Annotated in this window: 44 protein-coding genes, 1 tRNA gene and 1 pseudogene; 27 read left to right on the top strand and 19 right to left on the bottom strand. The window is 76.1% G+C overall.

Translation table 11 applies throughout. From position 1 onward, the window contains the following. Together GSF02_RS12735 and GSF02_RS12740 are read right to left on the bottom strand one after the other, a co-directional pair. Positions 1–671 (bottom strand): annotated as a pseudogene (locus tag GSF02_RS12735) (hypothetical protein); the annotation flags it as partial. A gap of 91 nt (positions 672–762) precedes the next feature. Further along, positions 763–1,395, bottom strand: coding sequence for a GNAT family N-acetyltransferase (locus GSF02_RS12740; protein WP_159797122.1), 633 nt, complete (start codon positions 1,393–1,395; stop codon positions 763–765). An 81-nt stretch (positions 1,396–1,476) separates the two neighbouring features. Between GSF02_RS12740 and GSF02_RS12745 the strand changes: the two genes are divergently transcribed. Continuing rightward, the gene (locus GSF02_RS12745) at positions 1,477–2,127 is read left to right on the top strand and encodes a 5-formyltetrahydrofolate cyclo-ligase (RefSeq protein WP_159797006.1); all 651 of its coding nucleotides are present in this window, start codon (positions 1,477–1,479) and stop codon (positions 2,125–2,127) included. Between the two features lie 27 nt (positions 2,128–2,154). On the opposite strand, the gene GSF02_RS12750 is transcribed toward GSF02_RS12745, so the two are convergent. Next, entirely contained in the window at positions 2,155–4,884 is a 2,730-nt protein-coding gene (locus GSF02_RS12750; RefSeq protein WP_235915543.1) for a penicillin acylase family protein, read from the bottom strand. Positions 4,885–5,117: 233 nt separating this feature from the next. Between GSF02_RS12750 and GSF02_RS12755 the strand changes: the two genes are divergently transcribed. From GSF02_RS12755 to mscL, 3 genes are all read left to right on the top strand, one after another. Continuing rightward, positions 5,118–5,402, top strand: coding sequence for an FmdB family zinc ribbon protein (locus tag GSF02_RS12755; RefSeq protein WP_159797009.1), 285 nt, complete (start codon positions 5,118–5,120; stop codon positions 5,400–5,402). A gap of 190 nt (positions 5,403–5,592) precedes the next feature. Continuing rightward, positions 5,593–6,312 carry an RcpC/CpaB family pilus assembly protein gene (locus tag GSF02_RS12760; protein WP_159797012.1) on the top strand — a complete coding sequence of 240 codons (720 nt, stop codon included), beginning with the start codon at positions 5,593–5,595 and terminating at the stop codon, positions 6,310–6,312. Between the two features lie 158 nt (positions 6,313–6,470). After that, positions 6,471–6,899, top strand: a complete 429-nt coding sequence (gene mscL / locus GSF02_RS12765; RefSeq protein WP_159797015.1) for a large conductance mechanosensitive channel protein MscL — start codon at positions 6,471–6,473, stop codon at positions 6,897–6,899. Positions 6,900–6,984: 85 nt separating this feature from the next. Here the strand turns inward: mscL and GSF02_RS12770 are convergent, their stop codons facing one another. The 3 genes from GSF02_RS12770 to GSF02_RS12780 form a co-directional block, all read right to left on the bottom strand. Next, positions 6,985–7,215: a hypothetical protein gene (locus GSF02_RS12770; protein ID WP_159797018.1), complete on the bottom strand. Its 231-nt coding sequence runs from the start codon at positions 7,213–7,215 to the stop codon at positions 6,985–6,987. Positions 7,216–7,245: 30 nt separating this feature from the next. After that, positions 7,246–11,493 carry a hypothetical protein gene (locus tag GSF02_RS12775; protein ID WP_159797021.1) on the bottom strand — a complete coding sequence of 1,416 codons (4,248 nt, stop codon included), beginning with the start codon at positions 11,491–11,493 and terminating at the stop codon, positions 7,246–7,248. Positions 11,494–11,836: 343 nt separating this feature from the next. Continuing rightward, positions 11,837–12,394 (bottom strand): MarR family winged helix-turn-helix transcriptional regulator, encoded by a 558-nt coding sequence (locus tag GSF02_RS12780; protein WP_159797024.1) that lies wholly within the window; start codon positions 12,392–12,394, stop codon positions 11,837–11,839. A gap of 85 nt (positions 12,395–12,479) precedes the next feature. Here GSF02_RS12780 and GSF02_RS12785 point away from each other — a divergent pair, with 85 nt between their 5' ends. The 3 genes from GSF02_RS12785 (at position 12,480) to GSF02_RS12795 (ending at position 14,760) form a co-directional block, all read left to right on the top strand. Beyond that, positions 12,480–12,944, top strand: coding sequence for an SgcJ/EcaC family oxidoreductase (locus GSF02_RS12785; protein WP_159797027.1), 465 nt, complete (start codon positions 12,480–12,482; stop codon positions 12,942–12,944). Positions 12,945–13,023: 79 nt separating this feature from the next. Next, a complete protein-coding gene (locus GSF02_RS12790; RefSeq protein WP_159797030.1) occupies positions 13,024–13,896 on the top strand; it encodes an alpha/beta fold hydrolase in 873 nt (290 codons plus the stop codon). 72 nt (positions 13,897–13,968) lie between these two features. Further along, on the top strand, positions 13,969–14,760 hold the full coding sequence (locus tag GSF02_RS12795) for a GNAT family N-acetyltransferase (protein ID WP_159797033.1): 792 nt from the start codon (positions 13,969–13,971) through the stop codon (positions 14,758–14,760). Between the two features lie 45 nt (positions 14,761–14,805). Here the strand turns inward: GSF02_RS12795 and GSF02_RS12800 are convergent, their stop codons facing one another. Genes GSF02_RS12800 through GSF02_RS12815 form a run of 4 tightly spaced genes read right to left on the bottom strand, consistent with a single transcriptional unit; the run spans position 14,806 to position 18,362 of the window. Next, positions 14,806–16,113 carry an MFS transporter gene (locus tag GSF02_RS12800; RefSeq protein ID WP_201308916.1) on the bottom strand — a complete coding sequence of 436 codons (1,308 nt, stop codon included), beginning with the start codon at positions 16,111–16,113 and terminating at the stop codon, positions 14,806–14,808. 34 nt (positions 16,114–16,147) lie between these two features. After that, positions 16,148–17,146: a hypothetical protein gene (locus GSF02_RS12805; protein ID WP_159797039.1), complete on the bottom strand. Its 999-nt coding sequence runs from the start codon at positions 17,144–17,146 to the stop codon at positions 16,148–16,150. 4 nt (positions 17,147–17,150) lie between these two features. Then, positions 17,151–17,837, bottom strand: coding sequence for a hypothetical protein (locus GSF02_RS12810; RefSeq protein WP_159797042.1), 687 nt, complete (start codon positions 17,835–17,837; stop codon positions 17,151–17,153). A 3-nt stretch (positions 17,838–17,840) separates the two neighbouring features. Further along, positions 17,841–18,362, bottom strand: a complete 522-nt coding sequence (locus GSF02_RS12815) for a DinB family protein (RefSeq protein WP_159797045.1) — start codon at positions 18,360–18,362, stop codon at positions 17,841–17,843. Between the two features lie 133 nt (positions 18,363–18,495). Between GSF02_RS12815 and GSF02_RS12820 the strand changes: the two genes are divergently transcribed. From GSF02_RS12820 to GSF02_RS12880, 13 genes are all read left to right on the top strand, one after another. Continuing rightward, the gene (locus GSF02_RS12820; protein WP_159797048.1) at positions 18,496–19,287 is read left to right on the top strand and encodes an ABC transporter ATP-binding protein; all 792 of its coding nucleotides are present in this window, start codon (positions 18,496–18,498) and stop codon (positions 19,285–19,287) included. Then, positions 19,284–20,639, top strand: a complete 1,356-nt coding sequence (locus tag GSF02_RS12825) for an FtsX-like permease family protein (protein ID WP_159797050.1) — start codon at positions 19,284–19,286, stop codon at positions 20,637–20,639. Before GSF02_RS12820 ends, GSF02_RS12825 begins: the two co-directional genes overlap by 4 nt. A gap of 97 nt (positions 20,640–20,736) precedes the next feature. After that, entirely contained in the window at positions 20,737–21,267 is a 531-nt protein-coding gene (locus GSF02_RS12830; protein WP_159797053.1) for a GNAT family N-acetyltransferase, read from the top strand. Between the two features lie 52 nt (positions 21,268–21,319). Further along, on the top strand, positions 21,320–21,925 hold the full coding sequence (locus GSF02_RS12835; protein ID WP_159797056.1) for a GNAT family N-acetyltransferase: 606 nt from the start codon (positions 21,320–21,322) through the stop codon (positions 21,923–21,925). A gap of 147 nt (positions 21,926–22,072) precedes the next feature. After that, positions 22,073–23,410: a purine-cytosine permease family protein gene (locus GSF02_RS12840; RefSeq protein ID WP_159797059.1), complete on the top strand. Its 1,338-nt coding sequence runs from the start codon at positions 22,073–22,075 to the stop codon at positions 23,408–23,410. Between the two features lie 59 nt (positions 23,411–23,469). After that, positions 23,470–25,017, top strand: a complete 1,548-nt coding sequence (locus tag GSF02_RS12845; RefSeq protein WP_159797062.1) for a hydantoinase/oxoprolinase N-terminal domain-containing protein — start codon at positions 23,470–23,472, stop codon at positions 25,015–25,017. 1 nt (position 25,018) lies between these two features. Next, complete coding sequence (locus GSF02_RS12850) at positions 25,019–26,110, top strand: DUF917 domain-containing protein (protein ID WP_159797065.1); 1,092 nt, start codon at positions 25,019–25,021, stop codon at positions 26,108–26,110. After that, entirely contained in the window at positions 26,107–27,243 is a 1,137-nt protein-coding gene (locus GSF02_RS12855; RefSeq protein WP_159797068.1) for a DUF917 domain-containing protein, read from the top strand. The genes GSF02_RS12850 and GSF02_RS12855 overlap by 4 nt, the downstream gene beginning before the upstream one ends. 5 nt (positions 27,244–27,248) lie before the next feature. Next, on the top strand, positions 27,249–28,358 hold the full coding sequence (locus GSF02_RS12860; protein ID WP_159797071.1) for a DUF917 domain-containing protein: 1,110 nt from the start codon (positions 27,249–27,251) through the stop codon (positions 28,356–28,358). Continuing rightward, entirely contained in the window at positions 28,355–29,860 is a 1,506-nt protein-coding gene (locus GSF02_RS12865; protein WP_159797074.1) for a PucR family transcriptional regulator, read from the top strand. The genes GSF02_RS12860 and GSF02_RS12865 overlap by 4 nt, the downstream gene beginning before the upstream one ends. Positions 29,861–29,884: 24 nt before the next feature. Then, positions 29,885–30,601: an SIR2 family NAD-dependent protein deacylase gene (locus GSF02_RS12870; protein ID WP_159797077.1), complete on the top strand. Its 717-nt coding sequence runs from the start codon at positions 29,885–29,887 to the stop codon at positions 30,599–30,601. 115 nt (positions 30,602–30,716) lie between these two features. After that, the gene (locus GSF02_RS12875) at positions 30,717–32,801 is read left to right on the top strand and encodes a SpoIIE family protein phosphatase (RefSeq protein WP_159797080.1); all 2,085 of its coding nucleotides are present in this window, start codon (positions 30,717–30,719) and stop codon (positions 32,799–32,801) included. Between the two features lie 39 nt (positions 32,802–32,840). Beyond that, positions 32,841–34,070: a saccharopine dehydrogenase family protein gene (locus GSF02_RS12880; protein ID WP_159797083.1), complete on the top strand. Its 1,230-nt coding sequence runs from the start codon at positions 32,841–32,843 to the stop codon at positions 34,068–34,070. 51 nt (positions 34,071–34,121) lie between these two features. Here GSF02_RS12880 and GSF02_RS12885 read toward each other — a convergent pair. Beyond that, positions 34,122–34,194 (bottom strand) — tRNA-Arg (locus GSF02_RS12885). A gap of 256 nt (positions 34,195–34,450) precedes the next feature. Beyond that, positions 34,451–35,656: an ROK family transcriptional regulator gene (locus tag GSF02_RS12890; protein ID WP_201308917.1), complete on the bottom strand. Its 1,206-nt coding sequence runs from the start codon at positions 35,654–35,656 to the stop codon at positions 34,451–34,453. A 97-nt stretch (positions 35,657–35,753) separates the two neighbouring features. On the opposite strand from GSF02_RS12890, the gene xylA reads away from it, so the two are divergent. Further along, a complete protein-coding gene (gene xylA / locus GSF02_RS12895) occupies positions 35,754–36,920 on the top strand; it encodes a xylose isomerase (RefSeq protein WP_159797089.1) in 1,167 nt (388 codons plus the stop codon). Between the two features lie 135 nt (positions 36,921–37,055). Then, positions 37,056–38,597, top strand: a complete 1,542-nt coding sequence (locus tag GSF02_RS12900; protein ID WP_159797093.1) for a xylulokinase — start codon at positions 37,056–37,058, stop codon at positions 38,595–38,597. 255 nt (positions 38,598–38,852) lie between these two features. On the opposite strand, the gene GSF02_RS12905 is transcribed toward GSF02_RS12900, so the two are convergent. Together GSF02_RS12905 and GSF02_RS12910 are read right to left on the bottom strand one after the other, a co-directional pair. Then, entirely contained in the window at positions 38,853–39,428 is a 576-nt protein-coding gene (locus GSF02_RS12905) for a dihydrofolate reductase (RefSeq protein WP_159797095.1), read from the bottom strand. A 5-nt stretch (positions 39,429–39,433) separates the two neighbouring features. Beyond that, positions 39,434–40,291, bottom strand: coding sequence for a thymidylate synthase (locus tag GSF02_RS12910; protein ID WP_159797098.1), 858 nt, complete (start codon positions 40,289–40,291; stop codon positions 39,434–39,436). Between the two features lie 179 nt (positions 40,292–40,470). Between GSF02_RS12910 and GSF02_RS12915 the strand changes: the two genes are divergently transcribed. Continuing rightward, entirely contained in the window at positions 40,471–40,746 is a 276-nt protein-coding gene (locus GSF02_RS12915; RefSeq protein WP_159797101.1) for a hypothetical protein, read from the top strand. A gap of 91 nt (positions 40,747–40,837) precedes the next feature. Here GSF02_RS12915 and GSF02_RS12920 read toward each other — a convergent pair whose 3' ends face one another. Continuing rightward, positions 40,838–41,497, bottom strand: coding sequence for a hypothetical protein (locus GSF02_RS12920; protein ID WP_159797104.1), 660 nt, complete (start codon positions 41,495–41,497; stop codon positions 40,838–40,840). Between the two features lie 85 nt (positions 41,498–41,582). Here GSF02_RS12920 and GSF02_RS12925 point away from each other — a divergent pair, with 85 nt between their 5' ends. Beyond that, positions 41,583–41,990, top strand: a complete 408-nt coding sequence (locus tag GSF02_RS12925) for a response regulator transcription factor (protein ID WP_408003895.1) — start codon at positions 41,583–41,585, stop codon at positions 41,988–41,990. 10 nt (positions 41,991–42,000) lie between these two features. On the opposite strand, the gene GSF02_RS12930 is transcribed toward GSF02_RS12925, so the two are convergent. The 3 genes from GSF02_RS12930 to GSF02_RS12940 form a co-directional block, all read right to left on the bottom strand. Beyond that, on the bottom strand, positions 42,001–43,146 hold the full coding sequence (locus tag GSF02_RS12930) for a hypothetical protein (RefSeq protein WP_159797107.1): 1,146 nt from the start codon (positions 43,144–43,146) through the stop codon (positions 42,001–42,003). Beyond that, positions 43,143–44,915, bottom strand: a complete 1,773-nt coding sequence (locus GSF02_RS12935) for a sensor histidine kinase (protein WP_159797110.1) — start codon at positions 44,913–44,915, stop codon at positions 43,143–43,145. The genes GSF02_RS12930 and GSF02_RS12935 overlap by 4 nt, the downstream gene beginning before the upstream one ends. A gap of 88 nt (positions 44,916–45,003) precedes the next feature. Further along, complete coding sequence (locus tag GSF02_RS12940) at positions 45,004–45,408, bottom strand: RidA family protein (RefSeq protein WP_159797113.1); 405 nt, start codon at positions 45,406–45,408, stop codon at positions 45,004–45,006. Between the two features lie 168 nt (positions 45,409–45,576). Between GSF02_RS12940 and GSF02_RS12945 the strand changes: the two genes are divergently transcribed. Next, entirely contained in the window at positions 45,577–45,921 is a 345-nt protein-coding gene (locus tag GSF02_RS12945; RefSeq protein WP_159797116.1) for a hypothetical protein, read from the top strand. 66 nt (positions 45,922–45,987) lie between these two features. Here the strand turns inward: GSF02_RS12945 and GSF02_RS12950 are convergent, their stop codons facing one another. Beyond that, the gene (locus GSF02_RS12950; protein ID WP_159797119.1) at positions 45,988–47,148 is read right to left on the bottom strand and encodes a glycosyltransferase family 4 protein; all 1,161 of its coding nucleotides are present in this window, start codon (positions 47,146–47,148) and stop codon (positions 45,988–45,990) included. Between the two features lie 156 nt (positions 47,149–47,304). Here GSF02_RS12950 and GSF02_RS12955 point away from each other — a divergent pair, with 156 nt between their 5' ends. After that, positions 47,305–49,449, top strand: a complete 2,145-nt coding sequence (locus tag GSF02_RS12955; RefSeq protein WP_201308918.1) for an amylo-alpha-1,6-glucosidase — start codon at positions 47,305–47,307, stop codon at positions 49,447–49,449. A 13-nt stretch (positions 49,450–49,462) separates the two neighbouring features. Beyond that, the coding region (locus GSF02_RS12960; RefSeq protein WP_201308919.1) for a MerR family transcriptional regulator at positions 49,463–49,828 on the top strand (366 nt) is incomplete at its 3' end.

Genomic DNA, 49,828 nt, shown 5'->3' on the forward strand with positions numbered 1-49,828 from the left:
CGGGGGCCGCCGGCCGCCAGCGAGCGCGCCTGGGCCGCCTGGCGCTCCGCGGCCCGGCGCTCGGCAGCCCGGCGCTCGTCGGCCCGGCGCGCGGACACGGCCGCGAGCCGGCCCAGCACCAGCACGACGCCCAGCAGCGCCGTGGGCACCAGGGCGGCCCACCAGACGAGCAGCGCCGCCGCGACGGCGGCCCACGCGGCTGCGGTGGCGACGAGCAGGACGAGCGTCAGGACGAGCCGCCGGCGCGCCCGGCGGGCGCGCTCCTCCAAGACCGCCAGGCGGGACTCGCGGCTGTCCTGCATCGAGTGCTCCCCTCGTCGGGTGTCCGTCGTGCTGGTGGTGCCCGTCGTGCTGGTGGTGCCCGTCGTGCGCCGGCCGCCGGCGCCGCTGCCGGGGGTGGGCCGGTCGTCGGGCGCGGCGGTGCGCTCCAGCAGGCGCGCGCGGACGCCCCCGTGGCCGGGCGCCAGGAGCGGCACGGTCGAACGGGGCTCGAGCGGCCCCTCCGTCACGGGCCCGGCGGCCACCGCCAGCACCCGCAGCCCGCCGGAGAACCTGTCCTCCACGCGGGCCTCGACCAGCTGCTGACGGTGCCGGGCCTTGCGCGGCACCCAGTAACCCAGCCACAGGACGAACAGCGCGAGCGCTGCGAGACCTGCTGCCGACGATTCCACGCCACGACGTTAGGGGAGCCGGAGCCGCCGCGCGTGGAGTACTCGCGGCGTGTCCGTCAAGCCGACCGTCGCGAAGGCGTGTCGGCGGAGGTCAGACGGCGTCGCGGGTGCGCTGCCAGCGCCCGAGCAGCCCGCCCGGCACGTCCTCCGTGGTCAGCGCGAACGTCCGGTGGTCGCGCCACTCCCCCTGGATGTGCAGGTAGCGACGCCGCAGGCCCTCGTCGCGGAAGCCGAGCTTCTCGACCACGCGCAGGCTGCGCTCGTTCTCGGGGCGGATGTTCACCTCGATGCGGTGCAGGCCCAGCACCGCGAAGCAGTAGTCGGTGGCCATCGCGACGGCGGTGGGGATGACGCCGCGGCCGGCCACGTCCCGCGAGACCCAGTAGCCGATCGACGCCGAGCACAGCGAGCCGTAGGCGATCGAGGAGACCGTCAGCTGGCCCACCAGCGCCCCGTCGAGCTCGACCGCGAACGGCAGCGTCGTGCCGGCGCGCGCCTGCTGGGTCAGGGTGCGCACGTACTCGCCGAACGTCGCGGCCGGCTCCGCGTGGTAGCCGGGCGACGTCGCCTCCCAGGGTTCCAGCCACGCCCGGTTCTCCTGGCGGAGCCGCAGCCACGCGTGGGCGTCCCGGCGTCGCAGCGGCCGCAGCACCACCGACCCGCGCGGGGAGTCGTCCCGCAGGGTCACCGGCCACGACCTGCTCACCGTCGCCCACTCCTTCATCAGTCCCTGCGCCACCCGAGCCTCCCGCGCTGCCGGGCACGGCAGCCCGGCGTTCGGGACGGACACTGACACAATGTGCCCATGCGTCGCGACTCCAACAGCCCCGCACGGAACCAGCCGTATCCCGTGATGCCGGGCATGGAGCCCGCCGACGCCAAGGAAGAGCTGCGCCGCGCCATCCGTGCCCAGCGTCTGGCACGTCCGCCCCGCCTGCGCGCCGAGGCCGCCGTCGCGCTCGCCGAGGCCCTCGCGGAGATGCCGGAGGTGCGCGACGCCCGCTGCGTGGCCACGTACGCGGCGCGCCCCGCCGAGCCCGGCACCGACGTGCTGCTCGAGCAGCTCGCCGCCCGCGGCACCCGCGTGCTGCTGCCCGTGCTGGGCGCCGGCCTGGCCCGCGACTGGGCCGAGTACCACGGCCCCGACGACTTGCGCGAGCGCGCCCCCGGCCGCCCGCCGGAGCCGAGCGGCCCGACCCTGGGGGCCGAGGCGATCCTGGACGCCGACGTCGTCGTCGCCCCCGCGCTCGCCGTCGACACCGGCGGCGTGCGGCTGGGCCAGGGCGGCGGCTGGTACGACCGCGTGCTCAAGCAGGCCCGGCCCGGCGTGCCCGTCGTCGCGATGGTCTTCCCCGAGGAGGTCTACGACGTCGTGCAGCGGCCGCTGCCGGCCGAGGAGCACGACATGCCCGTGCACGCCGTCGTCACCCCGGAGGGCTGGCAGCGGCTGTTCTGAGCCCCGCCGGTCAGGGGCCGTCCGCCGTCACGGCCGCATCGTCAGCTCGTCGACGGCGGCCGCGCGCACGGCCTCGGGGGTGAACGGGAAGGGGAACGTCTCGCCCGCCGCCCACGCCTCGAGCTGGTCGTCGTAGTGCTTCGACGCCGGGTGCCCGGACGAACCCGTCGCGGTGACCCACGTGGAGGCGTCGAGGTCGCCCATGTCCACGACCATCCGCATCGAGGGGCCCGTCGTGACGGCGAAGCTGCCCGTCCCCGCGTCCCAGCCGGTCGCGTTCACCACCGACGACGTGCCGGACATCTTCACCGGCGACGGGTTGAACAGCGCGCGCACCGGTGCCGGCACCGAGTCGCCGCCGAGCACCGGGTGCTTCAGGCGCAGCGTGTGCAGGTCGCCCCAGCGCCAGTCCGAGGGGTCCTTGCTCAGCTCGACGGTCAGGTCGCGGCGGGCGCTCACCAGCGCCTGGGTGAGGATCTCGTCGCGCGACTCCACCACGTTGAGCGTGGAGCGGTCGTCCCAGAACCGGTCGTCCGGGCGCTCGAGCATGTCGCGCACGACCACGAGCCACCGGGAGCCGCCGTCGGGCCGCATCTCCTCGGGCAGGTCGTCCCAGAACGCGCTCTGCAGCAGGTTGCGCCACACCGCGGCGAAGTAGGCGGCGGCCGGCGAGTCGGCGTCCATGTGGCCGTCCCAGTCGGCCAGCAGCTCCTGCCCGGCGGCGTCGTAGTCGTCGTCGATGTCGACGGCGAGCAGCGCCGGCAGCAGCACCTGGGCGTAGGCGCTCCAGTCGTCCTGCTGGACGGCGCCCATGTCCTCGACGGTCAGCTTGCGGCCGGCGTCGATCTGCTGCTGCAGCAGGGTGCCGATGCGCTCCGAGCGGAAGCCGTAGTCCCAGTCGGAGGCGAGGAACGGGCCGGTGCCGTCGGGCAGCACCGCCTGGTTCGCCGCGACGATGACGCCGCCGGCGGGGTCCAGCGCGCTCGGCATCTGGTCGGCGGGCACCCAGCCCTGCCAGTCGTACGCCGGGTCGCGCCCGTCGCGCGGCCACGAGCCGTCGCTCGGCACCGGGCTGCCCGCGACCTCGGCGCGCACGGGCACGCGGCCCGGGGCCTGGTAGCCGATGTGGCCGTCGGCGGTGGCGAACACGATGCTCTGCGCCGGCACCTCGAACAGCTCCGCCGCGGCGCGGACGTCGTCGGCCGAGCGGGCGGTGTCGAAGGCGAAGACGGCGTCGGCGGTGCGGCCCGGCTGCAGGGCCGTCCACGCCAGCGAGACGGCGTAGGTGCCCAGCTCCGTGCCGGACGTCGTCGGCGACCCCGTGACCGCGTCGAGGTCCTCGAGCACGTCGGAGACGATCGGCCCGTGCGCCGTGCTGCGCACGGTGATGTCGATCGGCGTCGAGCCCGCCACGCGGATGGTCTCCGTGCGGACGTCGAGCGGCTGCCAGTCGTCGCCGCGCTGGTAGGTGTCGTCCCGCACCCGCTCGATGAAGAAGTCGGTGACGTCGGCGCCCATGTTGGTCAGGCCCCACGCCAGGTCGCCGTTGTGCCCGATGATCACGCCCGGGAAGCCGGCGAAGGAGAAGCCCGCGACGTCGAACGGGCAGGCGTCGTCCACGGTCTCGCAGTGCAGGCCGACCTGCGCCCACACGTTCGGCTGCGACAGCGCCAGGTGCGGGTCGTTCGCCAGCATCGGCTTGCCCGAGGCGGTGTGCTCCCCCGACACGACCCAGGAGTTGGAGCCCGTGCCCTCGCCCCGGCCGACGAGCGTCGGGACGGCGTCGAGGGCGTCGCGCGCCGAGGCCAGGGCGTGGCCGAGCACGGCGCCGCCGCGCGGCATCGGGGCGTCCGACGCGGCCTCGGTCACCACGGCGCCAGCGGCGGGCGCGGCGTCGGACGCGGCCGGGGCCGCCTGCGCGTCGCCGGTCGCGCCGTCGCCACCGCCGTCGCCGGTCGCGCCGTCGTCGGCGGTGGAGAGGTCGGCGGGCTGGAGGATGGTGCCGTTGCCGCCCTCGGCGTACGACGGGAAGAGCTCGTCGACCGCCCGCACGTCGCCCACGGTGGAGTAGGCCAGGGCGCGGTCGAGCTCCGCGTCGTAGTTCCCGCGCAGGTCCCAGGCCATCGCCTTGAGCCACGCGAGCGAGTCCACCGGGTCCCACGGCTCCGGCTTCTCGATGCGGGTGGTCATCCCGAGCACCGTGTACTCCACGGCGAGCTCGTCGGTGCTGCGGCTGTCGAGGTAGGCGTTGACGCCGTCGGCGTACGCCTGCAGGTACGCCCGGGTCTCCGGCGTCAGCATCTCGAGCTCCTGCTGCGCCACGCGGCGCCAGCCGAAGGTGCGGATCACCTTGTCGGCCTGGATCGCCGCGGGCACGTCGCCCACGAGCTCGGCGAGCCGGCCCGCCGTCACGTGGCGGCGGTAGTCCATCTCGAAGAACCGGTCCTGGGCCTGGACGTAGCCCTGCGCCCGGAAGAGGTCCTCGGGCTTGCCGGCGGTGATCTGCGGCACGCCGCGGGCGTCCCGCTGGACGGTCACCTCGCCGTCGAGCCCGTCCATCTGCACCGCGGCGTCCACGTCGGGCAGCGGCTTGCGCACCGTCACGGTGCCGAACGCCACCGCCGCCACGAGCACGACCGCGACCAAGGCCGCGACTCCCACGAGCACGCGGCGGAGCCGAGAACCACGGCGCCTGGGCACCGGCGTCTCCTCGACCGTCTCGTCGGACGTGGCTGCGGGCGGCGGGGTGACGGACACGCAGGAGAGGCTACCCCGGGCTTTTCACCCGCCCTCGACGGACCGGGCCGGGGGCGCGGGCCGGGGGCGCGGGCCGGCTGGGCACGCGTGGCAACACCCCGGTGCGGTGCACGCCACGCGCTGCGGCGGGAATGTTGCGGCCCTGCGTATCATTGGCACTCGGTAAGCACGAGTGCCAGCAGCGGCCCGGTGACCGCGCGCACCCGTCCCCACGGTCCCTTGAGGAGAGCCACGTGCCCACCTACGCCTACCGGTGCGCCGACTGCGGCCACGCCTTCGACATCCACCAGTCGTTCAGCGACGACGCCCTCACCGTGTGCCCCGAGTGCGGCGGCACGCTGCGCAAGCAGTACGGCACGGTGGGCGTGACGTTCAAGGGCTCCGGCTTCTACCGCACCGACTCCCGCGGGTCGTCGACCTCGTCGTCCAGCTCCTCGTCGTCGTCGAGCTCGTCGTCGTCGAGCTCGTCGTCGAGCTCGTCGTCGTCCGGCTCGTCGAGCGCCAAGACCGCGTCCTGACGCACCGGGCCTGAGGGCGGAGCGCGTCCTCGGGCACGGCCGGCCGGCGCGACTGCGGTGCCGCGCAGCGGCCGGTGCGCCGGCACGGCACGGCGCTGAGTCCGCCCCCGGCGCGCCCCGCCCACGCGTCGTCCACAGCCCGGCCGAGCACCGTGCCCGGCGCGCGCGGAGGGGCCCTAGCGTCCCGGGCATGAGCCCGCTGCGCCTCGGAACCCGCCGCCCGCCCGCCCCCGACCTCGCCGCGCCGGCGGCGCGCAGCCGCGCGCGCCGGCGGGCGCTGGCGTGGCTGTGGCGGTCCCGGTTCGTGCTGGCCGCCGCCTGCTGCGGCCTGGCGGTCACGGCAGCCGTGCACGCGCTGCGGCCACCGGCGCCGCCCACCGTCGACGTCGTCGTGCCCGTGCGGACGCTCGCGCCCGGGCAGGCCGTGTCCGACGACGACGTCGCCGTGCGCGCCCTGCCGGTGGAGGCGGTGCCCGAGGACGCGCTCGACGACCTCGGGGCCGCCGTGGGGCGCACGCCCGCGGTGGCGCTCCCCGCCGGGCTGCCGCTGACCCGCGAGCTCGTCGCGGGCGGCGAGGTCGTGGCGCAGGCCCCGGCCGGCGCCGTCGTGGTGCCCGTAGTGCTCGACGGCACCGCGGCCGACCTGCTGCGGCCCGGCGACCGGGTCGACCTCGTGACGACCGCCGCGCCCGACCCCGACTCCCCCGACGCCGCCTATCTCGCGCGCGGGGCGCTGGTGCTGCCGTCGGCAGGTCGCCAGCGGGACGAGCCGTCCGGCGGCGGGCTGCTCGGGGGCGGCGCGGCCGCCGGCACCACCGACGCCACGCTGCTCGCCGTCAGCCCCGAGGAGGCGCCGGCCGTCTCCGCGGCGTCCGGCTCGGGCACGGTGGGCGCGGTGCTCGTGCCCTGAGGGGGCGCCGCCCGCCGCTGCCGCCCGGGCGCCGCTCGCGCGAGACGTCCCGAGCGTCCCCTTGCGTTCCCCCGCGAGCCCCGCGAGCATCGACCCCGACGTCGGGCCGGCGCCGTCCGCACCGGCCCACCGCCCGACCCGGCCTCAGGGGGACACGCATGCTCAAGGGATTCAAGGACTTCATCCTGCGCGGGAACGTCCTGGACCTCGCCGTCGGCATCATCATCGGCGGCGCGTTCACCGCGATCGTCACCGGACTGGTCGATGGCATCCTCAACCCGCTCATCGCCGCGCTCTTCGGCCAGCCGGACATCTCCACGGTCGGGACGTTCCCGATCAACGGTGCGACGTTCAGCATCGGCCTGGTGCTCCAGGCCGTGCTCAACTTCCTGCTCGTGGCCGCCGCGCTGTACTTCTGCGTCGTCGCGCCGGTGAACGCCCTGCAGCGCCGCCGCAAGAGCGGCGACGAGCCCGAGCCCAAGGCACCGGCCGAGGACGTGCTGCTGCTCCAGGAGATCCGCGACCTGCTCGCGGCCTCGACCGGCGCCAGCACACCGAACCACCCGAACGGCGGCCCGCGCGTCTGACGAGCGCCCAGTTCGTGGGTAGGGAGCCCGCCGGCCGATCTGCGGATCGGCCGGCGTGTTCCGTACCCACGACCTGGAGGTGGGCTCAGCGGCGGCCCCAGTGCGGCGGCACGTCGCGCAGCAGCCGCTCGTCGTTCTCGCCGTGGCTGCCCCGCTCGTCGGCGGGCAGCCCGAGCACCGACTCGCGCTCGGTGCCCTGCCGCACGACGCGGCGGTGCCGGCGTCGGCGGGGCTGGGCGTCGTCCGCGGCTGCGGGGTCCGCCCCGGTCCCGTCAGCGGTGGGCTCGTCGGGCCGGGAGGTCGCACGGTCGGTCACCCGACCATTGTCCGCCACCGCCGGCCCGGGTCAGGCGGGCCGGTCACCCGACCCCGCGTCGCCCCACGCCGCGTCGCCCGACGCCGAGTCAGTGCCGTCGGCCGGGCGCGGCTCGTCCGTCAGCGCGTCGGGCACGTCGCCGGGCAGCGCGTCCTCGGAGCGGACGTCGGCGAACGGCACGCCCTCCGGCAGCACCTCGCCGGGCTCGTCCTCGGGCTCGTCCTCCTCCGGCAGCACGGGCACCACGATCTCGCGCGGCGCCACGACGCCGCCGACGGTGCCGATCCGCGCGTCGCGGACCCGCTGCACCAGCCGGCGCACGCGGTCGGCCTCGCCGTCGGGGTCGAGGAACGCGGCGGCCGACCACACCTGGGTGACCACCCAGCCGAGGCGCTCGAGCCGCTCGGCGAGCTGGCGGTCGCGCACGCGCACCGACGGCTCCGCCACGTACGCGGCGTCGTCGGTCAGCACGGCGACGAGCAGCTCGTTGGGCAGGTCCGGGTGCCCGACGACGAGCGGGATGCGGTCGCCGTCCGGCAGGCCGTAGTTGGTCTCGACCAGGTAGCCGAGCCGCCAGAGCCGCTCCCCGAGATCGACGAGCAGCCGGTCCGGGGCGCTCGAGACGTCCACGCCGTTGCCCAGCTGCACCTGGTCGGCCACGTCGGCGCGGCGCTGCGCGAACGCCAGCACGTCGGCGAGCAGGCGCGGGCCGGCGCCGCGCAGGCGCTCGGGGTCGAGGTCGGCGGCCGAGAAGCAGGTCACCACGCGCAGCCGCCGGCGGGCGGCGCCGAGGGTGCCGAGCAGCATCGCCTGGCCGCCGGGCTCCCCCAGCACGCCGAACCGGTGCAGCACGCGCCCGTGCGGCGTGCGGCCGAACCCGAGGGTCAGCACGATCGCGTCGCGCGACAGGCCGGCCACGCCGGTGATGTCCGCGACCACGACCGGCTCCGGGCGGGAGCCGGAGAAGAACGGGGCCAGGGCCGGGTTGGCGCGCACCTCGGCGAGCAGCGCCTGGCGGATGCGGTCGGCGTGCACCTCGGTGACGGTGACGATGCCGAGCGTCTCCTCGGGCCGGGTCAGCGCGTGCTCGATGGCGATCTCGACGACGCGGTCCACCTCGGCCTGGGTGGACTCGACGGTGCCGGAGACCGGGTCGGGCATGCCGGAGCCGTGGACCAGGTCGAAGTGCACGAGCGCCTCGGCGCGCGGCAGCGGGGCCGGGCGCACCAGGTCGGCGTAGCCGTGCTCGGCCAGCAGGCGGGTCAGCTCGTGGTCGCGGCGCGACTCACGCGGCAGGAGCGTCACGCGCGGCAGCAGGCGGGCCAGCTCGTGCACGGCAGTGCCGGACGCCGAGCGGACGTCGCCGACCACCACGACCTGCACGCCGCGGGCCAGCGCCGGGACCACCGACTCGAGCGCCACGTGCTGCACGGCGTCGAGCACCACGAGGTCCACGCTCCGCTCGGCCGGCAGCAGGTGCGGCACCAGCGTCGGCGTCGAGACCATGACGGGGCGCAGGCGCCGCAGCACCTCGCCGTGCCGCACGGCGAGGTCGCGCAGCGACGTCAGGCGGCCCTCGATGAGCTCGGTGAACAGCGCCTCGGCGTCGTCGCGGTGCTCGCGCATCGCGGTGCCCAGGTGGGCGCGCACGGCGGCGCGCACCGGCGCCGACAGCGCCGCGACGTGCCGCCGGTCGAGCTCGCGGAACCGCCGCGCCAGGGCGTCGAGACCCGCGCCGTCCTGCCCGGCCAGGGCCGGGTCGGCGGCGAGGATCTGCTCGAACACCGACGACCACCACGCCAGCTCCAGCTCGGCCTCGACCAGCGGGGGCGGCGTGCGCCGCGCCGCGAGGTCCTCGATGAGCGGGCCGATGCCGGCGGCCTCGGCGCGGCGCAGCGCGGCCGTGCGCTCCGGCAGGCTCTCGAGCGCGTCGGCGTCCTCGGCCAGCCGCTCGAGCCGCTCGGCGAGGACGTCGAGGTCGAGCGCCGTCAGCCCCCCGCCCAGCGGCGTGGTGCCCAGCACCGGCTCCAGCCCGTCGAGGTCGATGCGCACCGCCTCGTGGGTGTCCTCGATGGACGACAGCCCCTCGGGCAGCACCGGCCACCCGCCGCGCTGGGAGTGCTCGGCCCAGATGTCGCGCTGCTGCTGCACCTGCACCAGCGCGGCGTGCAGGTCGGGCACGCGCACGCCCGGGCGCACCATGTCCTTGGCCCGCTTGTGCAGCCGCCGGCGGGTGAACCAGCCCATCTCGACGCCGTTCTCGGTGCGCCACTTCCGGCTCGCCGTGGCCTGCACGAGGTCGGCGGCGGTGCGCTCGAACACCATCGGGTGGAACACGTCGAGGGTGCCGCGCATCCCGCCGAGCATCCGCAGCTGCTCGCCGAAGGCGTCCACCGTCGTGGGCGTGGTCAGCCCGGTCACCTCGGTGACGTAGGCGATCTGCCGGCGCAGCTGCGGCAGCGTCGTGTCCTTGAGCCGCTGCACCCGCACGAGCGCCTCGCGGGCGTCGTCGTCGGTGAGCAGGTGCGCCCCGTACCAGGGGGTGGACGTGGCGCGGATCGTGAACGCGCCCAGCTCCGCGGCACGGCGCAGGTCGGCGGCCGCCGCGCGGCGGGCGTCGGCGTCGAGCCGCAGCGCGGTGTCGGCGTGCAGGCGCACGGTGGTCGACGGCGCGGGGCGCTCGGCGGTGAGCCGCGCGAGCGCCTGCAGCGCGTCGTAGGCGGAGACGTTCCACGGGGAACGCGGCTGGTGCAGCGCCGAGATGTAGCCGGCGAGCTGCGCGCGGGCGCCGATGAGCGCGTCGCGGATGCGCGTGGCCGCCTCGTCGTCGACGTGCTCGGGCTCGCTGGCCATGGCCGCCAGCAGGCGCCGGGCCACGTCCTCGCGCCACGTGGGGTGCGGCGGCACGTCGACCAGCAGGCCGTCGAGGTCGAGCGAGCCGAGGCGCGCGGCGAGCGCGTCGGCGGCGCGGCGGTGGCCCGTCACGTACAGCACGGAGCGACCGGCGGCCGCGGCCTCGGCGACGATCGCCGCGACGGTGCCGGCGACGTCGGCCCCCACCGGGGCGTCGACGTACAGGTGGCTGCCCGTGGCCAGCGCGTCGACCACGTGGCGCTGCAGCGGGTCGAGGTCGCCGACGCCGCGCTCGTACGCCGGGTCCGGGTCGCCGGGGGCCGGGGCGGGCACCTCGAGGGCGGCGATCGCGTCGGCCGCGGCGTCGACACCGGCCAGCGCCGCGACCACCTCGTGGCGCACGAGCGTGGGGGCGAGCGCGTCGAGGTCCTCGACGAGCGCCTGGCCCGGGTGGACGAACGTGCCGACGAGCACGCGCTGCTCGAGCTGGAAGCCCTCGAGCACGGCCTCCCCCAGCGCCGCGATGCGCTCCAGCACCGGCGACGGCTCGAACCCGCCGAGCGTGAACGTCGCCTGCGACAGGGAGGCGGCGTCGAGCAGGGCGCCGTGCCGGCGCAGCGTGCGGGCCACGACGGGGTTGATCTCGGCCGTCGCGTCGAGCGTGAGGTCGAAGTCGTCCTCGTCGCCGCGCCGGGTCAGGGTCACCGGGCGCAGCAGCACCGGGGCGTGCACGGTGCGCCGCGGCGCGTCGCCGGCCGGGGCGACGTCGCCGCCCGCCCCGGCGGCCGGCCCGGCGGCCGGCCCGAACAGGGCCAGGGCGTCGGCCGCCGTGGCCGCGTCGTCGGACGGCGCCGCGTGCCGCGGGCCGCCCATGGTCACCACGGGCAGCGACTGGGTGAACGGCGCGGCGTCCTCGACCTCGGGGCGGCTGCCGGCGACGCGGGCGAGCGCCGCGACGTCGCCGCGCGGGTGCTCCGACGCCGCGCCGTCGGCCGGCTCGGTCCAGGTCGCGACGCCGATGGCCAGGTAGGTGGGCGCGACGCCGAAGCGCTGGGCGTGCTCGGCGGAGCGGGCGGCGACGGCGCGGGCGCGCCGGCGCGCGGCGGGCAGCGCGGCGCCCTCGCGCACGAGGTTCGACAGGCGGGTGGGGCGGCCGGCGAAGAGCTGGGCGACGCCCGAGGGGTGCGCGGCGGTGAGGTCGATGATCGCCTCGCCGAGGAGGCCGACGTCGGCGAGCGTGGAGTCACCGACCTGCTCGACGAGGCCGGCGCGCCAGCGGCGCACGGCGTCGGTCACCAGCTCCTCGGGGGCCGGCGGGGTGACGAGGCGCGGGCGCTCGGGCGCGTCGTCGGGACCGCTCGGGGCCGACGACACGGCCGACTGCTCGACCGCGTGCTCGGCAGAGGTGCGTCGGACGGCGTTCACGCCCGCCACGCTAAGCGCGCCGCGCGCCGCTGCGGCGACGGCACGCCGAGAGCGCGTCAAGCCCGGGATCGTGCGGGTGCCGCGGCGCCCGGGGCGCCGACCGCACCGCCGAACCGACCCCGGACAGCGCGATGCCCTCCGGCAGGGGGTCCGAAGGGCATCGCGGCCGGGTGGTGACCCGGCGAACGACAGGCGCACCGCGCAGGGGGCGGGCGATGCGCGTCTGTCACGAGAGAGTGTGACCCTCCCGACCCCCCGAGTCAACCACAACTCGGACATGCGTCCAAACGCGTTCGAGACGTCCGCGGGGGCGCCGCGGGAGGACGCCGCGCGGGGTCGCGCGCTACCCGCCCGCGCTGCGCGCCGCGCCGCCGGCGCGACGGGCCGCGGTGGCCGCACGGACCTCGCGCGTGGCCTCGCGGTAGGCCGGCGCGGCCCGCGCGAAGTAGTCGAACAGCACCTCCTGCTGCTGCGGGGTGTAGGTCGCCAGCACCTGCGCGATCCGGCGACGCGCCGGCGCGACGACCTCGTCGACGCCCGCGAGCGCGTCGGTGACCACGTGCACGAGCACCTTGCGGCGGTCGGCCGGGTCGGCGGCGCGCCGCACGAGCCCCGCGCGCTCGAGGCGGTCGACCAGCCGGGTCGTGGCGCCGGTGGTCAGGCCCGTGCGGGCGGACAGCTCGCCCGCCGTCATCGGCCCCTCGAGGTCCAGCGCGCTCAGGGCGTACCACTCCGAGGCGCCCAGCCCGGCGGCCTCCGCGCCCGCCATCCCGTGCAGGCCCACGGCGTCGAGGTACCGCCGGAAGACCCCGTGGCGGTCCTGCTGCGCCGCCGCCGGCGGCTCCCCTGCCGGCTCGCTCGTCGGCTCTCCCGGCGACCGCCCCACCGACTCCCTTGCCATCCCCGGCACCCCTCCCTAGTATCTGCGTGCGTGCAGATGTTGCACTGCTGCACCTTCTTGCTCAGCATAACGACCGGAGGGGATCATGCGGGATCACGACGACCGGACGGCAGTCCTCGGCGTCATCGACCGGCTCGTGGAGGCCTGGGGCCGCCACGACGCCGACGCCTACGGCGCCTGCTTCACCGCGGACGCCACCTACGTCACCTACGTGGGCACGTGCTACCAGGGGCGCGACGAGATCGCGGAGAGCCACCGGACCCTGTGGGCGAGGTTCCTGGCCGGCACGCGGCTCGCGGACGAGGTGCGCGACGTCCGCTTCCCGGCCCCCGGCACGGCGGTGGTCACCGGGAGCGGCGACACGTACAAGGGCCGCCGTCCCGACCGGCTGCACAAGGTGCAGACGTACGTGCTGGTGCGGGAGGCCGACGGCGAGTGGCGGATCGCCGCGTTCCAGAACACCAGGCGCCGCCCGCTCCTGGAGGCCGTCTCCTTCCGGAGCGCCCCCGGCCTCGTCCCGGCCGAGCGCCGGCCGCTCGCGGTCCGCTGAGGCCCGGTCAGGCGCTGTGCGCCGGCACCACCGACCGGCCGTCCGCGCGCGTCGACCGGCCTCGCCGTAGCGTGGCCGGATGTTCGAGGGCTTCGAGACCGAGCACGTCGACACCGGCGAGGCGTCGATCTTCGTGCGCCACGGCGGCAGCGCCGGCCCCCCGGTGCTGCTGCTGCACGGCCACCCCCGCACGTCGGCCACCTGGCACCGCGTGGCGCCGCTGCTCGTCGAGCGCGGCTTCACCGTCGTGTGCCCCGACCTGCGCGGCTACGGGCGCTCGCGCGGCCCCGCGCCGGCCGCCGACCACGCGCCGCACTCCAAGCGCGCCGTGGCGGGCGACATGGTGCGGGTCATGCAGCACCTGGGCCACGACCGCTTCCTGCTGGCCGGGCACGACCGCGGCGGGGCCGTGGCGCTGCGCCTCGCGCTCGACCACCCCGACGCCGTCCTGCGGGCCGCGTTCCTGGACGCGCTGCCGGTCTCGGAGCACCTGGCCCGCATCACCCCGGAGTTCGCCACGGCGTGGTGGCACTGGTTCTTCTACGCCCAGCCCGAGGTGCCCGAGCGGGTCATCACCGCCGACCCCGACGCCTGGTACCACGGCGACCCGGCGGTCATGGGAGCCGAGAACCACGCCGAGTGGCGCGCGGCGGTGCACGACCCCGACGTCGTGCGGGCGATGCTCGAGGACTACCGCGCCGGGCTGACCGTCGACCGCCGCGACGAGGAGGCCGACCGCGCGGCCGGCCGGCACGTGCGGTGCCCGACCCTGGTGCTGTGGTCGACGCGGGACGACCTCGAGCAGCTCTACGGCGACCCGGTGGCGGTGTGGCGCGCGTGGGCGCCGGACGTCACCGGCCACGGCATCGACTCCGGCCACCACGTCGCCGAGGAGGCGCCCGAGGCGCTCGCCGCGGACCTGGCCGACTTCCTCGCCGAGCCGCGGCCCTGAGCCACGGCCCGCCGGGGCGGTCCGCGCCGGATTGTCCGTGACGTGCGCGCCCGCCCGCGCCACACTGCGCCCATGGCCTCCCCCACCGAGCTGCTCGCGGCGTACGACGACCAGCTGCGCACCGCCGCCGAGACGTACGACGCCGTCGCGGTGACGCGGCACGGCCCGCTGCACCTGGCGACCTTCCGCGGCGGGCGCGGCTTCGTCACCTACCGCGACCTCGCCGGCGCCGACGCCGCCGGCGTCCGCGACCTCGTCGCCGCGGCGCGCGAGCACTTCGCCGCCGACCCCGCGGTCACGCGGGCGGAGTGGAAGACCCGCGGGCACGACCACGCGCCGGGCCTGCACGACGCGCTCGTCGAGCACGGCTTCGAGCCCGACGAGCCGGAGTCGGTGATGGTCGGCGAGGCGAGCGCCCTCGCCGTCGACGTGCCCCTGCCGGACGGCGTCACGTTGCGGCGGGTGACCGCCGAGGCCGACGTGCGCGCGGCATGCGCGATGCAGGACGAGGTCTTCGGCGGGCCGCCGCGCCCGGAGATGGCGGACGACGTGCTGCGCCGGCTGGCCGCCGGCGACGGCACGGAGCTGTGGGTGGCCGAGGCGCAGGGTCGGGTGTTGACGGCCGGCCGGCTGGAGCCGGTGCCCGGCACGCAGTTCGCCGGGATCTGGGGCGGCGCCTCGCGACCGGAGTGGCGCGGGCGCGGCACCTACCGGGCCCTGACCGCCGCGCGCGCCCGCTCCGCCCTGCGTCAGGGCCGCACGCTGATCCACAGCGACTCCACCGAGTACTCGCGCCCGATCCTCGAGCGCTCCGGGCTGGTGAAGGTCTCCACCACGACGCCGTACCTCTGGCGCCGCGGCTGATCCGCACCGTGGCTGAGCGGCACGGCTGAGCGGCACGGCGGCCGCTCAGCGGGCGGCGTCGTCCGCGGGCTCGGCGGCGTGGCCCGTCGGCGGCGTCTCGTCGTCGGCGTCGGCGTGCGCGATGTGCGCGAGCTGGCGCCACACGAGCGCGAGCGTGACACCGGCGCCCACGAACGCGAACCAGAACGGGGCCGTCAGGCCCCAGTGCTCGGCGATCACGCCGCCGAGGGCCTGGCCGGCCACCAGGCCGCCGAACAGGCACATCAGGTAGACGGCGCTGACGCGACCCTGGAACCGCTGGGGCACCGCGCGCTGGCGCACGGTGTTCGACACGGTGCCCCACACGAACGCGTACGCGCCGAACTCGGCCATGATCACGATCGCCAGCCAGCCCGTGGTGGTCAGCGCCAGGGCGAGGTGGGTCACGACCTCCAGCAGCAGGCAGACCCGCATCACGGTGGCCAGGGAGAAGCGGCGCTCGATCCGCCCGTACAGCGCGGTGCCGACGATGCCGCCGACGGCCGACGCCGTCGTCAGCAGGCCGTAGCCCACCTCGCTCATGCCGAGGTGGTCGCGCGACCACAGCACGAGCACCGACCAGGCGGCCGCCCACGTCACGTTGAACACGAGGATGACCAGCGCGAGCGTGCGCACGGGCGCGTGGCCCGCGATCCACCGCAGGCCCTCGGCGACGTCCCGGCGCACGTGGGTGTGCTCGGCGGGCGCTCTGCGCGCCAGGCCCGGGGCGCCGTCGGGCGCCGGCGACGCCGCGATCCGCGCGACCAGCACCACGGCCAGCGCGATGCACACCAGCTGGGCGACGAACGGCCAGGCGGCGCCGGCGGCGAACAGGAACGCGCCGAGCGGCGGGCCGACCAGCTGGTTGACCGTCAGCTGGCCGGCCTGGACGCGGTGGTTGCCGACGCCGAGGTCCTGCTTGCGCACGAGCGCGGGCAGCAGCGTGGAGGTGGTGGTGTCGGCGAAGACCTCCGCGACACCGTGCAGCAGCATCGCGACGAGCACGACCGTGACGTCGACGTGGCCGGTGACGATGGTGACGGCGAGCGCGGCCACGACGGCGGCGCGCGCGGTGTTGGCGGCCATGACGACGCGGCGGCGGTCCAGACGGTCGGCGAGCGCGCCGGCCCACAGGCCGAACACCAGCCACGGCAGGCGCTGCAGCAGCGCCGCGAGCGCCACGAGGAACGCCGAGTCGGTCTGGGAGGCCACCAGCAGCGGCCCCGCCGCGAGCGCGATGCCGTCGCCGAGGTTGCTGACCCAGGAGGACGCGAGCAGCCAGCGGAACGGCCGCCCCAGGCGGGCCGGGACGAGGACCTCCGCCAGTGCGCTCACGAGCACGAGAGCCTACGGCGGAGCGGGCGCGGGATCACGCGGTTTCGGTCAGCGGCAGGCGCTCGTGCAGCAGCGCGCGGTCCTCGGCGGCGACGTCGGAGTCGGGCGAGGGCAGGCCGAACAGGTGCGCGACGGCGCCGGCCCGCGCGGCGAACGGGTCGCGCTCCAGGTCACGCAGGTACTCCTCGGTGAAGGCCCCGCTGCGCGCGACGCCGTAGGCCTCCTCCTGCAGCTGGTCGACCCGGTCGAGCGCGGCAGGCCCGGCGTGCGGGGCGGCGCGGAACGTCGGCAGCACGGTGGCGGTGACCTGGGCGACCGGGTAGGCCGGCGCGGACAGGTCCGGGGCGGTGCGCCGGCGCACGTCCGCCTCGGTCAGGTACCGCAGCGTCGCGCCGCCGCCCGGCCGGTCGGGGTCGGTGCGCGAGTCGCCCAGGGTGGTGTGGAAGACCTGCAGCAGCCCGTCGGCGGGCAGCGGGCGGCGGCGCAGCACCCCGGCGAGCTCCTCGTGGTGCCGGGCCCCCGACGCGAGGTTGCCGAGGTCGACCTGCAGGAGGAGCACGGCGTCCTCGGGCACCGCCCGGGCGCCCGGGGTGCGCGTGGGCGCGCCGCCGATGCGGGACAGGTCGCGCAGGTCCTCGTCCTCGGGCCGGACCTCCTCGGCCTCGTACGGGTCGGCCTCGTGGTCCGCCTCGGCGAGGTAGACCGCCGGCTCGATCTCCAGCTCGTCGGCGACGTCCCTCACCCGCGGGTCGGCGCGCAGCGCCGCGACGTCGCCGCCGTGCTCGAGGACCGCCCCGGTGAGCACCTCGTGCAGCGCGACGAGCTCGGCCGGGTCGGTGGCGCGTGCGACGCGCTCGCGCAGGGCGGCCAGGAGGTCCGGGTCGGCGTGCACCGTGGCCAGCGCCGCGGTCGACTCGTCCGCCAGGGCGTTCCACCGCACCGCCGGCACCTCGTGGATGCGGGGCGCCAGCTCGACGATCCGGTCCCGGAGCGCGAGGTACCGCTGCCAGGCGGGATGGGTCAGGTGGCGCACGGGGTCACCGTCCGGTCCGGCGCGGGGTGCGACCGCCCGCGCGGCGCCGCTCGGCCTGCGCGACGAGCCGCGCCATGTGCGCCTCGTCGTCCACGTGCCGGCGGTGGCGCGGGTCCTTCGGGTGGCGGGACAGCACCTCGCCGTACAGCCGGTCCAGCTCCTCGGCGCGCTCCTGCCCGCCCGCGTCGGCGGCGAGCTCCAGGGAGGCGGCGTAGGCGAGGACGTGCGCGCGCTCCTCCAGCTGCGGCTCCAGCTCCACGACGGTGGCGGCCACGTGGACCGCGTGCGGCGACGCCGGCGCCACGGTGCGCGACTCCCGGTCCAGCAGCGCGCCCAGCCGGCCGCGCCGGGCCCGGGCGGCGGAGCCGCGCACGACCCCGCGGACCACGGCCGCGAGGACGCCGCCGCCGACCAGCCCCACCACCAGCGAGCCGAACGGCCTGCCGGTCAGCAGGAGCAGCACCAGGACGCCCACCGCCATCCCGACCGGGTACCACCACCGCCCGGCGCGCTCGATCGCCCGGAGCACCGCCGGGCGGCTGCGCTCGGCGTCCGCCATCCCCGCGCCGATGCGCTCGACGGCGGCTCGCGCCTGCTCGTGCGTCGCGTCCGGGCTGCGGACGAACGCGAAGCCCTCCTGGTGCCCCTCCAGCACCCACGGGAGGCGGACGCGGCCGCTGTCCGCGGTCATCCGCTACTCCCCGGTCGCGCCGTCGATCAGCTCGCGCGCGACGTCGAGGTGCCCCGCGTGCCGGGCGTACTCCTGCAGCACGTGGAACCCGATCCACGCGAGCGTCGGCGTCGGCTCGGCGGTGAACCGCCCGCCGACGCGCCCGCGCGCGTCGAGCGGCGTCGACGTCAGGATGGCGCGGGTGCGCTCGCCGCCCGCGCGCAGCCGCCCGAGCAGGTCGTCCAGCCGGACGTCGTCGGGCACGTGCCAGCGGCCGCCGTCGACGCCGTCGGCGTGGTCGCCCCACGGGTCGGGCACCGGCTCGGCGAGGAAGCCCCAGACGAACCACCGCCGCTCCATGTGCACCAGGTGGGCGAGCATCTCCAGCGGCGTCCAGCCGGACGGCAGCGCGGTGCGCCGCAGCCGGTCGTCGGTCAGGCCGCGGAGCTTCCGCTCGACGACGCCGCGGTAGTAGTCCAGGTAGGCGACGAGCTGCACGCCCGGGTCGGCGGAGTCGACCTGGGGCTCGACGTCGGAGACTGCCATGGCGCGACCCTAGCGCCGGCCTCCCGGCGGACGGCGCCGCCCCCGCCGTCATACCGCGGGATGACGGCGCCGCCCGCGGGAATCCGCTCCGGGGGCGACGCGCCGCCCGGGCCCCGGCTGGGAGGTTGGGGGCATGACACCGATCCTGAGCGCCCGGGGCCTGACCATGCAGTACCCCGGCAGCCCCGCGCCCGCCCTCGACCACGTCAGCCTGGACATCGTGCCGGGCGAGTCGGTGGCGATCATGGGCGCCTCCGGCTCGGGCAAGACGACGCTCCTGCACTGCCTCGCCGGCATCCTGCGTCCCACGTCGGGCGCGGTGACGTTCGCCGCGGCGGGCGGGCCGGTGCAGGTGGAGCAGCTCGACGACGGCGGGCGCGCCCGGCTGCGCCGCGAGGAGCTCGGCTTCGTGTTCCAGCAGGGGCTGCTGCTGAACGAGCTGACCGCGCTGGAGAACGTCGCCGTCGCGCGGATGCTCGGCGGCGTCGCGCGCCGGCAGGCCGAGGCCGAGGCCGCCCAGTGGCTCGCCCACCTGGGCCTGGCCGGCATGGAGCACCGGCGCCTCGGCGAGCTGTCCGGCGGGCAGGCGCAGCGCGTCGCGATCGCCCGCGCCCAGGTCACCGGTGCCCGGCTGCTGTTCGCCGACGAGCCCACCGGCGCGCTGGACTCCACGACGTCGGCGGAGGTCCTCGGCCTGCTGCTGGGCGCCGTCCAGCAGGGCCGCACCCTGGTGGTGGTGACCCACGACCCCGAGGTGGCGCGCCGCTGCGCCCGCACCGTGGTGCTGCGCGACGGGCGCGTCGTGGCCGACTCCGGGCGCCCGGGCCCGCGCGACGTCGCACCGCGGCCGACGACGGCGCCCGCCGCCCCGGCGGACGCGCGGGCCGCCGCGATCGCCCAGCACCCCGCCGGGGGCGCCCGATGAGCGCCGCCGCCACCGCGGTCCGGCTGGCCGGGCTGTTCGCGCGGCGCCGCGGCGACGACCGGCTCGCCGCGGCGCTGCCGCTGGTGTCCTTCACGCTGGTCACCGCGCTGCTGCTGCTCGTGGCGGGCGGCGCGCAGGCGTTCTTCCGCTGGGACGACGACCTCGCCGTCACCTACCAGGTCCTCGCCGTCGTCGCCCTCGTGCTGCTGCTGGTGCCGCTGGCCACCGTGGGCGCCTCGGCCGCACGGCTCGCCGCGCGGCGCCGCGACGAGCGGCTCGCCTCGCTGCGCCTGCTGGGCGCCACCGCCGGCACCGTCACGCTGCTGACCGTGCTGGAGGCCGCCGTCACGGCCCTCGCCGGCGCCGTCCTCGGCACCGCCCTGTACGCGGCGACCGCGCCGCTGGTGGGGCTGCTGCACTTCCGCGGCGCGGCGCTCGGCGCGCAGGTCTGGCTGCCGTGGGCGTGGGTGCCGGCGGCGGTGGGCGCCGTCGCGCTGCTCGGCGCGCTGAGCGCCGTGGCGGGCCTGCGCTCCGTGGTCGTCACGCCGCTGGGCGTGCGCACGCGGCAGAAGGCCGGCGGCGCCCACTGGGCGCGCGCGGCGGTCGCCCTCGGCGTCGTCGTGGTGGGCGCGGTGGCCATGGGGCAGCTCGGCCTGTTCGCCGAGGCGGGCGGCATCGTGGCGATGATCGTCGTGATGGCCGTGGTGTTCGGCGGCGCGCTGCTCGCCCTCGACACCGTGGGGCCGTGGTTCGTGCGGGTGCGCGCCCGCCGCGCCCACCGCAGGGCCGGCAGCGTGGCGCGCCTGCTGGCCGCGCGGATGGTCCTGGAGGACCCCAAGGCGGCGTGGCGCCAGGTCAGCGGCGTGGCGATGACCAGCTTCGTCGGCGTCTTCGGCGCGGCGGGCCTGGCGATCTCCAGCCTCGGCGACCCCGGCACGCTCGACGGCGACGAGCGCTGGCTGCTGCAGGACGTCTCCACCGGCGTGCTCGTCACCGTCGCCGCGTCGTTCCTCATGGTCGCCTGCTCCGTGGGCATCAACCAGGCCGCCGCCACGCTCGACCGGGCGCCGGTGCACGTGTCGCTCGACCGCCTGGGCGTGCCCCGCGCGGTGATGGCCGAGGCGTCGCGTCGCTCGGTGATGTCCCCGCTGTGGGTGGTGGCCGGCGGCTCGGCCGCGTGCGCCGTCGTGCTGCTGCTGCCGGTGCTGGGCTACGCCGTCTTCGCGCAGCCGACGGCGGTCCTGACCGCGGCGGCGGTGTTCGCCGCCGGGTTCCTCGTGGTCCGCGGCGCCGCCGCGGTCGCGGCGGGGCTCGTGCCCGGGATCCTGGCCCGGCCCGAGCGGGCGCTGTGAACGACGCCGTCCGGGACGCCGTGAGCGACGCCGGCCCGTGAGAGAATAGAACGGACCCGAGACCTCCCCGCCGACGCCGGCGGGGAGGTTTTCTCGTATGACCACTCCTGCGCGCCCCGCGCACCCCACCGCCCCCGTCCCCGCCGTCGTGCGCCCGGCGACCCCCGACGACCACGAGGCCCTGACCCACCTGTGGCAGCTGTTCCGCCACGATCTGTCCGCCGTCACCGGCGCGCTGCCGGACGGGCGCGGCCGCTTCCGCGACGAGCGGCTGCGCGCCGCGCTCGACGGCGCCCCGGGCTGGCGGGCGCACGTGCTGCGGCTCGGCGACGCGCCCGCGGGCTTCGCGCTGGTGCGCGGGCTCGACGGCGGCACACGGGTGCTGAGCGCGTTCTTCGTCGTCGCCGCGGCCCGGCGCCGCGGCGTCGGGCTCGCCGCCGCGAGCGCCGTGCTGGCGGCCCACCCGGGGCCCTGGGAGGTGGCGTTCCAGGACGCCAACGCGCCGGCCGTCGCGTTCTGGCGGCGCGTGGCGACGACGGCGGCGGGCGCGGCGTGGAGCGAGGAGCGGCGGCCGGTGCCCGGGCGCCCGGACCTGCCGCCGGACGTGTGGATCCACATCCCGGCGTGACCGGACGGCGCCGCGCCGGCGCACCGTCGGCGCGGCGCCGTAGCCTGCCCGCATGGGGACAGGGACGTCGACCACTGCCGCCTCCGCCGTCGGGCACGCCGAGGTGCTGCCCGCGCTCGGGCGGTTCGACGACTTCGCCGAGGTGGTGGGGGTCAAGAAGCCCGGGGGCCGGGGGTGCTGGTGCATGGCGTACCGCGACTCGCGCGTGCCCGTCGAGGAGCGCCCCGACTACATGCGCGACCAGTGCGCCACCGCGCCGGGCCCCGGCGTGCTCGCCTACCTCGACGGGGTGCCGGTGGGCTGGTGCTCGGTCGCGCCGCGCAGCACCTACCGCCGGCTGATGCACTCCCGGACGATCCCCTTCGTCGACGAGCGCGACGCCTGGTCGGCGGTGTGCTTCGTGGTCCGCGGCGGCTACCGCAGGCGGGGACTCATGCACGTGCTGCTCGAGGGCGCCGTCGCGCACGCCGCCGCCCACGGCGCGGCGGTGGTCGAGGGCTACCCGGTCGAGGTGGACGAGGACGGGCGGGTCGACGTCGTCTCCGGGTACGTGGGCACCACCCGGCTGTTCGAGGCGCACGGCTTCGTCCGCGCCGCCCCCACGACCGGCCACAGCGGCGGACGCCGCCGCTGGGTGATGCGCCGCGAGCTCGGCTGAGCCGCCGTCCGCGCGCCCGGGTTCAGCAGACCCGCACAGTGCGCTGTGCACAGCAGGCGCGCAAAAACTGGGCAGACTGCCTCTTGAGTGACCCCGGGCACGTTCCTACCGTTGCCGCGTCCTGGCACGGGAACGGAAGGAACCCCCATGGCACGTGCAGCAGAGTCCGACGACTTCGCCCTGTCCCGCGTCCTCCCGGGCGTGCAACGGCACTGGTTCGCCATCGCCGTCCAGCGCTTCGGGCAGGTCTCGGCCCTGTCGCAGTTCCTCATGGGGGCGACGCTCGGCTACGGCATGACCTTCGGCAACGCCGTCCTGGCGTTCCTGTTCGGCTCGATCATCCTCGAGGTGATCATGTGCGTGGTCGGCATCATCGGCCAGCGCGAGGGCCTCAACACGGCGCTGCTGGCCCGCTGGACCGGCTTCGGCGAGGTCGGCGCCTCCCTCGTGGGCCTGGCCATCGGCATCAGCCTCATCGGCTGGTTCGGCATCCAGAGCGCGATCTCGGCCGAGTCGCTCGACGCGCTCATGCCGGGCGTGCTGCCCATGTGGGTGTGGTGCCTGATCTTCGGCCTCGTGGTCACCGCCATCGTGGCGTTCGGCTTCGGCGGCATGCAGTGGCTGGCCAACATCACGGTGCCGCTGTTCCTCGTGCTGGTCGGCTGGTCGATCGTCACCGAGCTGAGCCGGCACTCCCTGACCGAGCTCGTGACCTCCCCGCCGCCCGGCCCCGAGCTGAGCCTCGGCGCGGGCACGGGCATCGTGGCCGGCGGCCTCATCGTCGGCGCGATCATCACCTCGGACATGACGCGCTTCAACCGCTCGGGCCGCGACGTCGTCAAGCAGACGGTGGTCGGCGTGACGCTGGGCGAGTTCGTCATCGGCCTGGCCGGCGTGCTGCTGGCGCACGCCGCCGGCTCGGACAACGTCGTCGCCATCATCACCTCGTCGATCGGCGTCGTCGGCCTGCTCATCGTGCTCACCGGCACCCTGAAGATCAACGACTGGAACCTCTACTCCTCGAGCCTGGGCCTGGTGAACTTCGTGTCCACCACGTTCGGCAGGGCGCTGTCGCGCACGATGACGACGATCGTGCTCGGCGTGGTCGGCTCCGTGCTGGCCGCCGCGGGCATCCTCGGCCGGTTCAGCGACTTCCTCACCGTGCTGGGCGTCGCCTTCCCGCCGGTCGCGGGGATCATGGTCGCCGAGTACTTCGTCGTGAAGCGCTGGCGCCGCGACCTCGACGCCACGCGCGCCGCCGCCACGCTGCCCGCCACGGCCCCGCGCGTCGTGCCGGCCACGCTGGTGATCTGGCTCGTGTCGTCGCTGGTGGGCTACTTCGTCCACGTCGGCATCCCGTCGATCAACTCGCTGGTGCTCGCGATCGTGCTGTACGCGGTCGCCGGCCGGCTGGGCTGGGTGCGCGGCGTCGGCGAGGCCGCCACCGTCACCACCGAGGCCGAGCCCGTCGCCGCCGCCCGCTGACCGCCCCCGCTCGACCGCGGCGCCCGCGCGCCGCGCGCACCACCCCACGAAGGAGAACCATGCACATCGGAATCGACGTCGGCGGGACCAACACGGACGCGGCGCTGATGGAGGGCACCACCGTGCTCGCCGGCGTCAAGCAGTCCACCAGCCCCGACGTCACGAGCGGCATCGTCGCGGCGGTGCAGGACCTGCGCCGCCAGCACCCGTTCGCCGGCGGTCAGGTCTCCGCGGTGATGATCGGCACCACGCACTTCATCAACGCCCTGGTCGAGGCGCGCCGCCTCGCCCCGACCGCCGCGCTGCGCCTCGGCCTGCCCGCCACGCGGGCGCTGCCGCCGCTGGTCGACTGGCCCGAGCACCTGCGCACCGCCATCAGCGCGCGCAGCTACCTGGCCCACGGCGGCTACGAGTTCGACGGCCGGCCCATCTCGCCGCTCGACCCCGAGGAGCTGCGCCGGCACGCGGGCGACATGGCCTCCCACGGCATCCGCTCCGTGGCCGTCTCGTCGGTGTTCAGCCCGGTCAACCACGACCTCGAGCTGCAGGCCGCGGAGATCCTGCGCGCCGAGCTGGGCGACGACGTCGCCATCTCGCTGTCGCACGAGATCGGCCGCATCGGCCTGCTGGAGCGCGAGAACGCCACGGTCATCAACGCCGCGCTGCGCGAGCTGGCCACCGAGATCGTCGACGGCCTCGCTGCCGCCGTGCGCGCCCAGGGCATCGAGGCGCCGATCTACCTCAGCCAGAACGACGGCACGCTGATGGACGACGAGTACGTGCGCCGCTACCCCGTCGCGACGTTCGCCTCCGGCCCCACCAACTCGATGCGCGGCGCCGCCGCCACCAGCGGCCTGGACACCTGCGCCGTCATCGACGTGGGCGGCACGACGGCGGACATCGGCCTGCTGGTCAACGGCTTCCCGCGCGAGGCCACCACCGAGGTGACCGTGGCCGGGGTGCGCACCAACTTCCGCATGCCCGACGTGCTGTCGCTGGGCATCGGCGGCGGCTCGATCGTCGACGAGGCCACCGCCGAGGTGGGCCCCCGGTCGGTGGGCTACCGGCTGACCACCGAGGCGCTGGTGTTCGGCGGCTCCACGCTGACCGCCACCGACATCGCCGTGGCCGCCGGCCGCGCCGACATCGGCGACCGCGACCGCGTCGCGCACCTCGACCCGGCGTTCGTCGACGCCGTGCTCAAGCGCGTCGCCCAGCGCGTGGAGGACGCCATCGACCAGATGCGCACGTCCGCCGCGCACATCCCCGTCGTCGCCGTCGGCGGCGGCTCGGTGCTGCTGCCCGACGAGCTCGGCGAGTTCGGGCAGGTGCACCGCCCGGCCAACTACGCCGTCGCCAACGCCATCGGCGCCTCGATCGCCCAGGTGGGCGGCGAGATCGACAAGATCTACGCGATCGCGCCGGGCACCCGCGAGCAGGTGCTGGCCGACGTGCGCCAGGAGGCGGTCGACAAGACCGTCGCCGCCGGCGCCGTGCCGGCCTCGGTGAGCGTCGTCGACTTCGACGAGGTGCCCATCCCCTACCTGCCCGGCAACGCCACCCGCATCCGGGTCAAGGCCGTGGGCGACCTGAGCATGGAGGCGTGAGATGAGCTGGACCATCGACACCGCCGACCTGCACCGCCTCTCGCGCGGCGCTGCCGTGTACGGCACCGGCGGCGGGGGCGACCCGTACGTCGGCGCGCTGCTCGCCGCCGGCGCGATCGCCGAGCACGGCCCGGTCACCGTCGTGACCCAGGACGAGCTGCCCGACGACGCCGTGGTGATCACCGTCGCGATGATGGGCGCGCCCACCGTGATGGTGGAGAAGCTGCCCAACCTCGACGAGGTGGTGGGCTCCGTGCGGGCCCTCGAGGCCGTGCTCGGCCGCGCCGTCACCCACGTGACCTGCGCCGAGGTGGGCGGCGTGAACTCGACCATCCCGGTCGCGGCCGCCGCGGCGCTGGGCCTGCCGCTGCTGGACGCCGACGGCATGGGCCGGGCGTTCCCCGAGCTGCAGATGGTGCTGCCCACGCTGTACGGCATCACCGCCTCGCCGCTGGCCTTCGCCGACGACAAGGGCAACACCGGCGTGCTGACCACGGTGGACAACACCTGGACCGAGCGCATCGCCCGCGTCGCCTGCGTCGAGATGGGCTGCTCGGTGATGATCGCCGGGTTCGCCATGACGGGCGTCCAGGCGCGCGAGTCGCTCGTGCAGGGCTCGCTGCGGGCCTGCGTCGAGCTCGGCGCGGCCGTGGACGCCGCCCGGGCCGAGCACGTCGACCCCGTCACCCGGGTCGCCGAGGTGCTCGGCGGGCGCGAGGTGTTCGCCGGCAAGGTGGTGGACGTCGAGCGCGCGACCACGACGGGCTTCGCCCGCGGCCGCGCCCGGATCGACGGCGCCGCCGGCACGCTCACCCTGGAGTTCCAGAACGAGCACCTGCTCGCCCGCGCGGGGGACGACGTCGTCGTCACGACGCCGGACCTGATCATGGTGCTCGAGCACGACAGCGGCGAGGCCATCACCACCGAGGGCCTGCGGTACGGCCAGCGCGTGCGCGTGGTCGCCGCGCCGGCGGACCCCCGCTGGCACTCGGCCGAGGCCCTCGCGATGGTCGGCCCCGGCTACTTCGGCTACGACGTGCCGGCCCGCCGGTACGACGGGCAGGTCTCGGACGGCGCGGGGGTGGCGGCATGAGCTGGGAGCTGCGCGGCGAGCACCTCGCCGACCTGGCGCGCGGCGCCACCCTGCTGGGCACCGGCGGCGGCGGCGACCCGTACATCGGGCGCCGGCTCGTCGAGCGGGTGCTCGGCGACGGCGCCATCACGATCCTCGACCCGGACGAGATCGCCGACGACCTGTTCGTCGTCCCCACCGCGCAGATGGGCGCGCCCACGGTGATGGTGGAGAAGATCCCCGCCGGCACCGAGCCGACGCTCGCGCTGCGCACCCTGGAGAAGCACCTGGGCCGCACCGCTGACGCCACGATGCCGATCGAGTGCGGCGGCATCAACTCGATGATCCCGCTGGTGGTCGCCGCCGAGACGGGCCTGCCCGTGGTCGACGCCGACGGCATGGGCCGGGCCTTCCCCGAGCTGTCCATGGAGACGTTCGCCGTCTACGGCGTGCACGGCTCCCCGCTGGCGCTGGCCGGCGAGCGCGGCGAGACCGTCGTCATCGACACCGGCGACGACGACCGGCAGATGGAGTGGCTCGCCCGCGCGGTGACCATCCGCCTGGGCGGCGTCGGGCACATCGCCGAGTACGCGATGTCCGGCGCGGACGTGCGCCGCACGGCAGTGCCGCGCACCCTGTCGATGGCGCTGCGCCTCGGCACCGCCATCCGGCAGGCGCGCGAGACGAAGCGCTCGCCGTTCGAGGCGATCGCCGAGACCCTGTCCACCACGCTGTACTCGCACGTGCGCGAGCTGTTCGTGGGCAAGGTGCGCGACGTCGAGCGACGCACCACCGACGGGTTCGCCAAGGGCGCCGCGCGCGTCGCGGCGGCCGACGGCGGCAGCGAGCTGGAGCTGCGGTTCCAGAACGAGAACCTCACCGCGCACGTCGACGGGCGGCTCGTGGCGATCGTGCCGGACCTGATCTGCGTGCTGGACGCCGAGACGGCCGAGCCGATCACCACCGAGGGCCTGCGGTACGGCCAGCGGGTGCGCGTCATCGGCATCTCGACGCCGGACATGATGCGCACGCCCGAGGCGCTGGCCGCGTTCGGCCCGGGCGCGTTCGGCATCGACGAGGAGTTCGTCCCGGTGGAGCAGGCGCTGCCTGCTGAGACGCCTGTGGAGGGTGCCGCCACCGCCTCCGTAGGCTGACCGCCATGCCCCGCACCCTCGCCAGCCACGACGTGCCGGCGCTGGCGGCGGGGGCAGCGCTCCTGGGCGCGGGCGGGGGCGGCGCGACCACCGTCCTGGAGCTGATGCTCCGGGGCACGCCGCACCCCCCGCGCCCGCTGCACGCCGTCGGCGAGCTCGACCCGGCGACGCCGTGCCTGGCCGTGGCGGTCATGGGCTCGACGATGCTGTTCACCGAGCGCCTGCCCGCGCTCGACCCGTTCGCCGAGCCCGTCGCCGCGCTCGAGCGCTGGCTCGGCACGCCCGTGCCGGCGGTCTGCTGGGCTGAGGTCGGCGGGATGAACGGGCTGACGCCGCTGGCCCTGCCGCCGCGGCGGCGCCTGGTCGACGCCGACCTCATGGGCCGCGCCCTGCCGGACCTCGACCAGTTCTCCCTGCTCGTCGACGACGTGCCCGGCGTGGTGTTCGCGTGCACCACGGGCGCCGGCGGCGTCGTCCTGCTGGACGGCTCGCGCCCCGCCGACGTCGAGCAGATCCTGCGCACCGCCACCACGACCGCCGGCGGCTGGGCCGGGATCGTCGTGGGCGGCTTCACCGTCGGCGACCTCGCCCGGCACGCGATCGTCGGGTCCGTCTCCCGGGCGCTCGACGCGGGCCGCGGCTTCCTCGCCGCCCGGCACGGCGACCCCCGCGAGCTCGCCCGCGCGATCGGCGGCGAGCTGGTGGGCGAGGCGCGCGTGCTCGGCGCGGCGCCGCTGGCCGACGACCCCCGCGTCACGACGGTGGACCTCGTCGCGCCCGACGGGCCGGTGTACCGGCTGGTCACCCGCACCGAGCACCTGGCGCTGAGCCGCGACGGGCGGACGGTGGTCGCCGCGCCGACCGTGATCGTCGTCGTGGACGCCGTGACGCGGGAGATCGTGCCGGTCGAGGGCGTCCGCCGCGGTCGCAGCGTGCTGCTGTACGCGGTACCCGCGCCGGCGTGGTGGCGCGAGCCGCGGCGGTACGCCCGCGCGTCGCCGTCGGCCTACGGGCTGGCGGGGCTGGACGTGCCGGTGCCCGCCACCGTCCCCGCCGGCCCTGCCGGCCCTGCCGGCCCTGCCGAACCTGCCGCCGACCGACCGGAGGCACCGTGAGCACCACCCTCTCGCTGGCCGGCCTGCTGGCCGCACCGCGCACCGGCGGGGTGCGCCTCGTCGCGGGCCGCGAGGCCGAGTGGCGCGACGTCGTCGTCGAGACCGCCGAGGCGGACCTGCCCGACCACGCGGACGGCGCGCTCGCCGTGCTGACGTCCCCCGCCCCGCCCACGCCGTGGCAGACCGACGCCCTGCTGCGGCGGGTGCGCGACCGCGGCTTCACCGGCCTGGCGCTGCCCGAGCCCGCGCGCGAGGTGAGCGCCGACCTGGCCCAGCGGCTCGGCCTCGTGGTGCTCGCCGCCGGGCGGCCCACCCAGCTCGCGCGGGCCTGCTGGGAGCTGCTCGCCCAGCGCGACGCGCTCACGCTGTCGCTGGTGCGCCGCGTGGCGCAGACCATCGAGTACCACGCGGAGGACCTTCGCGACCTGCTGCGGGACCTGGCCGCGAACCTCGGCCACGCCGTGGCGCTCGTCGACCGTGACGAGGTGCTGCTCGAGGTCGGCCACCCGCTGCCGCCGCGGCTGCACGCCGCCGTCGACTTCTCCGGCTGGGCGCACACGGTGCGCACCGACGACGGCGCCGCCGCGTCGGTGCGCGTCGACAGCCCGACGCGCGGCGGGCTGCGCCTGGTGCTGCACGACCGGGTGCTCACCGACGCCCAGCTCGCGGCGCTGACCACGGTGGCCGAGGTGGCCATGCCGATGGTCGCGGCGCGCATCCTCATCGACGAGGTGGTGGCGCTCAGCGACGTGTCGCGCTCGTCCGGGCTGCTCGGCGACTTCCTCGAGCAGCGCGGGGTGCCCGACCCCGAGGTGGCCCGCCGCATGCGCGAGCGCGGCTGGCGCACCATCGGCTACCACGTGGGCTTCCGCATGGTGGCCCGGCACCGCGCCGAGCCCGTGGACCTGGCGCAGTACGTCAGCCGCCGCCTCGGGGCCATCCCGGTCGACTCGCACGTGACCACCCGCGGCCGCGGCGTCACCGGCTGGCTCAGCTACACCGAGGCGCCGAGCGCCGCGACGCTGGCCGACCACATCGCGCGGCTGCGCCGGCTGCACACCGACGCCCAGTCGCAGTACTCGATCGCCACCGGCGTCGGCACGCTGCGCGAGGGCGGCCCGGGGCTGTCCGCGACGCTCGGCGAGGCGGCCGACGCCGCGCGGCTGGCCACCACCCGCGCGTCCACGGGCTGGTTCCTGCACATCGACCGGCTCGGGCTGGAGCAGCTGCTGCTGGCCTGGACGGGCAACGACACGTTCGCCCCGGCCGCGCGGTCGCTGCTGGAGCCGCTGAGCCCCACCGACCTGCGCACGCTGTCGGCCTACCTCGACCACGAGTCGCAGGTGGCCGCGACGGCGACGGCGCTGGGGGTGCACCGCAACACCGTGACCACCCGCATGCAGCGCATCCAGGAGGAGCTCGGCGTCGACCTCACCGACCCCGACGCCCGCCTCGCCGTGCACCTCGCGTGCCGCACGGTGGTGCCGCCGTCGGACGCCTGACCCTCCCTGCCGTACGGTGGCCGGGTGACCGTCACCGTGCTCACCGGCGCCGGCATCTCCACGGGCTCCGGCATCCCGGACTTCCGCGGGCCGGACGGCGTGTGGACCCGCCACCCGGAGGCGGCGCGCCTGCTGGAGATCGACGCCTACCTCGCCGAGCCGGACGTGCGCGCGGCGGGCTGGCGCTGGTGGGCGGCGCACCCGGGGTGGCACGCGCGCCCGACGGCGGCGCACCGGGCGCTCGTGGAGCTCGCCGACGCCGGGGTGCTCGAGGCGGTGCTGACGCAGAACTTCGACGGGCTGCACCAGGCGGCCGGCTCGGCGCCCGACGACGTGGTGGAGCTGCACGGGTCCGCGGCGACGACGTCGTGCACCCGGTGCGACTGGAGCGGCCCGACGGCGGACGTGCTCGCGCGCGTCCCCGCCGAGCCGGACCCGCGCTGCCCGCGCTGCGGCGGGGTGCTCAAGCCGGACGTCGTGTACTTCGGCGAGGTGCTGCCGCAGGCCGCGCTGGACCGCGCCTTCCGGGCGGCGGAGGCCTGCTCGGTGTTCGTGGCCGTCGGCACGTCGCTCACCGTGCACCCGGTGGCGACGCTGCCGCTCGTGGCGCTGGACCACGGCGCCGACCTCGTCGTCGTCAACGCGGAGCCGACGCCGTACGACCGGCTGGCCGACCGGGTGCTGCGCGAGCCGATCGACGAGGCGGTCCCGGCGCTGGTCGAGGAGCTGCTGGCGGGCTGAGCGCCGCCGTGCCGGTCTCGGCGCACGAGACGAGGCCGGCGGTGGCGAGCGTGGAGTGGCGAGGCGTGCACGATGTGGTCACGATTCAGCGGGACCGGCGGCGAGGAGAGGGTGGATGGCGCAGGACGGCACGCAGCTTCCGCCCCTGCCGACGGTCGCCGCCGGCGACGTCTCCGAGTTCGCGGTGCAGGCGGCGCAGATCGGCACGTTCGACTGGGACTTCCGCACGGGCCTGCTGCACTGGGACCGGCGGCTGCTCGAGATGTTCGGGTACGACGACGGCGCGTTCGACGGCACGATCGAGAGCTTCCTGCGCCGCGTGCACCCGGACGACGTCGCCCGCGTCGCGGACGCCCTGCAGCGCGCGCGGGACACCTGCGGCGAGTACGCCCCGGAGTTCCGCAGCCTCCTGCCGGACGGCACGTCGCGCTGGATCTGGGCGCGCGGCCGCGCGATCCCGGGCGAGGACGGCCGCGCGGTCCGGCTCATCGGCGCTGCCTACGACGCCACCGCGACGCAGGAGAGCCAGGCCCGGGTCGAGCGGGTGCTCGAGGCCATGCCGTCGGCGTTCTTCTTCCTCGACCACGCCTGGCGCTTCACCTACGTCAACGCCGAGGCCGAGCGCATCCTGGCGAGCACGCGCGACCGGCTCGTCGGCGGCACGGTGTGGGACCTGTTCCCCGCGGCGCTCGGGTCGGACTTCGAGCGGCACTACCGCCGCGCCATGGACACCGGGGAGCCGGTGCGGTTCGAGGAGTACTACCCCGCCCCGCTCGACCGCTGGTACGAGGTGCGGGCGTGGCCCAGCCCCGACGGCCTGTCGGTGTACTTCCTCGACATCACCGACCGGCGCCAGGACCAGGACCGCCTCGCCCAGGCCGCGCAGCGCGCCGACCTGGCCTCGCGGGTGAGCGAGGAGCTGACCGAGACCCTCGACGTCGAGCACGCGGTGGCCCGGCTCGCCCAGCTCGTGGTGCCGTCCCTCGCCGACTGGTGCCTGGTCGGCCTCGTGGAGGAGGACGACGGCACGCCGCACGGCAGGCGGCTGCACGACATCACGTCGTGGCGGATCGACGAGCACGCCCGGCACATGCACGAGATCGGCGCCTGGCACGTCGACGAGCGCCTGCGCTCCCTGGTCGAGCGGTTCGCGACCGTCCGCCTGGACCACCTGAAGGGCGAGTCGTACCTGCAGCGCGCGATGGCGTCCGGCGCCCCCGTGACGGTCGACCGCCCCGCCTCCCGGTCGCTGCAGTCCGTGCTGCAGCCCGGCGAGGCCCACGACCTGGTCGCCCGCCTCGCCCCGGAGACCGGCACGGTGCTGCCGCTGCGGGCGCGCGGGCGCACCGTGGGCGCGCTGAGCCTGTTCCGCGGCGCCGGCCGCGAACCGCTGACGGCCGAGGAGCTGGTCACCGCCCAGGACGTCGCGCGCCGGGCCGCCCTGGCCCTGGACAACGCCCGGCTGTACCGCGAGCAGCGGCACGTGGCGGAGGGGTTCCAGCGGTCGCTGCTGTCGGCCCCCGTCCAGCCCGAGCACCTGCAGATCGCCGTGCGCTACCACCCCGCCGCGCAGGTGGCGCAGGTGGGCGGCGACTGGTACGACGCGTTCGCCCAGCCCGACGGCGGCACCGTCGTCGTCATCGGCGACGTCGTGGGCCACGACCTGGCCGCCGCCGTCACCATGAGCCACGTGCGCTCGGCGCTGCGCAGCATCGCCGTGACCACCGGCGCCGGCCCCGCCCGCCTGCTGACGCAGGTCGACCGGGCCCTGCGGACGCTGCGGTCGGACGCGATCGCCACCGCCGTCGTGGCGCGGCTCGAGCCGATGCCGGACGGCGGCACGCGGCTGCGCTGGTCGAGCGCCGGGCACCCCCCGCCGATGCTGGTCGAGGCGGGCGGCGGCGCCGTCACGCCGCTGGTCGCGAGCCGGCCCGACGCGCTGCTGGGGATCATGCCGGACAGCGAGCGCCACGAGGGCTCCGTGGCGCTCGTCCCCGGCTCCACCGTCGTGCTCTACACCGACGGGCTCGTCGAGCGCCGCGACCAGCACCTGCGCACGGGCATGGACCGGCTGGCGCAGGCCCTCGGCGACCTCGCCGGGCTGGAGCTCGACGAGCTGTGCGACGAGGTCGTGGCGCGGATGGTGCCGGAGCACCCGGCCGACGACGTCGCGCTGGTGGCGGTGCGGCTGCGGGCGTAGCCGGTTGCGGCGCAGCCCGCGGCGTGGGGACCATCCCGGATGACGCGCGACTCCCGCGACCACGACATCGTGGTCTTCGGCACCAGCGGATTCGTCGGGCGGCTGGTCGCCGCGCACCTGGCCGAGCACGCGCCGGACGACGCCTGCATCGCCCTCGCGGGGCGGTCGCGGGAGAAGGTCGAGCGGGCGCGCGCCGAGCTGCCTGCGCGGGGGCGCGGGTGGCCGCTGCTGGTGGCGGACGCGTCCGACCCGGCGTCGCTCGCGGCGATGACGAGCTCCGCGCGCGTCGTCGTCAGCGCCGTGGGGCCGTACCTGCGCCGCGGGCTGCCGGTGGTGGAGGCCTGCGCACGGGCGGGGACGCACTACGCGGACCTCACCGGCGAGGTGCCGTTCGTCCGCCAGGCGATCGACCGGTACGACGCGGTCGCGCGGGCGTCCGGGGCGCGGCTGGTGCACTGCTGCGGGTACGACTCGGTCCCGTCCGACCTGGCCGTGCTGACCCTGCACCGGCGCGTCGAGGCCGCCGGTGCCGGCCCGCTCGGCCGCGTGCTGGCCGTGGCCTCGGCGCGCGGCGGCGTGAGCGGCGGGACGGTCGCGTCGATGCGCGGCGTCGTCGAGCTCGGCGCGGGCGACCCGTCGGTGCGGCGGCTGCTCGCCGACCCCTTCGCGCTCAGCCCGGACCGCGCTGCTGAGCCGGACGTGTCCCAGCCGTCGGACTTCCTGGGTCCGAGCCTTCTCGTCGACGGCCGGTGGACCGCGCCCTTCCCGATGGCGTCGGTCAACACCCGCGTGGTGCGGCGGTCCAACGCGCTGCAGGGCTGGGCCTACGGGCGGGGGCTGCGGTACGGGGAGGTCGTGGGGGTGGGCCGCGGGGTCGGCGGGGCGCTCGGGGCGTTCGGGCTCACCGCCGGGATGGGCGTCGCGGCGGCGGCGTTCGCCGTGCCGCCCGCTCGGGCGCTGCTGGACCGGGTGCTGCCCGACGCCGGGAGCGGGCCCGACGAGGAGGCGCGCCGTGCCGGGTGGTTCCGGACGGAGCTTCGGGCCGTGACGGCAGCCGGGGAGCGCTACGAGGCCGTCGCGGCGGGGTCGGGCGACCCGGGGTACGCGGCGACCGCCATGATGCTCGGGGAGTCGGCGCTCGCGCTGGCGTTCGACGAGGAGCGGCTGCCGGACAGAGCGGGGTCGCTGACGCCGGCCACCGGGATCGGGGACGTGCTGGTCGAGCGGCTGCGGGCTGCGGGCCACACGTACGAGGCGGCGCCGCGCTGATCCGTTGGCACCCCGCGGTGGCGGGATGAGCGGGACGAGACGGCGATGAGGTGCGCCTGAAAGGATTCGAACCTTCGACACCCGCTTTAGGAGAGCGGTGCTCTATCCACTGAGCTACAGGCGCTCGGGCCGCCCACGAGCAGGCGACCTGCTCCGCCGTCGGGCAGCACCCGGCGACGGACCGCCCACAGCCTAGCGCCCTGCCGGCTCCGCGGGTGAGCCGAGAGCCTGCTCCCGCCCGCGCGACGTCGGCACGTCGTCGCCAGCTCGGCAGCTCGTCGCGAGATCGGCAGCTCAAGGTGCCGACCTGACGACGACCTGCCGAGCTCACGCGTCAGGAGTGGAGGGGGCACCGCCACAGGCTCGGGCGCAGCGCGACGTCACACCCACGCGGCGGGGTTGGCCAGCACCTCGCGCAGCACCTCGCGCGCCCCGCCCACGGTCGCGGCGTGCGGCCCGGCCGCAGCTCGCCGCACCGCCACCGGCGAGAACGGCGCGGCCAGCGCCGTCGTCTGCACCGTGTCGGCCACGACGCCGCCGAGCCAGTCGTACAGCGCCGTGTAGGCACCGCCGAGCACCACGGTCTCCACGTCCACGAGGTTCACGAACGCCGCGAGCGCCTGCCCCAGCGCGCGCGCGCCGCGCTCCACCGCGGCCACAGCAGAAGCGTCACCAGCACGCAGCGCCGACACCAGCGCCTCCACCGGCGCGTCGGCGGCCAGCCCCGACTCGCGCAGCAGCACCTCCTTGCCGGCGTACTGCTCCAGGCAGCCGTGGTTGCCGCACGAGCAGCGCGGCCCGGCCGGGTCGACGACGACGTGGCCGATCTCGCCGTTCCAGCCCCGCTCCCCCAGGAACAGCCGGCGGTCGACGACGATGCCGGCGCCGATGCCGACGTCGGCGGAGACGTAGAGGAACGACGGCGGCACGTCGCCGGCGAGCTCGGCGGCGGCGGCGAGCTTGGCCTCGTTGGCCACCTCGACCGGCAGCGGCTCGCCGTCGCGGGTGCGCAGCCCGAGCGGCGGCACGGGGTCGATCGAGGACCAGCCGAGGTTGGGTGCCACCTGCAGCAGGCCGGTGCGGGCGTCGACCAGGCCGGGCAGCGCCAGCCGCGCCCCGGCCACGCGCATGCCCGCGCCCTCGGCGTCGTCGAGCACCTTGCGCGCGAGCGCGCCGAGCCGCGGCAGCACGACGTCGGGGTCGCTGTCGTGGAACGAGCCCGGCTCCACGCGCTGCTCGACCACCTGCCCGGCGAGGTCCAGCACGGTGACGCCGAGGTAGTCGACGTTCACCTCGAGCCCGAGCCCGACGACGGTGCGCGCCGCCGGTTGCAGCGGCACCGCGGGGCGGCCGGCGCGCTGGGCGGCGACGGGCGGCAGCTCGGCCACGAGCCCGCCGGCCACCAGCCGGTCCACCAGCGTCGACACGGTGGCCCGCGCCAGCCCGGTCGCGGCGGCCACGTCGGCGCGCGAGAGTGGCTCGGGCGCGTCGAACACCGCGCGGGCGACGAGCCGGAGGTTGCGCTCGCGCAGCGTGTGCTGACGCGCGGCGGCCCCGCGGGCGGTCGTCGTCGGCTCGGCGGTCATGGCTTGACTGTAGCCGAGCGCCGGGTAATAGTTCAGCCATCCAACAAATGGCCGCGCCGGAGCGGCACGGCCACGACGACTCGACGAGGAGACCACCGTGAGCGACATCAAGTACTCGTTCGGCCTGTGGACCGTGGGCTGGCCCGCGAACGACCCGTTCGGCACCGCGACCCGTCCGGACCTGGACCCCGCCGAGTCGATCCGCAAGCTCGCCGAGCTGGGCGCGTGGGGCTTCACGTACCACGACAACGACGTGTTCCCCTTCGGCGCCGACGAGTCGGTGCGCCAGAAGAACATCGACGCGGTGAAGAAGGCGGCCGAGGAGTCCGGCCTCGTCTGCGAGATGGTCACCACCAACACCTTCACCCACCCGGTGTTCAAGGACGGCGCGTTCACCTCGAACAACCGCGACGTGCGCCGCTTCGGCCTCAAGAAGGTGCTGCGCAGCGTCGACAACGCCGCCGAGATGGGCGCCTCCACGTTCGTCATGTGGGGCGGCCGCGAGGGCACGGAGTACGACAACTCCAAGGACCTCATCTCGGCGCACGCCCGCTACGCCGAGGGCATCGACACCGTCGCCGCCTACATCAAGGAGAAGGGCTACGACCTGCGCATCGGCCTCGAGCCGAAGCCGAACGAGCCCCGCGGCGACATCTTCCTGCCGACGATCGGCCACGCCATCGCGCTGATCAACACGCTCGACAACGGCGACATCGTGGGCCTCAACCCGGAGACGGGCCACGAGCAGATGGCCGGCCTCAACTACACGCACGGCATCGCGCTGGCGCTGTACTGCGGCAAGCTCTTCCACATCGACCTCAACGGCCAGCACGGCCCGAAGTACGACCAGGACCTGGTGTTCGGCCACGGCGACCTGCTCTCGGCCTTCTTCACGGTCGACCTGCTCGAGAACGGCGCCCCCAACGGCGGCCCGCGCTACGAGGGCCCGCGCCACTTCGACTACAAGCCGTCGCGCACCGAGTACCTCGACGGCGTGTGGGAGTCGGCCAAGGCCAACATGGAGACCTACGACATGCTCGCGGCCAAGGCCAAGGCCTACCGCGAGGACCCGGAGGTCCAGGCCGCGTTCGAGCACGCCGGCATCTTCGAGCTCGGCCAGTCGACGCTGGCCGAGGGCGAGTCGTTCGACGCGTTCCTGGCCGACTCCTCGGTGGACGCCGACTTCGACATCGACGCCGCCGCCGAGCGCGACTACGGCCTGGTGCGCCTGCACCAGCTCGCGCTCAAGCACCTCATCGGCTGAGCCGAAGCAGTCCCCTGCCGGTGGGCGGGGTCCCGTGGCCGCGTTGCTCGCGTGGCCGCCGGGGCCCCGCCCACGACGGCGTTCCCCCTCCCTCGTCGTCCGGGCCCCGCCCCGCCCCCTCCGAAGGAAGCAACGATGCCCCTCGTCGCCGGCGTGGACTCCTCCACGCAGTCCTGCAAGATCGTCGTCCGCGACGCCGACACCGGACGGCTGGTCCGCAGCGGCTCCGCGAAGCACCCCGACGGCACCGAGGTCGACCCGCAGCACTGGTGGGACGCGTTCGGCGAGGCGGCCCGCGCCGCCGGCGGCCTGGACGACGTGGCCGCGATCGCCGTCGGCGGCCAGCAGCACGGGCTGGTGGCGCTCGACGCCGAGGGCCGCGTCGTCCGCCCGGCGCTGCTGTGGAACGACACCCGCTCGGCCGGCTCGGCCGAGGACCTGATCCGCGAGCTCGGCGACGGCGACCGCGAGGCCGGCGCCCAGCGCTGGGCCGACGCCGTCGGGTCGGTGCTCGTGGCATCCCTGACCGTCACCAAGCTGCGCTGGGTGCGCGACAACGAGCCGGAGAACGCCGCGCGCATCGCCGCCGTGGCGCTCCCACACGACTGGCTGAGCTGGCGCATCGCCGGCTACGGCCCCGCCGGCGACCCGAGCGCGCCGCTCGGCCCGCAGCTCGACAAGCTCTTCACCGACCGCTCCGACGCGTCCGGCACCGGGTACTACGACGCCGACGCCGCGGCGTCCGACGGCGGCGCGGCTGGCGCGGACGGCGCGGACGGCGCGGACGAGGGCGTCGGCGCCTACCGCCGCGACCTGCTGCGCCTCGCGCTGGGCCGCGACGACGTCGTGCTGCCGCGCGTCCTCGCGCCGACCGAGGCCGGCGGCGTCGCGCACGCGTCGGTCGCGGGCGCCGACGTCGAGGGCGGCGCTCTCATCGGCCCGGGCGCCGGCGACAACGCCGGGGCGTCGCTGGGCCTGGGCATGCGCCCGGGCGACATCGCCATCTCCATCGGTACCTCCGGCGTGGTGTCCGCCGTCGCGCCGACCCGCACCGCCGACGGCTCCGGCGCCATCAACGGGTTCGCCGACGCCACCGGCAACTCGCTGATGCTCGCGGTGACCCTCAACGCCGCCCGCGTGCTCGACGCCGCCCGCACCGTGCTCGACGTCGAGTTCGACGAGCTGGCCCGCCTCGCGCTGGCCGCCCCGCCCGGGGCCGACGGCCTCGTGCTCGTGCCCTACCTCGAGGGCGAGCGCACCCCCAACCGCCCGGACGCCACCGGCACGCTGCACGGGATCCGCCTGAAGACCTCGACCCGCGAGCACCTGGCCCGCGCCTACGTCGAGGGCATGCTCTGCGGCCTGGCCGACGGGCTCGACGCGCTGCGCGCGCTGGACGTGCCGATCGAGCGGGTCATGCTCATCGGCGGCGCGGCGCAGTCGCCGGCCGTGCAGCAGATCGCGCCGCAGGTGTTCGGCGTCTCCATCGCCGTGCCGGAGCCCGGCGAGTACGTGGCCGACGGCGCCGCCCGCCAGGCCGCGTGGGTGCTCGCCGCCGCGCGCGCCGGCGAGGCCGTCGATGCGCCGGAGTGGTCGACGACGGTCGCCACCACGCTCGACGCCGACCCGCAGCCGGAGATCCGCGAGCAGTACGCGGCGGTGCGCGACCTCGTCTGACGCGGCTCGCCACCGCCCAACGACGCCGAGATAGAGAGGCCCCCTCGCGAGATAGAGAGGGCGTCCGCCGAGACCTGAGTTGTGGTTGCCTCCGAGGCCTCGGAGGCAACCACAACTCAGGTCTCGGCGTTCACGGACCGGCGACCTCGGCGCGGGGCCGACTACTTCGGGACAAGGCTCTCTACCTCGGGCGGAGAGCTCTCTATCTCGGCGCTCGGGCTCTCTATCTCGGCGCGCGGGGTCTCTATCTCGGCGTCAGGGGCGGGCGTAGGTGCGGAACCGGTAGCGCGGCCCGAACGACGACGTCTGCCACTCGCCGTCGTCGGCCAGCTCCCACTGCTCCGGGTCGAGCGCCGGGGCGTACGCGTCGCCCTCGACCTCGAGGTCCACCTCGGTGACCACGCAGCGGTCGGCGCGGCCGAGCGCCTGGGCGTAGACCTGCCCGCCGCCGATCACCCAGACGTCCTCGCCGCCGGGGGCGTCCTCGGCGGCCGCCAGCGCCTCCTCGAGCGAGGTCACGACCACCAGCCGCGGCCCGGCGGGCGCCAGCACCCGCACGGTCGCGTCGGGGTCCGCGGGCGCCGGCGGCCGGACCGGCTCGACGACGGGCCGCGAGCCGCGCGTGACCACCACGTTGGTTCGCCCGGGCAGGGGCCTGTTCTTCGCCGGCAGGGACTCCCACGTCAGCCGCCCCATCACCACGGGGTGCCCGGACGTCGTGCGCTTGAAGTGCGCGAAGTCCTCCGGCACACGCCACGGGATGGCGCCGCCCGCGCCGATCACGGCACGCCCCTCGGCGTCGTGCGCCTGGGCCCAGATCAGTCCGATCACGCGCGTCAGACCGCCACCGGCGCCTTGATGGCGGGGTGGTGCTGGTAGCCAACCACCTGCACGTCCTCGTAGGCGTAGTCGAGGATGGAGCCGCGCGGGGCGAGCTCGAGGCGGGGGTAGGGGTAGGCGTCGCGGGAGAGCTGCTCGCGCACCTGCTCGAGGTGGTTGTCGTAGACGTGGCAGTCGCCGCCGGTCCAGACGAACTCGCCGACCTCGAGGCCGGTCTGCTGCGCCACCATGTGCGTCAGGAGCGCGTACGAGGCGATGTTGAACGGCACCCCGAGGAACATGTCCGCCGAGCGCTGGTAGAGCTGGCAGCTGAGCCTGCCGTCGGCCACGTAGAACTGGAACAGCAGGTGGCACGGCGGCAGCGCCATGTTGGAGATCTCCGCGACGTTCCACGCGCTGACGATCAGCCGGCGCGAGTCGGGGTTGGTGCGGATCTGCTCGATCACCTGCTGGATCTGGTCGATGTGCCGGCCGTCCGGCGTGGGCCACGAGCGCCACTGCACGCCGTAGACCGGGCCGAGCTCGCCGTCGGCGGAGGCCCACTCGTCCCAGATCGAGACGCCGTGCTCCTGCAGCCAACGCACGTTGGAGTCGCCGCGCAGGAACCACAGCAGCTCGTACACCACGGACTTCAGGTGCACGCGCTTGGTCGTGATCAGCGGGAAGCCCTGTGACAGGTCGTAGCGGATCTGCCGGCCGAACACGCTGGTGGTGCCGGTGCCCGTGCGGTCCGACTTGTGCGTGCCGTTCTCCAGCACGTCGCGCAGCAGGTCCTCGTACGGCGTGGCGACGGCGGCCGTGCCGCCCGTCGCGAGGGTGGCAGGGACCGGGGCCTCGCGCAGCGCGTCGCTCATGGCCGCCAGTGTAGGCGCGGCGTCCGACGGCGCCGGTGGCCGCCGCGGGCCCGCGGCGGCGGACCTCACCCGCCGAGGGGTTCCTGCCCGGCGGGTGGGCCGATAGCGTCGGGGCCGAGCGCCCCGGTGCTCACTGAGGTCCTTCAGCGGAGAAGGGCCGCGGACGAAGGAGACAGGCGTTGAAGTTCGTGACCGCACCCCTGCTCATCAAGGTGGGCGCCATCCTGCTCGCGGTGGGGCTCCTCGTGGGCTGGTTCATCCCCAACTTCCTCATCGGTGACTACCCGCTGTGGGTCAGCCGGGAACCCGGCCTCGAGCTGATCGCCACCCTGCTGAGCATCGTGGCCACCGTCGCCACCACGGTGGGCGCACCGCTGCTCGCGGCCGGGCTCGGAGCCGCAGCGGTCATCTCCGCGACCAAGGGGACGATCCCCACGGCCGAGGCTGACGACTAGAGGGCCCGCGCCCGACGGCGGCCGGCGCAGGACGGCCGGCGCACGGCGGCCCGCGCAGGGCGGCCGGTGCGCGGCGGCCGACGTCGGGCGGTCAGCCCACGTCGCCGGGCGCGCCCTGGCGCTCGTGGCGCATCGCACGCAGCTCCCGGCCGCGACGCCGCCAGCCCCGCCACAGCAGCAGCAGCGCGACGCCCAGCGCCGCGCCGATCAGCGCGCCCCAGCCGGTGCCGCCGCCGAACCCGGGCGCGTCGGCGTGGAGCACCAGCCTGGCGGCCCGCGCCGACGGGTTCGGGCCCACCGCCACCCACAGCGTGAGCCAGTTGGGCGCCGCGAGCAGCAGCCCGAGCCCGGTGAGCAGCACGGGCGGCTCCCAGCCGTCCCAGGGCCGGATCGTCTGGCCGATGACGATCACCGGCAGGAACGTGAAGACGGTGCCGAAGAACAGGCCCCACCAGGCGCCGAGGGAGAACTCGCCGTGCACGAGGTCGCCGACGGTCCCGGCCCACCAGCCCGGCAGGTAGCGCGCCAGCAGCCAGAACACCACCAGCACGATCGCGGCGACCAGGAACCACAGCACCGCCCTGCGCGCGACAGCACGCCAGTCGCGGGCCGGCGCGGGCTCGGCGGCCGCGGACGACCCCCCGCCCGTCACCGGGCCGCCCGCCGGGCCGCCCGCCGAGCCCCCGCCCGTCTCCGGGCCGCCCGCCCGGCCCGCGCCCGCGCCCCGTCGCTCGTCACCACCAGCAGTCATGCTGTTGATGGTGGCAGCGGTGCCCCGCCCCCGCGCGTCGACGCCAGGCGCTGCGTCCGGGGTGGCACCCGGTTAGTGTTTCGGCGTGACCGCTGGACCGACGCCGACCGGCGCCCCGACCGACGCTCGGGAGCGCACCGCGGTCATCGTCGAGGACGACTCGGACATCCGCGACCTGCTCGACACCGTGCTCACGCAGGCGGGCTTCACGACGGTGACCGCCGCGACGGGGCACGAGGGCGTCGAGGCCGTGCGGCGGACGGACCCGCTGGTCACCACGCTCGACGTGAGCCTGCCGGACATCGACGGCTTCGAGGTGTGCCGCCGCATCCGCGCGGTCTCCGACACGTACGTCGTGATGCTCACGGCACGCACCGACGAGGACGACGCCCGTGCCGGGCTCGACGCCGGCGCCGACGACTACCAGACCAAGCCGTTCCGGCCGCGCGAGCTGCGCGCCCGGATCGAGGCGCTGCTGCAGCGGCCTCGCTAGCCGATCCCGGTCAGCCGGTCGCGCCCCGCGCGTCCTCGCTGCGCGCCTCCTCGCCGACCTCGCCACCCAGGCCCGAGCGCGCCGTGCGCACGAGCGCCTCGACGTCGCGGGCGGGGCCCACGGCCAGCGCGGACCCGACGTCGAGCCCGACGGTGTCGCCATCCAGGCGCAGCGGGTGGTCGAGCAGGGCGCGGCGCAGCCCGCGCAGCCAGCCCGCGCCGTCGGCGTCCGCCGGCAGCACGACCACCATCTCGTCGCCCCGGGACGCGTCGGTGGCGGCAGCGCCTCCGGTCGGCAGCAGGTCCAGCACGACGTCGGCCAGGTGCCGGCGGGCGTCCTCGCGCCCGCCCCGGCCGAACGCGTCGCGCAGCGCACCGGCGTCGCGCAGCCGCAGCGCCAGCACCTGCACGCGGCCCGCTCCCTCGCGCGCCGCGACCGTGCGCAGCAGGTACGGCAGCGTCCGCGTGCCCAGCACGGGGTCGTAGCGCACCGACGCCACCTCGGCGATCTCGCGGGTGCGCAGCGCCATCATCGCGAACGCCCCCACGAGAATGAGCAGCAGGTTGATGAGGGTCGTCGAGGACGTGGGCAGGTACCGCGCGAAGAGCTCCGACTCCGGCCCGCCGGCGGCGAACGCCACCGCGCGCGTGGCGTAGTAGGCCCCCGCCACCGCGCACGTCAGCCCCAGCGCCACCGCCTCCGGGGAACGGCGGGCACCGTGCGACCGGCCGACGAGCTCGACCGCGGCGAGGATCCCCCAGACCGCGATCGCCAGCAGGTAGACCAGGCCACCGGCCCACGGGCCGCCGTCGGGCCCCTCGACGAGCACCGCGAGCGCGGCGACGCCCGCACTCGCGACGACGACCCACAGCAGCGGGCGGCGCGCCTCGCGGGCGCGTGCGCCCGCCCAGATCGCGCCGAGCGCGAGCACGAACGAGGCGTTGCCCAGCGCCACCGCCCACCACAGCGCCGGCGACGCGTCGCTCGCCAGGTAGGCGAACGTGGTGACGATCGCCGCGAGGTAGGGCAGCGTCCAGCAGCGGTCGACGACGTCGGGACGGCCGCGCCGCCAGACGTTGAGCACGTACAGCGCGCCGACCACGAGCTGGACGGTCGGCGAGATCACGAGCAGCGTCGTCTCGTCCAGCCCCGTCACGCGCCCACCCCCGTCGTGCCCGTACCTGCCGCGTCCGTGCCCTCCGCGTCCGTGCCCTCCGCGTCCGTGCCCGCCGCATCCGTGCCCGCGTCGCGGGTCGTCGTCGGCTCGACGGCCGCCGCCCCGGCGAGCGGCAGGTGGACGCGCACCGTGGTGCCGCGGCCAGGAACGCTCTCGAGGTCGATGGTGCCGCCGTGCGCCTCGACGACCTGGCGGCAGATGTGCAGGCCCAGCCCGGTGCCGTGCCGCGAGCCGTGCCGGACGGCGCGGGCGCGGTAGAAGCGGGTGAAGACCTGCTCGACGTCCTCCGGCGCGATGCCGACGCCCTCGTCGCGCACCAGCAGCACCACGTCGCCGTCGCCGCTGCGCCCGGAGCCGGCGCGCAGCAGGACCTCGACGGTCCCGCCCGCGTCGGAGTACTTCACGGCGTTGTCCAGCACGTTGTCCACCACCTGGCGCAGGGCCACGGCGTCGCCGAGCACCGGCGCGGCGCCGGCCGGCGGCGTCCACCCCACGCGCAGCCCGGCCGCCCCGGCCACCGGGCAGATCGCGGCGACCGCCTCGTCGACGACGGCGGCGAGGTCCACGGCGGTGCGCGTGAGCGCCAGGTCGCCGCCGCGCGCCGCGGCGGCGGTGAGCAGGTCACCGACGAGCGTCAGGAGCCGGTCGGCGTTGCGCGCGGCGACGTCGACGTGCCTGGCCACCGCCGGGGGCACGTCCGGGGCGTCGCCGGCGAGCTCCAGGTGGCCGACGATCGAGGTCAGCGGCGTGCGCAGCTCGTGCGACGCGGCGGCGACGAAGTCCTCCTTGAGCTCCAGCGCCGTGAGCTGCTCGGTGAGGTTCTCGAAGGTCACGACGGCGAGGCGGCCGCCGGTGTGCGGGTCGGCGTGGTCGAGCTGCACCACCGACGCGCGCAGGGCCATGCGCCCCACCGGCAGGTCGAACCAGCCCACCTCGCTGTCGAGCTCCTCGCCGCGGACGGCGCGGTGCAGCGGCCCGTCCTCGACCGCCACACCCTCGGGGGCGACCGACCGGTCCGGCGGGAGGTCGTCGATGCGCAGGCCGGGGCGCAGGATGCCGTGCGTGACCTCGGTGACGAGCCGGTTGACGAGCACCAGCCGCCCCTCGGCGTCGATCACGAGGATGCCGGCGCCCGCGGTGCCGAGCACGGCCTCGAGGAGGCGGCGCTCCGAGCCGAGCTCGGCGGCCGCGCGGCGCAGCACCTCGCCCTGCCGCCGCATGAGCAGGGTGCGGGCGTCCGAGCGGCGCTGGATCCCGCCCACGGACAGGGCCACGGCCGCCAGCACCACGGGCACCAGGGCGACCCGCGCGACCTGCGTCTGCGTCACGGCCGCGCCGGTGAGCGCCGTCGGCAGCCACGTCACCACGAACGCGCTCGCGACCGCGAGGCCGACGCCCAGGGTCCCCTGCCGCTGGGCGAGCCAGAGCACCGGGAAGACCGCCAGGAGGGACACCGGCGCGTCGCTCGCGACGAACAGCGCGGTGGCGAGCAGGTCGAGCAGCGGCACGACCAGCTCGGCGCGCCGGCCGAGGCGCTGCCACGGGACCAGGAGCGTGAGCGCCAGGGCGACCACCAGCACGACGACGCCGGCCACGTACGCGGCGCCGACCACCATCGCGTGGTCGTAGACGGTGAGCCCGACCGTCGCCAGGCCCGCGGTCGCGACGAACGGCAGGTGCACGAGGAACACCGCGGAGCGCCGGTCGGTCACCTCCTCCCGGCGCGGCTCCCCTGCCTCCGCCACCATGGCGCGAACTGTATCCCGGGGGCACGGCGCCACGGAGCCGCCGTGCGGCGACCGGACCGCGCCGCCACGGTGCCCCGGACGGGCGCGATCAGTCCTCCGGCAGCGCCGCGACCGCGTCGATCTCCACCAGCACCCCCGGACGCGCCGGGCTCACGGCCACCACCGTCACGGCCGTGCGGTGGTCGCCCCAGATCGACCGCGTCGCGGCATACCCCTCGGCGGGGTCGTACCCCGCGGCGAGGTAGACGTTCAGCTTGACCACGTGCTCGGGTCCGGCGCCGGCCGCCGCGAGCACGGCGAGCAGGTTGCGCAGCGCCTGCTGCGTCTGGTCGACGATGCCCTCGAGCAGCTCGCCGTCGCGGTCGATGCCGTTCTGGCCGCCGACGTACAGGGTCCGCCCGGCCGGGGCGATCATCCCCTGCGCGAAGGCCGGGCTGCGGAAGAGCTGGGGCGGGTCCACGGGGGTGGGCAGGCGGGCGGGCAGAGCGGTCATGGCGTTCCTCCTCGAGCGGCCAGGTCCCCCTGCTGGCAGTCTGCCGCGCGCCGCGGGCACGCGCCGGGCCGGCCGCGGGCGGGCGAGGACCGGCGAGCGTCGGCGTTGCCCGGCCGCCCGGGCCGGGAGACCGGTCATCCCCCCGACGCTCGCCGCTACGCTGCCGGCGTGCCCCGCCCCGCCCCCGACGACGCCTCCGTCCGCGCTCGCCTGGTCCGCCAGCTCACCCGGGGCGGCGACGCCAGGCTGGAGATCGTCTCCGGCGACACCGTCCGGATCGACGCGTTCCCCGGGCTCGTCGACGCTCCCGTGCGGTGGGAGCTCTCCGACGCGGAGCTCGAGGCGTACGTCGCCGCGCTCGACGTCGACGACCTCGACGCGCTGTGGCCCCGGCGCCCCCGCGAGTGGCAGGCCTTCGCGCTGCTGTCGGTGCACCTCGAGGAGGTCCTGGCCACCGCGGAGGGGCCCCTCGACGTCGTGCGGCTCGTCGACGGAGCCCTCTCCGCCGGGTGAGCCGTCCGCCCTGCCCGCCGGCCCGGCCGCGGGCGGGCGGGGACCGGCCCGCGGCCGCAGCAGGACTCAGGCGGCGAGCAGGCCCGCGGCGTCGCGCCCCTCGTCGCGCCGGTCGTCGCCGTCCAGGTCGACCGGCTCGATCAGCGAGCGGTACACCCGCTCGTACCCCTCGGCCATGACGGCGAGGTCGAACCGCCGCTCCGCGTGCCGCCGGCACGCCCACGGGTCGAGGTCCTCGGCGGCGTCGATCGCCTCGGCGAGCCGGCGCGCGTCGGCGTCGGGCGCCACGACGACGCCGGTCTCGCCGTCGGCCACCACCTCGGGCACGCTGCCGCGCCGGGTGGCCACGACCGGCGTGCCGCAGGCCATGGCCTCGACCATGACCATGCCGAACGGCTCCTCCCACTGGATGGGGAAGACGAGCGAGCGGGCGCCGGAGAACAGCTCCCGCTTCGTCACGGCGTCGGCCTCGCCCACGTACTGCGCGTCGGCGCCGAGGCGGGGCCGGACCTCCGCGTCGAAGTAGGCGTGCTCCCCCGGCTCGTTCAGCTTGCCCGCCAGGAGGATCGGCCGCCCGGCCTCGCGCGCCGCGTCGATCGCCAGGTGCGGCGCCTTGTCCGGGCTGAACCGGCCGACCCACAGGACGTAGTCGTCCTTGTCGGCCCGCATCGGGAAGGACGCGACGTCGATCGCGTTGTGCACCGTGCCGCACCAGTTGATGCGCGGGTTGAGGCGACGCTGGGCGTCGGAGATCGCGACCACGGACACGGTGCGCCCGAGCAGCTCGTGGTACCAGCCGTTCTCGCCGGTCACGGGCCCGTGCATGGTGACGACGGTCGGCACGTCCCGGCCCGTGGCCAGCAGCGGCCCGCACAGCGTGTTGTCGTGCACGACGTCGACGCCGGCATCCGCCAGGACCTGGCGGGCGTAGGCCGCCGCCACGGCCTCCGGCACCGGCTCGCCGAGCCGGGCGGTCGGCGGCGTCGGGTAGACGGCGTGGAACTCCTCCGCGGCGGTGCCGTTGCCCCCCGCCCCCACCAGCACGACGTCGTGCCCGCGCTCCACGAGCTTGTCGACCAGCCCGGCGACGACCGCCTCGGTGCCGCCGTAGCCGGCCGGCGGGAGGGAGAACCACGGCGGGGCGACCATCCCGATGCGCAGCGGGGCATCGGTGCGGGCGGGAGCCTCGGCGCGGGCCGAGGACGCCGACGGGAACCTGGACGACATGCAACCTCCCTACGGTGCGCGAAGGTCTGCCGCGGCGGCCGAGGGCCGCTCGTCGATCTGCGGCGGACGCAGGGCTCCATCTCGAGGTGAGAGCAACCTGCAAATCGAGTTATAGGTTAGATAGCCCTGGAGTGCAATGGCGGCATCGTCGCAGCGATGCCCCGACGCAGCCACGACCTCACGGAGGTGCAGATGACGACGACGCAGCCCCTCGAGCCCGCGGCGACCGGCCCCGCCACCAAGGCCCCGGTGCCGAGCACCGTCGCACCGGTGACGCGGCCCACCGTGACCCTCGTCGAGGGCTCCTCCTTCTGCGTGTCCGGCCTGGACGGCGACGTCGACCCCGGCGCGACGCACGGGCTGTTCGTCCGGGACACCCGCATCGTGTCCGCCTGGCGGCTGCTCGTGGACGGCACCCCCGTCGACTCCCTGTCGGTCATCGGCTCCGAGCCCTTCGAGGCGACGTTCGTCGGGCGCGGGCCGGCCCGCGACGGCAACCCTGACGCCACCCTCGTGGTCGAGCGCCACCGCCTCGTGGCGCAGGGCATGCGCGAGGACGTCACGATCCGCAACCACGGCCTGGAGGCCGCGGCGCTCGACGTGGAGCTGGTCGTCGAGTGCGACTTCGCCGACCTGTTCGAGGTCAAGGACGGGCGGCGGCGCGCCCGCCGCGACGTCGGCCACCGCGCCGTCGGCAGCGACCTCGTCTACTGGCTCGACGGGGCCCGGTCCCGCGGCGTGCGCATCAGCGCCCCCGCCGCCGTCGCGGCGCCCGGCCGCCTGCGCTGGTCCGTCGTCGTGCCGCCGGGCGAGGCGTGGACGACGACGGTGGAGGTGGTCGCGAGCGTCGAGGGCCACGAGATCCCCACGTCCTTCCCGGCGGGTGCGCCGGTGGACGCCAGCGGCCCCGTGCGACGGATGCGCGGGTGGCGCGCCGCGAACCCCGAGATCCGCGTGGACGACCCGGCGCTGGCCGAGGCCATCGCCCGCAGCCAGGAGGACCTGGGCGCGCTGCGCATCGTCGACCCCGAGCACCCGGAGGACGACGTCGTCGCCGCCGGCGCGCCGTGGTTCATGGCCCTGTTCGGCCGCGACTCGCTGCTGACGAGCTGGATGGCGCTGCCCTTCGCCCCGGACCTGGCGCTCGGCACGCTGCGCACGCTGGCGCGGCTGCAGGGCACGCGCGACGACGCCCGCTCCGAGGAGCAGCCCGGCAAGATCCTGCACGAGGTGCGCCTCGGCGCCGACCTGTCCCTGGCGCTCGGCGGCCAGAGCGTCTACTACGGCTCGGTCGACGCCACACCGCTGTTCGTCATGCTCGTGGGCCAGGCCGCGCGCTGGGGCGCGCCGCGCTCGGAGATCGAGCCGCTCCTGCCCGCCGTCGACGCCGCGCTGCGGTGGATCACCGAGCACGGCGACCCGGACGGCGACGGCCTGGTGGAGTACGTGCGCCGCACCGACCGCGGCCTGGTCAACCAGGGCTGGAAGGACTCCGGCGACGCCATGGTGCACGCCGACGGCACCCTGGCGCAGGCGCCGATCGCGCTCGCCGAGGTCCAGGGGTACGTCTACGCGGCGTGCCGCGCGCGGGCCTACCTGGCCGAGCGCCTCGGCCGGCCCGAGGAGGCGCCGCGGTGGCTGGAGCGCGCCGCCGAGGTCAAGCGGCGCTTCCACGAGGCGTTCTGGGTGCCGGAGCTCGGGTTCTACGCGATGGCCCTCGACCGGGACAAGCGACCGCTCGCCGTCGTCTCCTCCAACGTCGGCCACTGCCTGTGGACGGGCGTCGTCGACGACGCCGTGGCGGGCCAGGTCGTGGAGCGGCTGGTGTCGCCGGAGATGTTCACCGGGTTCGGGGTCCGCACCCTGAGCGCGGCGGCGCGCGGCTACAACCCCGTCAGCTACCACCGCGGCTCGGTGTGGCCGCACGACTCGGTGCTCGCGGCCGCGGGCATGGCGGCGTACGGCTACCGCGGCGAGGCCACCCGGGTCACCGACGGCCTGGTGGACGCCGCGCGCGCCTTCGGCGGCCGGCTGCCGGAGCTGTTCTGCGGGTTCGACCGGCGGGACAAGCCCGTGCCGGTGCCGTACCCGACGTCGTGCTCGCCGCAGGCCTGGGCGGCGGCCGTGCCGTTCGAGGTGCTGCGCATCACGCTCGACCTGCAGCCCGACGCCGCGGGCGGGGTGCGGGCGGGCCGGCCCGAGGGACGCGTCGGTACGGTACGTATCGACAACCTCGCGGTGGGCGACGACCGGGTCTCCGTGACCGCCGGTGAGGACCGGGTGGACGTGGGCCGAGACTGAAGGAGCGGGTGCGGTGAGCGACGACGCGGCGCGTCGACCGGGGCCCGGCGGCGGCACCGGCGACGAGAGCGTGCGCTCGCCCGGCGCCGCGGACGGCCCGGCGGCCGGCTCGGCGTCGGACCGGACCACCGACCGGATCCGGTCGGACGAGCCCTTCTACACGATCGGCCAGGTCGCGGCACTGCTCGACGTCCCGGCCGCTCAGCTGCGGCGGCTGGACGCGCTGGAGATCGTCCAGCCCGACCGCTCGCAGGGCAACCAGCGGCGGTACTCGGCCGACGAGATCGAGCGGCTGCGCGAGGTCATCCAGCTCGGCGAGGAGGGCGTGACGCTGCCGGGCGTCCGCAAGATCCTCGAGCTGCGCCGGCAGGTCGGCGAG

Origin of the sequence: Puerhibacterium puerhi, assembly GCF_009846865.1 — a bacterium.
In the GTDB taxonomy this organism is placed as follows: Bacteria; Actinomycetota; Actinomycetes; order Actinomycetales; family Cellulomonadaceae; genus Puerhibacterium; species Puerhibacterium puerhi.

Excerpts from the sequence above, each read along its gene's own strand:
- GSF02_RS12900 (WP_159797093.1), top strand. The coding sequence starts at position 37,056 with ATGCCCCTCGTCGCCGGCGTGGACTCCTCCACGCAGTCCTGCAAGATC.
- GSF02_RS12785 (WP_159797027.1), top strand. The coding sequence starts at position 12,480 with ATGCGGGATCACGACGACCGGACGGCAGTCCTCGGCGTCATCGACCGG.
- GSF02_RS12840 (WP_159797059.1), top strand. The coding sequence starts at position 22,073 with ATGGCACGTGCAGCAGAGTCCGACGACTTCGCCCTGTCCCGCGTCCTC.
- GSF02_RS12950 (WP_159797119.1), bottom strand. The coding sequence starts at position 47,148 with ATGTCGTCCAGGTTCCCGTCGGCGTCCTCGGCCCGCGCCGAGGCTCCC.
- GSF02_RS12790 (WP_159797030.1), top strand. The coding sequence starts at position 13,024 with ATGTTCGAGGGCTTCGAGACCGAGCACGTCGACACCGGCGAGGCGTCG.
- GSF02_RS12825 (WP_159797050.1), top strand. The coding sequence starts at position 19,284 with ATGAGCGCCGCCGCCACCGCGGTCCGGCTGGCCGGGCTGTTCGCGCGG.
- GSF02_RS12855 (WP_159797068.1), top strand. The coding sequence starts at position 26,107 with ATGAGCTGGGAGCTGCGCGGCGAGCACCTCGCCGACCTGGCGCGCGGC.
- GSF02_RS12740 (WP_159797122.1), bottom strand. The coding sequence starts at position 1,395 with ATGAAGGAGTGGGCGACGGTGAGCAGGTCGTGGCCGGTGACCCTGCGG.
- GSF02_RS12890 (WP_201308917.1), bottom strand. The coding sequence starts at position 35,656 with ATGACCGCCGAGCCGACGACGACCGCCCGCGGGGCCGCCGCGCGTCAG.
- GSF02_RS12780 (WP_159797024.1), bottom strand. The coding sequence starts at position 12,394 with ATGGCAAGGGAGTCGGTGGGGCGGTCGCCGGGAGAGCCGACGAGCGAG.
- GSF02_RS12875 (WP_159797080.1), top strand. The coding sequence starts at position 30,717 with ATGGCGCAGGACGGCACGCAGCTTCCGCCCCTGCCGACGGTCGCCGCC.
- GSF02_RS12810 (WP_159797042.1), bottom strand. The coding sequence starts at position 17,837 with ATGACCGCGGACAGCGGCCGCGTCCGCCTCCCGTGGGTGCTGGAGGGG.
- GSF02_RS12820 (WP_159797048.1), top strand. The coding sequence starts at position 18,496 with ATGACACCGATCCTGAGCGCCCGGGGCCTGACCATGCAGTACCCCGGC.
- GSF02_RS12815 (WP_159797045.1), bottom strand. The coding sequence starts at position 18,362 with ATGGCAGTCTCCGACGTCGAGCCCCAGGTCGACTCCGCCGACCCGGGC.
- GSF02_RS12955 (WP_201308918.1), top strand. The coding sequence starts at position 47,305 with ATGCCCCGACGCAGCCACGACCTCACGGAGGTGCAGATGACGACGACG.
- GSF02_RS12745 (WP_159797006.1), top strand. The coding sequence starts at position 1,477 with ATGCGTCGCGACTCCAACAGCCCCGCACGGAACCAGCCGTATCCCGTG.
- GSF02_RS12835 (WP_159797056.1), top strand. The coding sequence starts at position 21,320 with ATGGGGACAGGGACGTCGACCACTGCCGCCTCCGCCGTCGGGCACGCC.
- GSF02_RS12920 (WP_159797104.1), bottom strand. The coding sequence starts at position 41,497 with ATGACTGCTGGTGGTGACGAGCGACGGGGCGCGGGCGCGGGCCGGGCG.
- GSF02_RS12940 (WP_159797113.1), bottom strand. The coding sequence starts at position 45,408 with ATGACCGCTCTGCCCGCCCGCCTGCCCACCCCCGTGGACCCGCCCCAG.
- GSF02_RS12795 (WP_159797033.1), top strand. The coding sequence starts at position 13,969 with ATGGCCTCCCCCACCGAGCTGCTCGCGGCGTACGACGACCAGCTGCGC.
- GSF02_RS12880 (WP_159797083.1), top strand. The coding sequence starts at position 32,841 with ATGACGCGCGACTCCCGCGACCACGACATCGTGGTCTTCGGCACCAGC.
- GSF02_RS12760 (WP_159797012.1), top strand. The coding sequence starts at position 5,593 with ATGAGCCCGCTGCGCCTCGGAACCCGCCGCCCGCCCGCCCCCGACCTC.
- mscL (WP_159797015.1), top strand. The coding sequence starts at position 6,471 with ATGCTCAAGGGATTCAAGGACTTCATCCTGCGCGGGAACGTCCTGGAC.
- GSF02_RS12845 (WP_159797062.1), top strand. The coding sequence starts at position 23,470 with ATGCACATCGGAATCGACGTCGGCGGGACCAACACGGACGCGGCGCTG.
- GSF02_RS12830 (WP_159797053.1), top strand. The coding sequence starts at position 20,737 with ATGACCACTCCTGCGCGCCCCGCGCACCCCACCGCCCCCGTCCCCGCC.
- GSF02_RS12860 (WP_159797071.1), top strand. The coding sequence starts at position 27,249 with ATGCCCCGCACCCTCGCCAGCCACGACGTGCCGGCGCTGGCGGCGGGG.
- GSF02_RS12910 (WP_159797098.1), bottom strand. The coding sequence starts at position 40,291 with ATGAGCGACGCGCTGCGCGAGGCCCCGGTCCCTGCCACCCTCGCGACG.
- GSF02_RS12935 (WP_159797110.1), bottom strand. The coding sequence starts at position 44,915 with ATGGTGGCGGAGGCAGGGGAGCCGCGCCGGGAGGAGGTGACCGACCGG.
- GSF02_RS12850 (WP_159797065.1), top strand. The coding sequence starts at position 25,019 with ATGAGCTGGACCATCGACACCGCCGACCTGCACCGCCTCTCGCGCGGC.